The 41,217-nt window shown below is 26.5% G+C and carries 50 protein-coding genes, 1 tRNA gene and 3 pseudogenes; 49 read left to right on the top strand and 5 right to left on the bottom strand.

Going from position 1 to position 41,217, the window contains the following annotated elements:
• The 3 genes and pseudogenes from F795_RS06635 to F795_RS0102180 all read right to left on the bottom strand — a co-directional run.
• Nucleotides 1-257, bottom strand: a pseudogene (locus tag F795_RS06635) (IS3 family transposase); the annotation flags it as partial.
• Nucleotides 258-414: 157 nt separating this feature from the next.
• Complete coding sequence (gene rpmE, locus F795_RS0102185; RefSeq protein ID WP_022936096.1) at nt 415-633, bottom strand: 50S ribosomal protein L31; 219 nt, start codon at nt 631-633, stop codon at nt 415-417.
• Between the two features lie 80 nt (nt 634-713).
• Nucleotides 714-3,086 carry a phosphoketolase family protein gene (locus F795_RS0102180; RefSeq protein WP_022936095.1) on the bottom strand — a complete coding sequence of 791 codons (2,373 nt, stop codon included), beginning with the start codon at nt 3,084-3,086 and terminating at the stop codon, nt 714-716.
• A gap of 383 nt (nt 3,087-3,469) precedes the next feature.
• On the opposite strand from F795_RS0102180, the gene rpsJ reads away from it, so the two are divergent.
• The 30 genes and pseudogenes from rpsJ to rpmF all read left to right on the top strand — a co-directional run bounded on the left by rpsJ (nt 3,470) and on the right by rpmF (nt 19,922).
• Nucleotides 3,470-3,775, top strand: coding sequence for a 30S ribosomal protein S10 (gene rpsJ / locus F795_RS0102175; RefSeq protein WP_022936094.1), 306 nt, complete (start codon nt 3,470-3,472; stop codon nt 3,773-3,775).
• A 62-nt stretch (nt 3,776-3,837) separates the two neighbouring features.
• Nucleotides 3,838-4,683: a 50S ribosomal protein L3 gene (gene rplC, locus F795_RS0102170; RefSeq protein ID WP_022936093.1), complete on the top strand. Its 846-nt coding sequence runs from the start codon at nt 3,838-3,840 to the stop codon at nt 4,681-4,683.
• Complete coding sequence (gene rplD, locus F795_RS0102165) at nt 4,683-5,444, top strand: 50S ribosomal protein L4 (RefSeq protein WP_027120275.1); 762 nt, start codon at nt 4,683-4,685, stop codon at nt 5,442-5,444. Before rplC ends, rplD begins: the two co-directional genes overlap by 1 nt.
• Entirely contained in the window at nt 5,444-6,067 is a 624-nt protein-coding gene (rplW, locus tag F795_RS03485; RefSeq protein WP_022936092.1) for a 50S ribosomal protein L23, read from the top strand. Before rplD ends, rplW begins: the two co-directional genes overlap by 1 nt.
• A gap of 41 nt (nt 6,068-6,108) precedes the next feature.
• Nucleotides 6,109-6,954 (top strand): 50S ribosomal protein L2, encoded by an 846-nt coding sequence (rplB, locus tag F795_RS0102155; protein ID WP_022936091.1) that lies wholly within the window; start codon nt 6,109-6,111, stop codon nt 6,952-6,954.
• Nucleotides 6,954-7,229 carry a 30S ribosomal protein S19 gene (gene rpsS, locus F795_RS0102150; RefSeq protein ID WP_022936090.1) on the top strand — a complete coding sequence of 92 codons (276 nt, stop codon included), beginning with the start codon at nt 6,954-6,956 and terminating at the stop codon, nt 7,227-7,229. The genes rplB and rpsS overlap by 1 nt, the downstream gene beginning before the upstream one ends.
• A pseudogene (gene rplV / locus F795_RS05195) lies at nt 7,229-7,624 on the top strand (50S ribosomal protein L22); the annotation flags it as partial. The gene rpsS and the pseudogene rplV, both read left to right, overlap by 1 nt.
• 264 nt (nt 7,625-7,888) lie before the next feature.
• Nucleotides 7,889-8,641, top strand: coding sequence for a 30S ribosomal protein S3 (gene rpsC, locus F795_RS0102140; RefSeq protein ID WP_022936088.1), 753 nt, complete (start codon nt 7,889-7,891; stop codon nt 8,639-8,641).
• Nucleotides 8,619-9,059, top strand: a complete 441-nt coding sequence (gene rplP / locus F795_RS0102135) for a 50S ribosomal protein L16 (RefSeq protein ID WP_022936087.1) — start codon at nt 8,619-8,621, stop codon at nt 9,057-9,059. Before rpsC ends, rplP begins: the two co-directional genes overlap by 23 nt.
• A 2-nt stretch (nt 9,060-9,061) precedes the next feature.
• Nucleotides 9,062-9,673, top strand: coding sequence for a 50S ribosomal protein L29 (rpmC, locus tag F795_RS03860; RefSeq protein ID WP_197724025.1), 612 nt, complete (start codon nt 9,062-9,064; stop codon nt 9,671-9,673).
• Nucleotides 9,674-9,951: 278 nt separating this feature from the next.
• Nucleotides 9,952-10,200, top strand: a complete 249-nt coding sequence (rpsQ, locus tag F795_RS0102125) for a 30S ribosomal protein S17 (RefSeq protein ID WP_027120273.1) — start codon at nt 9,952-9,954, stop codon at nt 10,198-10,200.
• Nucleotides 10,193-10,561, top strand: coding sequence for a 50S ribosomal protein L14 (gene rplN / locus F795_RS0102120; protein WP_022936086.1), 369 nt, complete (start codon nt 10,193-10,195; stop codon nt 10,559-10,561). Before rpsQ ends, rplN begins: the two co-directional genes overlap by 8 nt.
• Nucleotides 10,561-10,908 (top strand): 50S ribosomal protein L24, encoded by a 348-nt coding sequence (gene rplX, locus F795_RS0102115; protein ID WP_022936085.1) that lies wholly within the window; start codon nt 10,561-10,563, stop codon nt 10,906-10,908. Before rplN ends, rplX begins: the two co-directional genes overlap by 1 nt.
• A complete protein-coding gene (gene rplE / locus F795_RS0102110; RefSeq protein WP_022936084.1) occupies nt 10,908-11,468 on the top strand; it encodes a 50S ribosomal protein L5 in 561 nt (186 codons plus the stop codon). Before rplX ends, rplE begins: the two co-directional genes overlap by 1 nt.
• Before the next feature lie 12 nt (nt 11,469-11,480).
• On the top strand, nt 11,481-11,666 hold the full coding sequence (locus tag F795_RS0102105; RefSeq protein ID WP_022936083.1) for a type Z 30S ribosomal protein S14: 186 nt from the start codon (nt 11,481-11,483) through the stop codon (nt 11,664-11,666).
• 2 nt (nt 11,667-11,668) lie between these two features.
• A complete protein-coding gene (gene rpsH, locus F795_RS0102100) occupies nt 11,669-12,082 on the top strand; it encodes a 30S ribosomal protein S8 (protein ID WP_022936082.1) in 414 nt (137 codons plus the stop codon).
• A gap of 9 nt (nt 12,083-12,091) precedes the next feature.
• A complete protein-coding gene (gene rplF, locus F795_RS0102095; RefSeq protein WP_022936081.1) occupies nt 12,092-12,631 on the top strand; it encodes a 50S ribosomal protein L6 in 540 nt (179 codons plus the stop codon).
• Nucleotides 12,632-12,650: 19 nt separating this feature from the next.
• Nucleotides 12,651-13,004 (top strand): 50S ribosomal protein L18, encoded by a 354-nt coding sequence (gene rplR / locus F795_RS0102090; RefSeq protein ID WP_022936080.1) that lies wholly within the window; start codon nt 12,651-12,653, stop codon nt 13,002-13,004.
• Complete coding sequence (rpsE, locus tag F795_RS0102085; protein WP_022936079.1) at nt 13,004-13,720, top strand: 30S ribosomal protein S5; 717 nt, start codon at nt 13,004-13,006, stop codon at nt 13,718-13,720. The genes rplR and rpsE overlap by 1 nt, the downstream gene beginning before the upstream one ends.
• 19 nt (nt 13,721-13,739) lie before the next feature.
• Entirely contained in the window at nt 13,740-14,174 is a 435-nt protein-coding gene (rplO, locus tag F795_RS0102080) for a 50S ribosomal protein L15 (protein WP_022936078.1), read from the top strand.
• Entirely contained in the window at nt 14,174-15,673 is a 1,500-nt protein-coding gene (gene secY / locus F795_RS0102075; protein ID WP_022936077.1) for a preprotein translocase subunit SecY, read from the top strand. Before rplO ends, secY begins: the two co-directional genes overlap by 1 nt.
• Nucleotides 15,667-16,347: an adenylate kinase family protein gene (locus F795_RS0102070; protein ID WP_022936076.1), complete on the top strand. Its 681-nt coding sequence runs from the start codon at nt 15,667-15,669 to the stop codon at nt 16,345-16,347. The genes secY and F795_RS0102070 overlap by 7 nt, the downstream gene beginning before the upstream one ends.
• A gap of 3 nt (nt 16,348-16,350) precedes the next feature.
• Nucleotides 16,351-17,103, top strand: a complete 753-nt coding sequence (map, locus tag F795_RS0102065; RefSeq protein WP_022936075.1) for a type I methionyl aminopeptidase — start codon at nt 16,351-16,353, stop codon at nt 17,101-17,103.
• Nucleotides 17,104-17,322: a translation initiation factor IF-1 gene (infA, locus tag F795_RS0102060; protein ID WP_022936074.1), complete on the top strand. Its 219-nt coding sequence runs from the start codon at nt 17,104-17,106 to the stop codon at nt 17,320-17,322.
• A gap of 14 nt (nt 17,323-17,336) precedes the next feature.
• On the top strand, nt 17,337-17,450 hold the full coding sequence (gene rpmJ / locus F795_RS0102055) for a 50S ribosomal protein L36 (protein WP_022936073.1): 114 nt from the start codon (nt 17,337-17,339) through the stop codon (nt 17,448-17,450).
• 5 nt (nt 17,451-17,455) lie between these two features.
• Nucleotides 17,456-17,827 carry a 30S ribosomal protein S13 gene (gene rpsM, locus F795_RS0102050; protein WP_022936072.1) on the top strand — a complete coding sequence of 124 codons (372 nt, stop codon included), beginning with the start codon at nt 17,456-17,458 and terminating at the stop codon, nt 17,825-17,827.
• Nucleotides 17,827-18,201, top strand: a complete 375-nt coding sequence (gene rpsK, locus F795_RS0102045; protein ID WP_022936071.1) for a 30S ribosomal protein S11 — start codon at nt 17,827-17,829, stop codon at nt 18,199-18,201. The genes rpsM and rpsK overlap by 1 nt, the downstream gene beginning before the upstream one ends.
• Nucleotides 18,202-18,222: 21 nt before the next feature.
• On the top strand, nt 18,223-19,305 hold the full coding sequence (locus F795_RS0102040; protein ID WP_022936070.1) for a DNA-directed RNA polymerase subunit alpha: 1,083 nt from the start codon (nt 18,223-18,225) through the stop codon (nt 19,303-19,305).
• 2 nt (nt 19,306-19,307) lie between these two features.
• Nucleotides 19,308-19,673, top strand: coding sequence for a 50S ribosomal protein L17 (rplQ, locus tag F795_RS0102035; protein ID WP_022936069.1), 366 nt, complete (start codon nt 19,308-19,310; stop codon nt 19,671-19,673).
• Between the two features lie 51 nt (nt 19,674-19,724).
• Nucleotides 19,725-19,922, top strand: coding sequence for a 50S ribosomal protein L32 (rpmF, locus tag F795_RS0102030; protein ID WP_022936068.1), 198 nt, complete (start codon nt 19,725-19,727; stop codon nt 19,920-19,922).
• A gap of 64 nt (nt 19,923-19,986) precedes the next feature.
• Here rpmF and F795_RS0102025 read toward each other — a convergent pair whose 3' ends face one another.
• A complete protein-coding gene (locus F795_RS0102025; protein ID WP_129619129.1) occupies nt 19,987-20,397 on the bottom strand; it encodes a hypothetical protein in 411 nt (136 codons plus the stop codon).
• 235 nt (nt 20,398-20,632) lie between these two features.
• On the opposite strand from F795_RS0102025, the gene dnaX reads away from it, so the two are divergent.
• The 19 genes from dnaX to F795_RS0101930 all read left to right on the top strand — a co-directional run bounded on the left by dnaX (nt 20,633) and on the right by F795_RS0101930 (nt 40,835).
• Nucleotides 20,633-22,639, top strand: a complete 2,007-nt coding sequence (gene dnaX, locus F795_RS03470; protein WP_022936066.1) for a DNA polymerase III subunit gamma/tau — start codon at nt 20,633-20,635, stop codon at nt 22,637-22,639.
• A 9-nt stretch (nt 22,640-22,648) separates the two neighbouring features.
• Complete coding sequence (locus tag F795_RS0102015; RefSeq protein WP_022936065.1) at nt 22,649-22,936, top strand: YbaB/EbfC family nucleoid-associated protein; 288 nt, start codon at nt 22,649-22,651, stop codon at nt 22,934-22,936.
• Between the two features lie 3 nt (nt 22,937-22,939).
• Complete coding sequence (locus tag F795_RS0102010; protein WP_022936064.1) at nt 22,940-23,551, top strand: toprim domain-containing protein; 612 nt, start codon at nt 22,940-22,942, stop codon at nt 23,549-23,551.
• Nucleotides 23,541-24,185 (top strand): dTMP kinase, encoded by a 645-nt coding sequence (gene tmk, locus F795_RS0102005; RefSeq protein WP_022936063.1) that lies wholly within the window; start codon nt 23,541-23,543, stop codon nt 24,183-24,185. Before F795_RS0102010 ends, tmk begins: the two co-directional genes overlap by 11 nt.
• Before the next feature lie 2 nt (nt 24,186-24,187).
• Nucleotides 24,188-25,078 (top strand): hypothetical protein, encoded by an 891-nt coding sequence (locus tag F795_RS0102000; RefSeq protein WP_022936062.1) that lies wholly within the window; start codon nt 24,188-24,190, stop codon nt 25,076-25,078.
• Nucleotides 25,068-25,805, top strand: a complete 738-nt coding sequence (gene rsmI, locus F795_RS0101995; protein ID WP_022936061.1) for a 16S rRNA (cytidine(1402)-2'-O)-methyltransferase — start codon at nt 25,068-25,070, stop codon at nt 25,803-25,805. The genes F795_RS0102000 and rsmI overlap by 11 nt, the downstream gene beginning before the upstream one ends.
• A 47-nt stretch (nt 25,806-25,852) precedes the next feature.
• A tRNA-His gene (locus F795_RS0101990) sits at nt 25,853-25,928 on the top strand.
• Between the two features lie 80 nt (nt 25,929-26,008).
• Nucleotides 26,009-26,569 carry an NAD(P)H-dependent oxidoreductase gene (locus F795_RS06630; RefSeq protein ID WP_022936060.1) on the top strand — a complete coding sequence of 187 codons (561 nt, stop codon included), beginning with the start codon at nt 26,009-26,011 and terminating at the stop codon, nt 26,567-26,569.
• Between the two features lie 21 nt (nt 26,570-26,590).
• Nucleotides 26,591-27,409, top strand: coding sequence for a hypothetical protein (locus F795_RS06625; RefSeq protein WP_022936059.1), 819 nt, complete (start codon nt 26,591-26,593; stop codon nt 27,407-27,409).
• Between the two features lie 199 nt (nt 27,410-27,608).
• Nucleotides 27,609-29,816, top strand: a complete 2,208-nt coding sequence (locus F795_RS0101975; protein ID WP_022936058.1) for a putative immunoglobulin-blocking virulence protein — start codon at nt 27,609-27,611, stop codon at nt 29,814-29,816.
• Nucleotides 29,817-29,831: 15 nt separating this feature from the next.
• Entirely contained in the window at nt 29,832-32,099 is a 2,268-nt protein-coding gene (mip, locus tag F795_RS0101970) for an Ig-specific serine endopeptidase MIP (RefSeq protein ID WP_022936057.1), read from the top strand.
• Between the two features lie 59 nt (nt 32,100-32,158).
• Nucleotides 32,159-33,616, top strand: a complete 1,458-nt coding sequence (locus F795_RS06620) for an MSC_0624 family F1-like ATPase-associated membrane protein (protein ID WP_022936056.1) — start codon at nt 32,159-32,161, stop codon at nt 33,614-33,616.
• The gene (locus F795_RS0101960) at nt 33,606-34,106 is read left to right on the top strand and encodes an MSC_0623 family F1-like ATPase-associated protein (protein ID WP_022936055.1); all 501 of its coding nucleotides are present in this window, start codon (nt 33,606-33,608) and stop codon (nt 34,104-34,106) included. Before F795_RS06620 ends, F795_RS0101960 begins: the two co-directional genes overlap by 11 nt.
• Nucleotides 34,107-34,114: 8 nt before the next feature.
• Nucleotides 34,115-35,002: an MSC_0622 family F1-like ATPase gamma subunit gene (locus tag F795_RS06615; RefSeq protein ID WP_022936054.1), complete on the top strand. Its 888-nt coding sequence runs from the start codon at nt 34,115-34,117 to the stop codon at nt 35,000-35,002.
• 12 nt (nt 35,003-35,014) lie between these two features.
• The gene (locus F795_RS03460; protein ID WP_022936053.1) at nt 35,015-35,467 is read left to right on the top strand and encodes an MSC_0621 family F1-like ATPase epsilon subunit; all 453 of its coding nucleotides are present in this window, start codon (nt 35,015-35,017) and stop codon (nt 35,465-35,467) included.
• Complete coding sequence (locus F795_RS06610) at nt 35,468-37,528, top strand: MSC_0620 family F1-like ATPase-associated subunit (protein ID WP_022936052.1); 2,061 nt, start codon at nt 35,468-35,470, stop codon at nt 37,526-37,528.
• 1 nt (nt 37,529) lies between these two features.
• Nucleotides 37,530-39,077 (top strand): MSC_0619 family F1-like ATPase alpha subunit, encoded by a 1,548-nt coding sequence (locus tag F795_RS0101940; protein WP_022936051.1) that lies wholly within the window; start codon nt 37,530-37,532, stop codon nt 39,075-39,077.
• Nucleotides 39,077-40,462 (top strand): MSC_0618 family F1-like ATPase beta subunit, encoded by a 1,386-nt coding sequence (locus F795_RS0101935; RefSeq protein WP_022936050.1) that lies wholly within the window; start codon nt 39,077-39,079, stop codon nt 40,460-40,462. Before F795_RS0101940 ends, F795_RS0101935 begins: the two co-directional genes overlap by 1 nt.
• A 73-nt stretch (nt 40,463-40,535) precedes the next feature.
• Nucleotides 40,536-40,835, top strand: coding sequence for a variable surface lipoprotein (locus tag F795_RS0101930; RefSeq protein WP_022936049.1), 300 nt, complete (start codon nt 40,536-40,538; stop codon nt 40,833-40,835).
• Between the two features lie 184 nt (nt 40,836-41,019).
• On the opposite strand, the pseudogene F795_RS06605 reads toward F795_RS0101930, so the two are convergent.
• A pseudogene (locus tag F795_RS06605) lies at nt 41,020-41,217 on the bottom strand (IS30 family transposase); the annotation flags it as partial.

Here is a 41,217-nt window from a genome sequence, read left to right as displayed (position 1 = left end):
AATTTTTTTCTTGGACGGCCGCTTCCTTTTCCTTTTTTAGGTGATTTACCGGTTTTAGATTCTATGTTCATACCTAAATTATATTTTTTAATTTTAATTTTTATTCAACGAATTACATATCTATTAAAAATTTTATTTGAACCGCAAATTTTTAAATATTCATATTCAAATGCTCTCTTGGAAATTTTATTATTCTTATAGTTTTCATACAAGTCAAATACTTGTAGTCACTCATTAATTTTTAATTGTCTACCCATAATTATCTCCTTTACTTAAAATGAAAAAAAAGGACTCAATTTTTTTTAATTTGAGTCCAATTTTTTTGTCCTAGTTTAAATATTTGTGGATTTTTTCTTATTTTCTTAAATGAATTTAATTAAAAAAAGTATTGGACTAAGTCCAATACCTAAATATTTATTTTTTAGTAGTTTTTGATTTTTCAAGTAATTTATTAAATCTTTCAACACGACCACGAGCTTTTGCTGTACTTCTGTTTCCAGTGTAAAATGGATGACAATTTGAGCAAATATCAAGTGTAACTTTATCAGCAGTAGAACCAAATTTGTGTTCAGTATTGCATGAAGTGCATGTTGCTACTATTTCTTTATATTTTGGGTGAATATTTTTTTTCATAATCGCTCCTTAATTAAATTCAAATTAACTAATTGTGTTTTTAATAAATTAATAAATAATATTGTAATACATTTATAAAATTATTTTCATTTTCATTCTAAAATTTCTGGCATATCATAACCATATTCTCTAACATAGGTAATATGATCATTAATTTTTTTATCAATTTTCTTAATAAATGCTTTTGAATCATTGCCATAAACAGCTTTAGCAACGGTTTGAGAAATATGGAATCTATCCATTTCTGATAAAAATCTTATATCAAATGAGGTTGTAATATCTCCGTTTTCACGATATCCATGAACATATAAATTATGATTTTGACGTTTAAAGAAAATATCTCTAATTAAACCTTCATATCCGTGAAATGCAAACACAATAGGTTTATCTTTGGTAAATACTTTGTTAAACTCTTCATCGCTAATTCCGCGAGGATCAATATCTTTTGATCTAAGTTTAAGTAAGTCTAGTACATAAACAAATCTAATTTTAAGATCTTTATATTCATCTTTTAAATAAGTAATTGCACTTAAGGCTTCAATATTAGGTTCTACCCCTGAAGCTACTATAACTACATCTGGTTCTTCATTAGCTTTGCATGTTGAAGCTCAATCAATAATTTTATACCCTTTTTCAACAAGTTCATTTGCTTCTTTAATTGAATAAAATTGTTCACGGGGTTGTTTTGAAGCAACAATTAGATTAATTACGTTTCTTTCTTCAAGCGCTTTTTTCATTACTGCAAGTAATGAGTTTGTATCAGCAGGCAAGTATTCTCTAATTAACTCAGGTCTTTTATCTGCTAAATGTCCTAACATTCCTGGATCTTGGTGTGTATATCCATTATGATCTTGTTGAAAAGCAGTTGAGGTTGCAATTAAGTTTAATGAAGGATAATCTTTTCTTCATTTTTGTTCAAGTGATTTTTTAAGTCATTTCATATGTTGAGTTGCCATTGAATCTACTACTCTTAAAAATGATTCATAACTTGCAAAAAATCCATGTCTTCCTGTTAATACATATCCTTCAAGGAAACCTTCTGCTTGATGTTCGCTTAATTGTGAATCAATAACTCTTCCGCTTGGGCTTAACCATTCGTCATATTTTTCTGAAATTGGTAGCATTCATTGTCTGTTGGTAACTTTAAATACTTCATACAAACGATTAGATTTAGTTTCATCAGGTCCAAAGATTCTAAAATTATCTTTGTTATTTAAAATAATATCTGAACAATATTTTCCAAGTTCAACCATGTCTTGTGCTTTTATAGAACCGGGTTTGTCAAAAATAAGTCCAAATTTTTCTCATGCACTTAATTTTAAAGGTCTAGGATTTAGCCCTCCGTTAGTAATTGGGTTTTTAGCCATTCTTTTATTACCTAATGGAGCCAATGCTTTTATTTCTTTATTGATTTTTCCTTTTTTATCAAATAATTCTTCTGGTTTGTAAGATCTTAATCATGTTTCAAGAGCATCAATATTTTTGTCATTTAAACCAGATACAGGTAAAGGCACTTGATGTGCTCTAAAGCTTCCTTCAATTGCTTCATGATTTCATTCTTTTGGGCCGCTTCATCCCTTAGGGCTTCTAAATACGATTAATGGTCATGTAGGCATTTTTGCATCTTTAGCTTCGCCTTTTCTAGCTTCTTTTCAAATATTTAAAATTTTTTCAATTGCTTTATCTAAGCTTTTTGCCATTAATTCATGTGATTTTGCAAAGTTATCATCGCCTTCAACAAAAATAGGTTCTCATCCAAAACCACTAAAATACAATTTTAATTCTTCATTAGTTTTTCTTGAAAGAATTGTAGGATTAGAAATTTTTCCACCATTTAAATGAATTATTGGTAAAATTGCGCCATCGGTAATAGGATTAATAAATACATTTGAAAATAATCCTGCACATAAAGGACCAGTTTCAGCTTCTCCATCACCTACAACTACTGCGGCAATAGTGTTAGGATTATCTAAAATGCTTCCAGTAGCATGACTTAATGAATATCCAAGTTCTCCACCTTCATGAATTGAGCCAGGAGTTTCGGGAGCAGCATGGCTTGCCGATCCGCCAGGGAATGAAAATCTTTTACATAATTTTTTAATACCTGCTTCATTTTCTTCAATGTTTGAGAATATTTCAGTATATGATCCATCTAAATATGAGTTAGAAATCATTACTTGTCCACCATGTCCAGGGCCTTCAATATAAAACATATTTAGGTCATATTTATTAATAACTCTATTTAAGTGAGCATAAATAAAATTTTGCCCAGGAATTGTTCCTCAGTGTCCAATTGGATATAATTTTATATCATCTTTAACTAGTTTTCTTCTTAATAAAGGATTGTCTCTTAAATAGATTTGTGCAACTGATAAATAGTTAGCTGCTCTAAATCATTTATCAATGTTATTTAAATATTCTTTTGAGTCAAAATTTATATTATTTTTTTTCATTTATACCTCTTTTCTATAATGTTTTTTATCATTATTATTTTTGTTTTTTAATAAAAACAAAATGAAATTTTTATCAAAAATGTGTATTAATAATTATATATTATTATTGATTTTTCCTTACAATTTTATTAGATTTTGTGTGATATTTTTATAGTTTTTTAATCCAAATTTGGTCTAAAAATTAGCTGAAAAAATAACTTTTTTAAATGCTTAAAAAACTAAAAAAAATTATTTTATATTTAAAAAATATTTTTTGATATAATAGTAAATGCAACTACAACTTTGAAGCGTAAGATTGCGGTACACCAAGCTTAGTTGTTCATCTAGGGTATCGATAACTTATGTGGAGTTAGTTCAAGAAAAAATGAACAAGGAGAACAAATATGAAATTAGAAATTAAATTAAAATCTTTCGATGCTTATTTAGTTGATGATGCTGCTAAAAAAGTTGTATCATTAGCTAAAAGTGAAAAAGCAAAAATTAGTGGACCTATTCCGCTTCCTACAAGAAAAGAAATTATTACAATTTTAAGATCTGTTCACGTTAACAAAAAATCTCGTGAACAATTCGAAAGCAGAACACATAAACGTTTAATCGTTTTACAAAATGTTTCTGCTACCCTTGTAGACAAAATGAAAAGATTAGAACTTCCTTCAGGAGTTCAAATTAGTCTAAAATCTGTTAACTAGTTGATAACAGACTTTTGTTTTTTATAGAAACAATTTTAAAAAAATAAATTGAAAGGAAAATTATGAAAGGAATCTTAGGAAAAAAAGTTGGAATGACCCAATTATTCACCCAATCTGGTGCATTAATTCCAGTTACAATAATTGAAGTTAAACCAAATGTTGTTACTAAAGTTCTATCATCTGAAAAAGATGGATATGTTGCAATCCAACTTGCTATTGATGAAAAGAAAAAGTCACAAGTAAAAAAACCTGAAATCAATCGCTTTCTACAAGCAAATACAACACCTAAGCGCTTCGTTAAAGAAATCAGAAATATGTCTGGTTATAACTTAGGTGATACAATTGATGCCTCAATTTTTGAAGAAGGACAAATTGTAGATGTTACCGCAACTTCTAAAGGAAAAGGATTTGCCGGAACAATTAAAAGATACAACCAACATATTGGTCCTAAATCACACGGTGGTGGTGGAGGATCTCAACCAGTAAGACAAACAGGTTCTATTGGTGATATCATGGGAAACAGAGTTTGACCTGGTATGACAATGCCTGGACATATGGGATGTGAAAAAGTTACAATTCAAAATCTAGAAGTAATCAAAGTTGATCTAGACAAAAATGTGCTTATTGTTAAAGGAAGTGTTCCCGGAGCAAAAGGTGCTTATGTAACTGTTAAATCTTCAATCAAACAACCAAATGTTAAAAAACAAACAGAGCTTTTAAATCTAAAAGTAGCATTACGTAAGAATGAATTATTCGAACATGCTAAAAAACTTGGTTTAGATATTGACATGAAAATGACTATAAACGAAATGCAAACTAAGATTGCACAAAAAGAAGAAGAATTAAAGAACGAAGCTGAAGCTGCTAAAGTTGAAGCTAAAGAAGAAAAAGTTGAAGGAGATAAATAATGGCTGAAACAAAAACCACTACAAAAGAAGTTAAAGTTAAAACCACAACTTCATCAACTACTAAAAAGACAACTTCTAGTTCAAAAGCAAAACCTTCTACTAAACCACAATCTGAAAAAGCAAAAATTAGCCAAGTTAGAACAGTAACCAAAAAAGTTGAAAATAAAGTTTCATTTGAAAATGAAACCTTGCCTAAAAATGTTTTTGGTGCTTCTACAATTTATCCACAAGCAATGTTTGATACTATTCTATCTGAAAGAGCTGCAAAGAGATTTTCAACCCATAAAGTTAAAACTCGTGGCGAAGTAAGTGGAACTGGTAAAAAACCATGAAGACAAAAAGGAACAGGTAGTGCTCGTGCTGGATCATTAAGATCTCCAATATTTGTTGGAGGTGGTAGAGCATTCGGTCCTACTGTACAAAGAAATTACAATCTTAAAGTTAATAAGAAAGTTAGAAAAAATGCACTTATTTCAGCATTAACATTATTAGCTAAAGAAAAAGCAGTTTTAGTTCATGAATTTAAAGTTTCAAAACCTTCAACAAGAGACTTATTAATTGAATTAAACAAAAAGAAAATTGCAGTGCTTAATAACGTTTTATTAGTTTCAAATGATGAAAATGTATTTTTATCAGCAAGAAACTTACCAAATGTAAATGTAGTAAAAGTTACAAGTTTATCAGTTGAAAACTTAGTAGCTGCTGATGTATTAGTAATTAGCAAAGAAGATATTAAATATCTAGAAGGGTTGGTTAAATAATGAATATAAACGAAGTTGTTAAATATCCAATATTAACTGAAAAATCTGAAATTGCTAGATCAAATAAAAATCTTTATACATTTGCAGTTGATCCAAGATGCAATAAAATCGAAATTAAACAAGCAATTGAATTTATCTTTGGCGTTAAAGTAGTTTCTATTAATGTTATTAATTATGACAAAAAACCTGCTAGCTTAGGAAGATCAAAAGGATTTAAACCTGCTGTTAAAAAAGCATACGTGCAATTAGCAGAAGGTTCAAAAATAATTTTATTCCCAGAAGAAGCTAAGGCAGAAGAATTAGAAGCTAAGAAAAAAGCTAGAGAACAAAAATCTACAGAACTTACTGATGTAGAAAAGAAAGCAGCAGAAAAAATTGCTGCCAAAGCAAAAGCTAAAGCAGAACCTAAAAAATCAGATTCAGCAGAAAAGAAATCTGAAGTTAAAAAACCTGCTACAAAATCTTCAAGTACAAAAACTACAAAGTCTGTAGCTAAAACTACTGAAGTTAAAAAAGAAGTAAAAAAAGTTGAAGCTAAACCTAAAGCATCAACCGCTAAAAAAGAAGCAGCGCCTAAAAAAGAAACTGTAAAAAAAGCTGCTCCTAAAAAAGCCGACAAATAATTCTTAAAAGATAACAATATTTTTAAGATAAGGAGAAAATTATGGCAATTAAAAAATTTAAAGCATATACAAATGGTCGCCGTAATATGTCTTCGTTAGATTACCAAGCAAACTTATCAGGACATGCACCTGAAAAATCGTTATTAGTTAAGTTATCTACAACTGCTGGTAGAAACAACCAAGGTAAAATAACAACTCGTCATCACGGGGGAAGATTAAAGAGATTTTATCGTATTATCGATTTCAAAAGAGATAAAGATAATATCCCTGGAACTATTAAAACTATTGAATATGATCCAAATAGATCAGCAAACATTTCTTTAGTAGTTTATAAAGATGGTGAAAAAAGATATATTATTAGCCCAAAAAACATAAAAATTGGTCAACAAATTATCTCAGGTGAAAATGTTGACATTCAAATTGGAAACACACTTCCATTAAAAAATATACCTGAAGGTACATTTGTACACAATATTGAACTTCAACCAAAACAAGGTGGAATAATTGCAAGATCTGCTGGTTCATCTGCTCAAATATTAGGTAAAGATGAAACTGGTAAATACATTATTCTTCGTCTAAAATCTGGTGAAGTTAGAAAAGTTCTTGCAGTGTGTCGTGCAACAGTAGGTGAAGTTGGAAATGAAGAATATTCACTTGTTAATATTGGAAAAGCTGGAAGAAATAGATTAAGAGGTATTAGACCTACAGTTAGAGGTTCAGCAATGAACCCTAATGACCACCCACATGGTGGGGGTGAAGGTCGCCAACCTATTGGACGTAAAAGTCCTATGACTCCATGAGGTAAAAAAGCTCTTGGTGTTAAAACCAGAAAAACTAAAAAAGCATCAAACAAACTTATTATTAGAAGAAGAAAGGAAAATAAATAATGGCACGTTCATTAAAAAAAGCCCCTTTTGTTGATGATCATCTTATGAAAAAAGTTATGGCAATATTTGAAGGTAAATCTCCTAAACGTCCAATTAAGACTTGATCAAGAAGATCTACTATATACCCAGAATTTGTGGGATTAACATTTCAAGTTCATAATGGTAAAGCATTTATTGATGTGTTTATTTCAAACGATATGGTAGGACATAAATTAGGTGAATTTGCGCAAACTAGAACCTTTAATGGTCATGGTGCAGATAAAGGAAAGAAATAATGTCTTTACACGAAATTTTAAATAAATCAGTAAAAGCATCTGTTAAGATTCAAAGAGTAAGCCCTAGAAAAGCTAGATTAGTAGCTGACTTAATTAGATATTGTTCAGTTACTGATGCTTTATTAATATTGCAAACAACTCATAAAAAATCATCAGAAATAATTCTAAAATTACTTAATTCTGCAATTGCTAATGCAACTAACAATGCAGGACTTGATGCTAAGAAACTTTATGTTTCTAAAATATTAGTTAATGATGGACCAACATTAAAAAGATTTCAACCTCACTCACGTGGAAGAGCATTTCCACTTTTAAAAAGAACAAGCAATTTCTATATTGAACTTGCTGAAATAGGATCTCAACCATTTGAAGAAGTAGAAAATAAATCTATTAAATCATCTTCAGAAAAAGAACCTAAAAAAGAAGAAAAAGTTTCAAAAGAAATTAAAGCAAAATTAGTATCAGAAGCTAAAAAAGCTTCTGAACCAAAAGTAGCAAAAAAAGAAAAAGTTGAAGTTAAAAAATCTTCAACACAAGCAAAGCCTGCAGCTAAAAAACCTGCTAGTGAAAAGAAAGTTGAAGTTAAACCTAAAACTTCAGCACCTAAAAAAACCACAACTAAAAAAGTTGAATCTAAAGAAAAAGGAGGCAAGTAATTTATGGGACAAAAAATTAATCCAAATGGTTTTCGTTACGGTATAACAAAACCTTTAAATACAGTTTGATATGCTGATAAAGATAAACTTGCTTCTCAATTAATTGAAGATCAAAAAATTTATAAATTTTTAGATAAAAGAGTTAGAGAATATTTAATTGGAAAAGTTTCTATTAAAAGAAACCAAAAAAATGCTATTGTTGTTTCTATTTTTTCAGCAAAACCTGCTGCATTATTAGGAACTAATGGTGAAAATATTAAATTATTAACTACTGATATCAAAAAATTTATTAGAAATAAAAAAGCTGATATTACATTAAATGTAGTAGAACTTACTAAACCTGATCTAAATGCTAGATTATTAGCAGAAGGAATTGCTGTTAAATTAGAAAATCGTGGTAGCTTTAGACTTGCTCAAAAACAAGCAATTAGAGCTGCTATGAAAGCTGGCGCAAAAGGAATTAAAACCTCTGTTGCTGGACGTCTTAATGGTGTAGATATGGCTAGAACCGAAGGATATACTGAAGGTGAAATGAAATTACATACCTTAAGACAAGATGTTGATTATGCTGTTGCACTTGCGAAAACAACATATGGTATTCTTGGAGTTAAAGTTTGAGTATCACTTGGTGAAATTCTTTCTAAAAATAACTTAGAAGAAAAAACATTATATGAACAACTTGAAGTAGAAAAGAAATCTAAGAGAACTTTTGAACAAAAAGGTGGAGATAAAAATGTTACAACCAAAAAGAACTAAACATAGAAAAATGTTTCGTATTCGTCATGATAAAGTAAAAGCTGCTAGAAATAACACTGTTACTTTTGGTGAATATGGACTTAAATCTACTTCATCTGCATGAATAAGTGCAAAACAAATCGAAGCAGCCCGTATTGCTATTACTCGTTATATGGGTCGTGAAGGAAAAGTTGTTATAAAAATATTCCCTCACATGTCTAAAACATCAAAACCTATTGGTGTACGTATGGGTTCAGGTAAGGGTTCTCCAGAAGAATGATTCGCAGTAGTTAAAGAAGGAACAGTTATGTTCGAAACTATGGGAAATACTGAAGAAGTTATGAAGGAAGCTCTTAGACTTGGTGGTCACAAATTGCCAGTTACTTGAAAAATCGTAAAAAGAGAAGAACCTAAAGAAGAAGTTAAAGGAGATAAATAGTTATGGAATATAAACAATTACTATCTAAATCTGAAAAAGAACTTAATGAATTAGTAGCTGAATATAAAGCTGAATTATTCTCTTTAAGAATGAAAAATGCAACTAAGCAATTAGACAAAACCCATAGCATAAATGAAGTTAAGAAAAATATCGCTAGAGTATTAACTGCATTAAATCAAAAAAGATATGATGCTCAAAGAGCTGAAATCGATAAAATAATCGCAGCTGAAAAAGAAGCAAGAAAAGTAGAACTTGCTAAAAATAAAGCTGAAAAAGAAGCAAAGAAAGCTAAAGAAGTAAAACCTGCTAAAAAAGTTTCTTCACAAGCAGCAACCAAAAAAGTTGTAGTTAAAGAAGAAACTAAAAAAGCAGAAGATACAAAAGTATCTAAACCTAAAACAACTGCAAAAGTTGCTCCAAAAAAAGAAGCAACTAAAGTAGAAAAATCAACTAAAAAAGAAGATACGTCAGTAAAACCTGCTAAAAAAGTTACTGAAAAGAAAAGCACTGAAACAAAAAAAGTTGAAGTGAAATCAGAACCTAAAAAAGTAGCAGTAAAAAAAGAAAGTAAATCAACTGCAAAAGTAACAGTTAAAAAAGGAGAAACTAAATAATGGCTGAAGAAACCAAAAAAACTACAACAAAAAAAGTTGCTAGTCCTAAAAAAGAAACAGTAGCAAAACCAGCAGTTAAAAAAGAAGCTGCTCCTAAAAAAGTTGCTACCAAAGAAACTACTAAAAAGGTAGCAGAAACTAAAGTTTCTGAAAAACCAGTAGTAGCAAAAAAAGCTGTTTCAAAATCATCAACAACTAAAAAAGTTTCAAAACCTAAAAAAGTTGCTAATGCACAAGTTGATAACAAAGTTGTAGTTAGAGAAAATAGACGTAAAACATTAGTTGGTACAGTTGTAAGCATTAAAAATAATAAAACCATTACTGTTATGGTTGAAACATATAGAAAACACCCATTGTATTTAAAACGTTTCAAAAAATCAAAGAAATTTGCAGTGCATGATGAAAATAACACCGCAAAAGTTGGAGATGTTGTTAAAATACAAGAAACTAGACCATTATCTAAAACTAAACACTTTAGATTGGTAGAAGTTAGATCTCATGCTATTGGAGGTAACGACAATGCTTAGAGAGTTTAGTAGATGTAATGTTGCAGATAATTCTGGAGCAAAAGAAGTTATGATAATTAAAAACCTTGGTGGCTCAATTGTTAAGAGTACTAACATTGGTGATGTAGTTGTTGTAACTGTAAAAAAAGCAATTCCTAATGGTCTTGTAAAAGAAGGACAAGTTGTTAAAGCTGTTATTGTTAGAACAACTAGAGGTCTTGTAAGACCTGATGGATCAAAAATTGCTTTTGATGATAACGCCGTTGTTTTAATTAAAGAAGATGGCACATTAAGAGGAACACGGGTATTTGGCCCAGTGGCTAGAGAACTACGTGAAAAAGGTTATGTAAAAATAACATCACTTGCACCGGAGGTATTATAATGGCTTCAACAAAAATTAAAAAGAATGACTTAGTTGTAATACTATCAGGTAAAGATAAAGGTAAAACTGGTGCTGTTTTAGAAACAAATTACAAGAAACAAACCGTTATTGTTAAAGATGTTAATAAAAAGACCAAACACCACAAGCCTAGCCAAGAAAACCAAGAAGGAAAAATTGAAAAGAAAGAATTCCCTATTCATATTTCAAATGTTGGTTATATGGTTAAAAAAGGTAATGCGCAAAATAAAGGCGCAGAAGCAAGTAAAATTGGTTGAAAAACTGATGCTAAATCAGGACAAAAACAAAGATACTTGAGAAAAACTAAAAAAGTTTTAGGAGGTAAATAATGGCTACTAGTAAAAAATTAGAACTAGAAAAGAAATATTTAAAAGAAATTAAGCCTGCCTTAATGAAAGAATTTAAATATACTTCAGCTATGGAAGTTCCTAGACTTGAAAAAATTGTTATTAATATGACTGCAGGTAATGAAGTATCAAATTCAAAAGCTATTGAAGAAGTTATGTCAGAACTTGCATTAATAACAGGACAAAAACCTTTTCAAACAACTGCTAAAAAATCATTAGCATCTTGAAAATTAAGAGAAGGTATGCCTATGGGCGGAAAAGTTACTTTAAGAAGAGAAAAAATGTGATCATTTTTAACTAAACTTATTAATGTAGCACTTCCTCGTGTGAGAGACTTTAATGGTCTTAACCATAAAAGTTTTGACGGTAAAGGTAACTTTGCTTTAGGTGTAAAAGAAGAAATTATATTTCCTGAAATTAGTTTCGATAAAATCCGTAAATTAAAAGGAATGGATATTATTATTGTTACAAGTGCAAAATCTAATGCAGAAGCATTAGCATTACTTAAACATCTTGGTATTCCATTTAACAAACAAGCATAATAAGGAGTAAACGTGGCAAGAAAATCAATGATTGCGAAAGCAAAACGTGAACCTAAATTCAAAGTTAGAAAATACACAAGATGTGAACTTTGTGGAAGGGTACATGCAGTATTAAGAAAATATAAAATTTGTAGAATATGTTTCAGAAATTTAGCACATGAAGGAAAAATTCCTGGTGTTAAGAAAGCGAGTTGATAATTATGGCTATCATTATAGACCCAATTGCAGATATGTTTGTACGTATCAAAAATTCAATTGCACGTAAATATCACGAAGTAAATATTCCTCACTCACAAAAGAAAGTTAAAATTTTAGAAATTTTCAAACGTGAAGGATATATTACAGACTTTGAAGTATTTAAAGATCAAGAAACCAACTTTAAAGTTATTAAAGTATTTCTAAAATATAAAGGTATTAATCAAAATCAATGTGCTATTTCTGGACTTAAGAAAATTTCAAAACCAGGTTTAAAAGTATATTCATCTTCAGAATCACTTCCAAAAGTATTAAGTGGTTATGGAACAGCAATTATTTCAACTTCTAAAGGACTTTTAACTGATAAAGAAGCTAGAAAAGCTAATATCGGTGGCGAAGTTATTGCATTTATTTGATAAGGATAAATTATGTCAAGAATTGGAAAAAGAGTATTAGTTATACCTTCTGGTGTTGAAGTATTATTGGAAAATAATAAAGCAATAGTTAAAGGTAAACTTGGACAATTAGAATATACATTTTCACCATTAATTAAAGTTGAAATAAAAAACAATGAAATAGTAGTAACTAGATCAAATGAAGAAAAATCTACAAAACAATTGCATGGCACAACAAATGCTTTATTACACAATATGCTTATTGGTGTATCAAACGGATATAAAAAAGAAGTCGAAATTAAAGGTGTTGGTTACAAAGCAACATTAAAAGGAAATGAAATAGAAATTATTGCTGGATTTTCACATACAGTAACAAAACAAATTCCAGAAGGTTTGAAAGTTGAACTTCCAAAACCTACTAATATAATTATTAGTGGAATTGATAAACAATTAGTCGGAGAATTTGCTGCTAATTTAAGAGATATTCGTCGTCCTTCTCCATATTCAGGAAAAGGTATTATGTATAAAGATGAAGTTATTCGTCGTAAAGAAGGAAAAACTGCTGCTAAGTAGTTTATAGTTGGAGAAAATTATGAAATCACGTAATGAAAAAAGATTAATTAAACATCTAAAAATTAGAAACAAACTTTCAGCAGGAACTTCTAAAGTTCCTAGAGTGTGTGTATTTAAGTCTTTACATCACTTTTATGCACAAGCAGTTAACGACGAAAAACATGTAACATTATCAGCAGCTTCAACCCAAGAATTAGCAAAAACTGCTAAAGGCAATAATATTGAAGCAGTTAAAAAAGTTGCAAAAATCTTTGCAGCAAAATTAAAAGAAGCAAAAATTACAAAAATCGTTTTTGATAGATCAGGTTATATCTATCATGGAAAAATTAAAGCATTTTGTGAAGTGCTTAGAGAAGAAGGGATAAAATTCTAATGGCTGAAGAAATTAAGAAAATTTTAGAAAAAGCAGAAAAAGAAAACAAAGTTTCTTTGGAAGCTAAAAAAGAAGAACAAGAAGAAGTTACTAAAGCTTCTGGTACAAAAATAGTTGTTAGAAAAACTTTTAATAAACCTGAATTCAAAAAAGATGCTTCTAAACAAAATAATGAAAATAAAAAACTATTCCAAAGATCTCAACATCGCGATCAACAACCAAAATTTGATGCTGAACCTGAATATGAAGAAAAGGTTATTGATGTTGCTAGAGTTACTACAGTTGTTAAAGGTGGAAGAAGATTCTCATTTGCAGCTTATGTAGTAGTTGGAAACAAAAAAGGAAAAGTTGGCTTTGGACATGGTAAAGCTAACGAAGTGCAAGACGCTATTAAAAAAGCAGTTAAAGATGCACAAAAAAATATTATCAATGTTCCTATTGTTAATGGAACAATTCCACATGAAGTAAGACAAAAATTCTTAGCTTCTAAGGTACAATTACGCCCTGCCTCAAAAGGTGCGGGAATTATAGCATCTGGTACAGTTCGTGCAGTTACTGAACTTGCTGGATATACAGATATATCAACAAAAACTTATGGATCAAGAACCAAACAAAATATAGTAGTAGCAACTATCGAAGCTCTTAAACAATTAAAGACTGTCGATGAAATTGCTAAAATACGTGATATTGATGTTAAACATTTATTAAATAAATAATTGATAAAGGGGTATTAAAATGCAATTACACACATTAAAAGCTACTGAAGGTTCTAGAAAAGAAAAACACCGTGTTGGTAGAGGACATGCAGCTGGTAAAGGAAAACAAGCTGGACGTGGACAAAGTGGACAAACTAAAAGAAGTACTGTTCGTTTAGGATTTGAAGGTGGACAAAACCCATTATTCAGAAGATTACCAAAACGTGGTTTTAACAATGTTAACCATGTTGAATATCAAATTGTAAACTTAGATCAATTAGAAGCTACATTCAAAACAAATGAAGTAGTTTCACTTGATTCATTGTTTAAACATAATTTAATTAAAAGAGTTATGCCTGTTAAAATTTTAGGTAGAGGCTCTTTAACTAAAAAACTTACTATTGAAATACCAGCGTTATCTGAAAGTGCTAAAAAAGCAATTTTAAAAGCTGGCGGAAAAATAGAGGCTAAATAATGAAAAAAAATAAGAATAAGAAATTAGAAGATTTATCTTTAGAGACTAAAAATGAAAATTACGATGAAGAAAAACTTGATCGCTCTTTATCTCTAAATAAATCATCCATAGAAAGAAGATCAGCTTGAAATGAATGATGACAAAATCATCAACTTTTCAAAAAAATCTTATTTACCTTACTTATTCTTACTATTTTTATAATTGCAGGAACTATTACAATTCCTGGAATTAAATTACAAAATAAAGACAAGATAAATTCAGAAGGTGATTTTATCACAATATTAAACTTAGTAGGTGGAGGGGGACTTAGAAACTTTTCTATAGTCGCCTTAGGAATAGGTCCTTTTATATCAGCATCTCTTGTCATGATGATATTACAAACTAAAGCCTTTTCTTCAATCCACAGACTTAGTCAATCTGGACCGCAAGGTAGAGTAAAAATTAACTTTATAACTTATTTTCTCACCATTATTTTTTCAATTATTCAATCGCTATTAATTACAAGAGCGCTTGTTAATGCAAAATCTGGATTTGGAATTAAGTTTGATCCAGTTATAACTAAAATATTTGGTTCTAGAGGTGAATCTATTTATGGTTATTTTATTTTACCTTTAATGTTAGTTGCTGGTTCTTTCTTTGCTTTGTTTTTAAGCGAACAAATTACTAACAAAGGTGTTGGTAATGGAACTAGTTTAATTATTTTTGTTGGGATTGCCGCAAATTTAATTCCAACATTCAAACATGCATTTGAATATTTTGTTTCATCTGCTTCAAAAGGTTCGATTATTCTAAAAGAATTGGTTAATTATATAGTATATTTACTTGGTTATTTAATTACTATTGTAATAGTAATTATATTCACAATTGCAGAAAGGAAAATTCCTATTCAACAAGTAGGAGCTGGTCTTTCTAAAAATGAAAGTGAATTAAGTTATATGCCTATAAAAGCAAATCCTGCCGGAATTATGTCAGTTATCTTTTCATTAATGATTCTTTCAGTTCCTACAATGATTGCTAACTTAACTAGTCCTTCTGGAAAATTCTATTATTGAGTATATAAACACTTTCAAGTAACAAAACCATTAGGTTTCTTCTTATTTATATTAATAACATTTGGTTTAACAATTTTAATGGGAATTCAACAATCTAGAATTGATAAAATTTCTGAAGACTTTGCTAAATCATCAACATTTATTCCAGGAATAAAACCCGGTGAACAAACTGAAGATTATTTATTAGATGTTGTTATTAGATTATCTTTCTTTAGTTCATTTTATTTAATCATTTTAGGAGCAATGCAATATGTGCAACAAATGTTGGGTATGCCTGCACAAATTGCTTTTGGTGGAACTACAATTATGATTTTAGTTTCAACGGCTCATGAAACAATACAACAAGTCAAAGCAAGATTCAAGTCGCAAGAACTTGCACGTAAGAGAAGATTAATTAAAGAACTAAAAGAAATGTATGGAGAAGAAGAGGAAGATTTAATATGATAAACACTAATAAACCAAATTTAGTTTTTCTAGGCCCTCCTGGTGCAGGAAAAGGTTCTTTAGCTAAAGAATTTTGCGAAAAACTAAACTATTTTCAATTATCAACTGGAGATATGTTTAGAACCGAAATTAGAAATAAAACTAAATTAGGGCTAAAAATTAAGAGCATTTTAGATGCAGGTTCATACGTTTCTGACGAAATTACAAATGAACTGGTTAAGAAAACTTTAACTTCTTTAGTTAAGAAAAATATTCCATTCATTTTAGATGGATATCCAAGAACTATTTCACAAGCAGATTTTCTTACAAATTTAGCTAAAGAAGGAATAATCATTAAAAATGCTATACTTTTAGAAATAACTGAAGATCAAGTTGTTTCTAGATTATCAAAAAGAAGAGTATGCCCTAAATGTAAAAGAATTTATCATATCCAATTAAATCCTCCTAAAGATTTAATTCATTGTGATAATGAAGAATGTGATAACATCGAAGTTGTTAAAAGACCAGATGATGATAAAGAAATTGTTGAAAAAAGAATTAAGATTTATAATGACCTTACATTTCCATTGATAGATTATTATGAACAAAAACAAGTTTTGATAAGGATAGATGCTTATCAACCTATCGAAAAAGTTTTTGATGATACAATTAAAAAATTGGATTTAGAGGTAAAGTAATCAATGATTTTTATAAAAACAAAAGAAGAAATTGAAAAAATAAAAAAAGCATGTTCAATCTTGGCAGAAGTTAAAACCATCGTTTATGACTTCATAAGACCAGGGGTTTCTTTAAAAGAAATAGATAGCGTCGCTTTTAAAGAAATTATTAAGAGAAATGGCAAACCAGCTTTTTTAGGGCAATATGGTTTTCCTAATACATGTTGTATATCAGTAAATGAAGAATTAATTCATGGTATCCCATCAAATTACATAGTTAAAGATGGCGATATTGTAAAAGTTGACTTAGGTGCAATATATGATGGTTTTTATTCAGATTCAGCTTTTACTAAGGGTGTTGGAAATATTTCTGACAAAGATAAAGAATTAATTAGCGTTGCTAAAGACGCTTTCTATGCAGGATTTAATGCTATAAAAGTTGGCAAAAAAATCGGTGATATTTCTTATGCTATTGGAAAGTATATAAAAGAAAAAGGGTACTATACACCTGATGAATATACTGGGCATGGTATAGGAAGATCTTTACATGAAGATCCATATGTTTATAATGACGGACGTCCAAATACTGGTGCAGTCATTAGAAACGGTATGGTAATATGTATCGAACCTATGATCTTGCAAAAATCAAAAAAAGTTGTTGTTAAAGATGATGAATGAACAGTTGTTGATCCTTTAGGTTACAATACTGCTCATTATGAACAAACAGTTTTAATTGATGATAATAAAGCATACATACTATCAGGAGATAATATATAGATGGCTAAAGATGATGCAATTAAAATGTCTGGAAAAGTTGTAAAAATGTTTACCAACAAAGACTATGAAGTTTTATTAGAAAATGGTATGACTGTTAAAGGTTATATTTCTGGTAAGATGGCTCTTCACCACATTAAAATATTACCAGGTGATATGGTTGATGTTGAATTAAGTCCTTATGATCTTACTAAAGGACGAATTACTTTTAGACATAAATAATTTAAGGAGTAAATATGAAAGTTAGAGCATCAATAAAAAAGATTTGCAAAGATTGCAAACTAATTAAAAGACATGGTGTTAACAGGATTATTTGTATAAATCCTAAACATAAACAAAGACAAGGATAATAAATATGGCTAGAGTTTTAAATATTGAAATTCCAAATAATAAAAGAGTTGTAATTTCATTAACCTATATTTTTGGAATTGGTAGAACTATTGCTTCTAAAATTTGTGCAGATGCAAAAGTTAATGAAAATACAAGAGTAAAAGATTTAACTGAAGATGAACTTACTCGTATTCGTGATGAAGCTAAAAAATATACAACTGAAGGTGATTTAAAACGTGAAATTAACTTAAATATTAAAAGATTAATGGAAATTAAATCATATAGAGGAATAAGACACAGAAAAGGACTTCCAGTACGTGGACAATGTACTCAAAAAAATGCACGTACAAGAAAAGGTCCAAGAAAAACTATTGCAGGAAAGAAAGGTAACAAATAATGGCTAAAAAAGAGAAAAAAAATATTACTCAAGGAATAGCACATATTCACTCAACTTATCAAAATACAATAGTTTCATTTAGTGACTTAAAAGGAAATGTTTTTGCATGAAGCTCATCAGGAACAATTGGTTATAAAGGTACCAAGAAAAAAACCCCATATGCAGCAGGACTTGCAGCAGCTGCAGCACTTGAAAAAGCTAAAGAATATGGACTTAAAGAAGTAACTATTTTAGTTAAAGGTATTGGTCCAGGAAAATCAACTGCTAGAAAACAAATTGAAACAAGTGGTTTAGTAATTAAAGAAGTTAAAGACGTTACCCCACAACCACACAACGGTACTCGTCCTCCTAAAAAAGTTCTTAAAAGAGAATAATACTTATAAAGGATTTATAATATGGAAAAAATACAAAAAATTTCTTATAAGGAACTACTTGCTGAAAAAGTATCAGATTTTGATTCAGTATTCGTTATCGAACCTCTTTTAAGAGGATATGGTAACACAATTGGAACTGTTATTAGAAGAACATTACTTTCTTCAATAACTTCAGTTGCTCCATTTGCAATTAAAATTAATGGTGTTGAACACGAATTTGAAACACTTGAAGGTATTAAGGAAGATATTGTTACATTAGTATCAAATATTAGAGCAATTCGTTTTTCATACAAACCAGAATTATTTGAAAAAGATAATTTGGTTAGAATTACTTTTTCTTCTTCAAAAGAAGGTGAAGTATATGCTTCAGATATAACTGATACTAATGGACTTGAAATTGTTAACAAATCACAATACATTTGTACAATTTCTAAAAATGCTTCATTAGAATTTGCACTTTTTGTTAAAAGCGGTAGAGGTTTTGTTGACTTTGAAGAAAACAAAGCAATTATTTTAGAAAATGCTCCAAAATTAGAAAACAAAATTAAATCTGGACAATTTCTTGCAATAGACTCTGATTTCTCTCCAATCAAAAAATGTGCTTACACAGTTGAAGAATTAAATACAGGTTCTTCTCTAATAACTGAAAAATTAAAGATTCACATTATAACAGATGGAACTATTGATGCTAAAGCAGCATTAGAACAAGTGGCTAAAATAATAGTTGCACACTTTAGAGTTATCGGTAATATCGACGAACTTGAAGCTGTAAAATTATTTGAAGATACCAAAAAAGAAAAAGAAAAAATTGTTAATGTTTCTGCACCAATTGAAAAATTGGGTCTTACTATTAGATCATTGAATGCCTTAAGAAGAAGCGAATACAATACTATTGAACAACTTCTTCAATTAACACCAGATGAACTTGCTAATATTAAGAACTTAGGTAAAAAATCAGTTGACGATATTGTTTCTAAATTAAATAAGTGAAAACAAAATAATTTATCTGAAGATCAAGACAATGATGAATTTAGTGAAAATAGTTCTGAAACTTATCTTGATGATGAAGATGAAGATTCAAAATCATTAGAAGGAGAAAAATAATTATGGCAAATCCAAAACAAGTATATAGAAGAAACAGCGAATGATGAAACCATGTTGAACGTGCACTTGTAACAGATGTATTAGTTCACGGTCAAATTAGAACTACTTTAGAAAGAGCTAAGAAAATTAAATCAAAAGTTGATAAAATGATTACACTTGGAAAAGTTAATACACTTGCTACTAGAAGACAAGCTGTTAAATATTTAATTAATGTTCCTTCTAAGGATGCTAAAAAAGATATTGTTCAATATTTATTTGACACACTTGCGCCTAAATATAAAACACGTAATGGTGGATATACAAGAATAATTAAAGTTGAAAACAGAAATGGTGATAATGCTAAAATGGCTATTATCCAATTAGTTTAGTTACTTATAAAATAAGTACATAATAATTAAAATTAATAAAAGGAGATTAAAATGGCTATAGTACCAAAGAGAAAAACTTCTAAACAAAGAAAAGCATTAAGAAGATCACATCATGCATTAGAAACCACTACATTAGTAGAATGTAAGAACTGTAAACAACAAATTATTCCACACCAAGCATGTAAATACTGCGGTTTTTATAAAGGCAAAAAAATCATTAAAGAAGCTCTTAATGATAAAATCAAATAATAAATATCTTTCAATTAACTAATTAAGTAAAAAATCCGAATTTAACTAAACTTTCGGATTTTTATTATTTATTAACTATTTTTTTAATAAATAAGTTTTTATTTTTTATGCTAAACAATATTAAATTATTAAGCATAAAAGTTAAATAAATGGACAATATAATTAATGTAATTAATTTTACTGTCTTAGTTCTTTCCATTATAGTTTTAATTTCACTTTCACTAGCTTTTATCGAAGACTTTACAAAACTAAAAAATATAAACACGCTAAAAATAAAATAAAGTGAAAGAGTAATTATTAGTAATATATTAGTTCTAAAAACAATTAATATTTTTTTATTTTTTTCATCAGCTTCATCAGATTTTTTAAAATAAGTAAAAGATTGCGTAATTAATATTAAACTTAAAATAAATTGAAATAATAATAAATAACTATATTTATTATAATTTTTTATTTCATTGCTGTTTATTTTCATAAGACTAATAAAAATTAAGTTTATTATAGCAAATATCAAACATAACAAATTAGTCACTAAATAAGTTATAAAATTTCTTTTTTCAATTTTATTTATTTCATTATTTAACATTAAATTTTTGTTTTGCATTTTAAATTAACCTTTCTAAAAAATGAAAATCTTTAAATATAAGATAATTATATATTATAATTAAATATTAAATATTATAAGCATACATTGATAAGGAGAAATTATTGTGGAAAATAAGTATTTAGCATTGTATCGTCAATATAGACCAAATAAATTTTCTGATGTACAAGGTCAAGAACATATTATTACAACTTTAACAAACATAATTAAATCGCAAAAAATAGGACATGCCTATTTGTTTAGTGGTCCACATGGCACAGGAAAAACCTCGGTGGCCAAAATTTTTGCCAACACAATTAATTGTATGCATTCTAATGATTTATTAATACCTTGTGAAAATTGTATTAATAATGTGGATAAAAATTTAGACATAATCGAAATTGACGCGGCTTCTAATACTGGTATTGAAGATATTAGAGAACTTAAAGAAAAAATTAAACATTTACCTACTAACTCTCGTTATAAAATTTATATTATTGATGAAGTTCATATGCTTTCAAAAGCAGCATTTAATGCATTACTTAAAACTTTAGAAGAGCCACCCAAACATGCAATTTTCATTTTAGCAACAACCGACCCTCAAAAAATACCTTTAACTATTTTAAGCCGTGTTCAACGTTTCAATTTTAAAAAAATTGAACAAAAAGTCATTGTTAATCATCTTAAAAAAGTTTATGATCAAGAAAATATTAAATATGAAAAAGAAGCTATTAATTTAATTGCTTCTTTAGGCAATGGAAGTTTAAGAGACGCCTTATCTATTGCTGATCAAAGTGCTATTTTTGTTGGCGATGGAGTTGTAAAATTAGAAGACGTAGAAAAACTTTTTGGAATTACAAATGTGGAAAATATTATTAATTTAATTAATTTAGCTGCCGCTCATAAAGTAAAAGAAATTTTAGAATTAAGTAATACATTAGTTGATAATGGTGCGGATATTGAAAGATTAGTATCTTCTTTGATTTATGTACTAAAAGATTTTATTGTTATAACCCAAACACATTCAAATGAATTATTAGAATTCATTAATTTAGATCAATGTAAAAAAATTAATATATCTAATGATAAGGCACGTGAATATATTGCAGAATTAATTAATTTATTTAAAGAAATTAAATTATCTGATTTACCGCAACAATCTTTAGAACTTGGTTTAATTAAACTAGCAACACTTTCTACTCATGATGAAAATTTTACAAATGAAATTGAACTTCCTAAGGAAATTAAAACATTCGGCAACAAAAACATTACAGAATTAAATAATATTGAGGAAGAAGATTTTCAAATGGCATCAGAATTAAAAGAAGACACTTCAACTAAAAAAATAAAATCTAGAAATAAATCTCAACTAAACGACATTTTTTCATTTAGTTCAATCTCTAATAAATCTGATTATAAGACAACCATTATTGATTCAGTTGATATTGATGACGCTATACAAAAAACAGATGAGTTAATCTTAAAAGAAAAAACTGAAGAATTTGAAATGAATGATTTTAAGGAAAATACAATAACCCTTGATATTACTACAACAAATCCTATTGAAATTAACAAAACTAATGAAGAAGTTATGCCTGGCGCAAAATATGAATTTATTAGCGATGAGCTGTTACATGATCTAGTTTTTGTCAACCAAATTGAAAAAAAGGATAAAACTAAAGAAGATCTTAAATATAAGGATAAAGATAAATTATCTTTATCTCTAATGGATAAGACTTTAAGCGATGGTAGAAGTGATCAAATTGTTTTGTCAATGCTAAAAGATATGAAAGTAATTTTATCAGGCAAAGATTTTATTGTTTTTACTTCAAACATTAAAAGTAAAGTAAAAAATTTAAATATTAACGCAAACGATTTAGATATTCTAGAAGTTATCAAAAAAGTCTTTGGTAGATATGTACACATATTTGCAATTACACACGAACAACAAGTCGAAGCAACAGAGTGATGGAAAAATATTGGCAAAAATGATACAAATAGAAAAATTAAAAAGCTATATGATATCAAAGAAAAAATTAATGGTAGACCTAGTGAATTAAAAAGATGAGCAGAAGCTACATTTGACAAAACTAATTTTACAGGTACTAAAGAAATCAAAAAGAAAGTAAATTAAGGAGAAATTATGAATATAAATGAAATGATGAAAAATGCTAAAAGATTACAAGACGAACTTGCCAAAGAAACAGAAAAATTATATGTCAAAGAATTTAAAGTTGAAAAACACGGTATTGTTGTTGTTATGCTAGGAAGTAGAAGATTGAAATCAGTTATTATTGATCCAGCATTAGTTGATCCAGAAGAACCTGAATTAATTGGAGATTTAGTTATACTCGCAGTTAATGAAGTTTTAGAAATAATTGATGAAGAACAAGAAGCATTAAATGCTAAATTTGCACCAGCAGGTTTTTAATATATGAAGAGCGAACTATATCAGAAACTATTTTTTGAATTAAAAAAAATACCATCATTATCTAAAAAACAAATATCAAAAATTATTGAATACTTTTTAGAATGTTCTGAAAGTAATATTTTAGATTTAAATTCTTTAATTTTGAATTTCAAAAGATCAACAAAAAAGTGTTCTATTTGTAATTATTTAAATAATCAAGATATTTGTTATATATGTTCAGATAATACAAGAGATAAGAAACTTATGGTAGTAGAACAAAGTGCTGATATAGATAAATTCGAAGAACTTAAAATATATAAAGGTAAATATTTTGTTTTTGATACATTTTATGACTTAAAAGAAAACAATGATCATTTTTTTAAATTAATAGACGAGCTTAAAAAACTTTGCAAAAGTTATAATGAAATAATATTAGCATTTAATTTATCTATTATAGGTAGACTTACAATGGAAATGATTAAAAAAATATTGTATAAAGATTTTAAGAATTTAGAAATTTATCAACTTTCTTCAGGTTTACCTTTAAATGGCTCTGTGGAGTATGCTGATCCCACAACATTAAAAGAATCACTTGATAATAAAATTAATTTAAAGAGGAATAGCAATGAAAAATAAACAATACAACTTTATAGTTTTTGAAGGTATGGATTGTGCAGGAAAAACTTCAATTATCAATATGCTAAAATTATATTTAGAAAAGGAACATAAACTAGATAAATATGTTTTTACTAGAGAACCAGGTTCAACATTTTCTAATGAAGCTGAAAAAATTAGAAACTTAATATTAGATAAAGAAAATAATTTTTCGCCTATTATTGACGCACTACTATTTGTTGCCTCAAGAAGACTTAATTTAGAACATGGTATTTGACCTTCATTAAAAGAAGGAAAAATTGTTTTTTCAGATCGTTACTTTTATTCATCATTTGTATATCAAGGTATTTTAGGCAATGCTGGTTTTGAAACAGTGAGAGATTTAAATTATTTAATAACAAATCATACAAAGCCAGATCTTGTAATATTTTTTGACTTAGAACCAGAAATTGTTATTCAAAGACTTAAAACATTAAGAACTGAAACTGATAGGCTTGAACATCAAGATGTTGAATATTACATAAAACTTAGGGAAGCATATTACAAAGTCATTAATGATGATCCACAAAGATTTGTTATTATTAATTCATCATCTACCTTGGAAGATCTTTTTAAAGAAACTTTAAAAATCTTAAAAGAAAGGGAAATTATTTAACTATGAATAATAGTTATTATCAAATAATTGAAAACTCAATACAAAAAAATAAACTTTCACAAGTTTATCTTTTAATTTCATCACCTCATATTAATATGGATAAATATATCATTCATTTTATTAATAAAATAAATAACGAACAATTTGATATAAAGAAAAAGATAAATTTTATTGATCCCTATTTTTTAGTTGACGGCAAAAAAGATAGCATTAAAAAAGAAGATATTATAAATGCTATTAAAAATTCAACTGAATCTACAATGATAAAAAATAATAAATCTAAAATATTAATCATCAAAAATATTGAAAATGGTTCGCCATCTTCTTTAAATGCATTATTAAAATTTTTAGAAAATGTACCTAATAATTTAATTGTTTTATTAACTACTAATAATAAAAATAAAGTGCTCAAAACAATTCGTTCAAGATCATTTGAAATAAATATAAATCGTGAAAAACAAACATTGTCTAAAGACAAGTTTATTAATTTTATAAGTTTAATTACAGATGACAATGAATTAATTGATAAATATAGTAGCAAAGAAAATCTTGCAACTTTAAATGAACTTAGTGATTATTTATATTTAGCTAGAACCAATCCTCTTGAATTAATGTTATTTTTGTATAAAAGTATTACTATAGATAATGTTTATTTAATTTGTTCATATATGCAATTATTTTATGCAGAACTTTATTGTTTGTTTTCGAATGGTATTTCTTCAACTAATTTCATAAAGACAAATGAATATTTAAGTTTTAAAAGTGATTTTAAATATACCAAAGCAATTAAAATTATTAAGGACTTTATTAAATTATCAACTTCATCTAATGCTAATTTTAAGTTACAAAAATCTAAGTTTATTATTAAGCTAAAGGAATTATATGGAAAATAAATACGTATTTAATATTGTAGGAACACCTATTGGAAACTTGGAAGACATATCCTTAAGAGCAATACACGCTTTAGAAAATGCTGATATTATTTTATGCGAAAACATTCGTGTAAGCAAAAAAATGTTTTCTTTATTAGGCTTAAATATTAAAGCTAAATTAATTTCTTTTCATCTTTTTAATGAAAAAAATAACTTAGAAAAAATAATTTTTGACATTAAAAGCGGCTTAAATTTATGTTTAATTAGTGACGCAGGAATGCCATTAGTAAATGATCCTGGATTCAATTTAATCACCGAATGTAAAAAGCATAAAGATATATTCATAAACGTAATCAGTGGCCCCTGCGCGTTAATACATGCCTTTATCAAAGCGAACCAAAGTAACGTCTTTTCTTTTCTTGGTTTTTTAGCGCCTAAATCTTCTCAAAGACAAGCAATGTTAAAGTCACTAAATTTTGGTACTTACATTGCATATTTATCTCCTCATAAATTAATTGATACAATAAATGATTTTAATGTAGTACATGGCGAAAATGTTAAATTATATTTGATAAAGGAAATGACAAAATTACATGAAAATGAATTTGAAGGCTCACCTCTTGAAGTTCTAAATTTATTAAAAGAACAAAGTGAAAATATTAAGGGCGAGTTTACCTTAGTGTTTACAATTGCAAAAGAAAAAAAGCATGAAAAAATAAATAAGTATAAAAATATTAATAACGTTTAATTTATGATAAAATTAAACAGTAATTATTTTATAAAAATTACTATGTGGCGTGCGTGGCGAAATGGCTAACGCTCCGGGTTGTGGCTCCGGCATTCGAGGGTTCGATCCCCTTCGCACGCCCCATTTTTTTTATTTCTTTTTTTGTATTATAATTTATATATAGAGATAATAAATTACGAAACAAAAATAAATAAGGAGTTAGAATGAATTACTATTTAATTTTAGGGCATCCAACTAAAGATTCTTTTAATGGACAAATTTGTAGCGCATATGAAAAGAAATTAATTAGCTTAGGACATAATGTAAGAAGAGTAAACATTATTGATTTAGGTATGGATTTAAATTTATCTTTAAATCCATCTGAAAAAAATAAAAAAATTATTTTAAAAGAACAAGAAAATATTACATGAGCAGATGAAATTATTTTCTTTTATCCATTATGATGAGGAAATGTTCCAGCATTATTAAAGGGATATATTGATAATGTTTTTCAACCAGGATTTGCTTACAAGTATCATAAAAACGATCAAGGATGAGATAAACTCTTAAAAGGAAAAACTGTAAGAATTTTTTCTACATGTGATGCGCCTGCATGGTTTACAACGATAGTTTATCATAATTCGGACTTTACAACATTTAAATATGCTTTATGCTGATTTACAGGAATGAAATTAAAATGCGCTAAAAGAATTGGCAAAGTTTATTTACAAAATAATGATCAAAGACAACAAATTATCGAAAATATTTTAAAGAAAATAAAATAGCAATAAAAAAGGAATAAAAATATGAAAAAACATTTATTAGCTAGTTTATCAATATTACCTTTTATGGTTTCACCAGTATTAATTTCTTGTACAAAAAAAGAAGAAGTTAAATCGATTATAACTAATTTAAACCAAAAGAGTTTTAATATTTTTAGTTTAGCATCTGATATAAATATTTTAGATATTTATGATTCAACAAATAATTCTGAGTTTGAAAAAAGCAATAAATTTTTTAAAGATAGAAATTTCAAATTTGAAAAACCAGATTTTCTTGATGAAACAGAATATAAAAATCAAAGGATTAATTTTTTAAATTATGCATTTAATTTAAATTTAAAAAATGATGTTAGTGAAGATGAAATAAAAAATAGTTTATTAAATCATAATAAGTCTATTGCTAAGAAAAATAACGTTGTTGTTTTAAATACTTATGAGGAATATAAAAAGTTTACAAATCAATTTTGAGATGCCTCAAATTCTAAAAATGTAGAACTAAATAATATTAAAAATAAATTTGATTTAAAATACACTAAAGATTATTTTAATAATTACTCTGTAATTTTCTTATTAAATATTAAAAATATTGTTACTGAGTTTAATGTTAATAATAAAGCAATTGTTAAATTTGAAGTTAATAATGTTTCAAGGGAAAAGAAAGAATTAAATTTAAATATAAATTTATATGCTTTCTTATTGGAAAATAATTCAAATGTAGAAACAACATTTAATAATTATTCAATAGAAATTAAAAAGAGTGACCTATTAAATAATAAAATTGAAAATTTAAAAATTAAATTGAATATTGCCAATTATGATTGAATGTCGAAATTAAAGAAATAAGCTACGAGCTTATTTTTTTACATTTTTAAAAATTATTTTTTATTACAAAAAATATTATGTAATTTATGTATTTACTGGCCTTGCCTCAATTATGGAATTTTTTTCCAAAATAGTATATAATTGGCTATTAGTTTATATTAACATATAAATATATTTATTAGATTAGGAAAAATTTTTTAAGAAAGGGGGGGGCAACACTATGAAATTTTTTAAAAAAAGAAAAAATAAAGTTTTATTATGCACTTTTGGTGGAATAGTTGCTTCATCAATTATGATAAGTTCTATTTTTTACGCATCTAGTTCACATAGTTCAAATAGATTTATTACTAAAAAAACTGATGGTAAGGCTAATTTAATTCCTAAAGATAATTTAGATTATGAAAATGCTTCCCCTTCAAATACTGATAATAATTTAAAAGAAACCCCCAAACCTGCTCCTATTCCAGAAGAAAAAATAGTTCCTACCCCCAAACCAACTCCACAACCTGCTCCAACCCCTAAACCAACTCCCAAACCTACTCCAACTCCACAACCTTCTCCAACTCCTAAACCAACTCCTAAGCCAGAAACAAAAATTGTTAAACTTTTAATTAATGGTGTTTGGGTAGATGCGGAAATTGAAGAGCCTTCTCCAAGACAAACATTTGAATATGATAAACAAAACAATCTTCAAAACCCTAATCCATATATTAATCAAATAGTTGGAAAAATTAAAAATATACATGTTACTGAAGAATTTAGAAAAAATAGTTTAGAAAAAGCAAAGAACGGTTTAGTGCCTAATTGAATTAAAAGTTCTGTTAGTGATTTATTAAAATATGCTGATAGTGATGATGAAATAGAAAAGATAGCTAATAATAACCGTTATTGATATGATAGAATATGACAAAAGTTTCAAAGACTATTTGATTCACCAAATGTTGTTAATTTTTTAAAGGAACCTGCAAAATCTGAATTTCTTAATAAACAATTTAAATCTAAAGATCACAAATATGCCTGATTATATACAAATTTAGATTTCAATAAATTTACTAAGTTATCTAATGGTGCAAATAAAAATTTAAAAGAAGGGCTTACTCCTGATCAAGATAATGCTTATATTAATGAAAATGGCGAAATAGATTCTTATGCTTATTCTCCTGTTGATGGATTTAATACTGTAACATCTAGAATGCAAAACGATAATAAAAATAGACGTGTTTTTGGCTATAATGAATGACGTGGTAGAAGCGCTTGAGAAACTCAAAATGGGGAATATCCTGGTTGAACTAAAACTAATGTTACTAGTGAGTTTAAAAAATATGGTCTTTCTGATGGTGATGGTATAGTAGTTAATAAACTAACAAGAAAAACTCCTGAACAAGGAAGTTTAAACGAAGGTTATATTGTTGATATTGATGCTTCAAATGATCAAGGATATGAAAAAGCTAAAAAGATAATTGAAGAACTAAAAAAACAAAATATTAATGTAACCGGATATAGAATTAGAAATATGGGCAAATTTGATTCAAATCAAAGATTTGAAGAAATTCTCAAAGCATTGCCTGATACTTTACCATTGTTAGAATTATTTTTCTCAGCTAATGCTGCTAATACTTCTTCTTTAATAGCCTTACAAAGTAAAAGAATTAAAGAACTTGGATTGTATACTTTAGGTAATTCATTATTAGATGAATGATCTTTAAATCCTAATGCTTTGAGAAATGTTGAATGAATCAATAGCAATGACTATAATGTAAGTTTTGAATATAAACCCGGAACCGACATTGCAACTAGAATTACATTTGATACATTAGCATTTGATGAAGCAGATTATGATGAAACTGGAATAGATCTAGATGAAAAATTAAAACGCATTAATGATGGCCTTAGAATGGTTTATTGAGTGAGAAATAATGAACCTATTTTTCAAGGTGGATTTGGTCCAGGTCTAAATCCTGATAACAAAGAATCTGAAAATAGTTATCCTCAAGGACTTGATTTAAGTAGAGTTAAGAAAATTAGATCATTGCGTGGATTATATTTCCATGATAAATTTAAATCATCTAATTCAAAACCAAGAAAATTAAGAAGAGTTAAATTATATAGTTCTGGTAGTGCTTTTGACATTTCTTCAGAAGAATTGAATGAAGCAGGTTTTAATAAACATTTAGTATTAAATGAACCAACACCTCCAAGAACTAAAATTTTATTTAGTAATGGAAACTTAACAACAAAAGTTAAAATTACTGGTAAAAAATTATTAAATAGTGAAGGGCTTTCAAACCTAAACATATTGTTTAGATATGCAGAATCATTAAAAAATAGAACTGTTGAAGTAGATAAAGATGCTAATGAATTAAAAGTGCAATTAAAAAATGCTGGATACAATGTTACTACTTCTGATGATGATTTTGACTTTATTTAGAATTAAGGAATTAAAATGAAAAAAAATAAATTTTTATTATTATCTTTATCTTTAGGAATGCTTCCTGTTTTTCCTATTATTTCTGCTAGTTGTGTAGACAAAACTAAAAAAGATGATAAAAATAATCCAGATCCTAATAAGCCTCAAGAAGACCCAAGCAAACCAAATAAAAATTTTTCTAAATATAGTGATTTATCAGAAGAATTTAAACAAATAGTTGACAAAGTAGAACTAGGCAAAACTTTTGACTTTAAGTTAAAAGATTCAACACTACATGATAAAGAATATAAAGATATTTATCCTACACAAATTAGAAATAATTTTGATAAAGGTATAGAAATAATTCAAAAAGAAAATAATGGTGAATTAGATATTCAAATAAATGACGTTATTTTAGACGAAAAAACAGCAAACAAAACTGGTAAATTTCAATTATCTTTAATTTTAACTGATAAAAAAACCAATCAAATTTATCAAAAAAATATTGAAGTTTCAGGTTTTAATACTAATCCTTATGGAGCAGATGAAAATGGAAGAATTCCAAATGATGGTACTGAAACTTTAAAACCTGATTCAAATGATAGAATTGCCGAATATATAAAAGCAGACCAACAAAAAAGATATGAGTTGGATAATAGTAAATATTTAGCTGAATTAACTAGACAACAAAGAAATGCGCCTTTAAGTGAAGTTAGACCGGATTTAAACGCATTATTGGATAACGTTAAGGAATTTAACGCAAAAGCCATAGCTAATAATCAAGATACATATGAATCAGCTGCAAGAAAAGGTTTTACTTTACCCACATATGATGAACATGGTAATTTTAAAGGTCTCTCATTTTATGAAAATGAAATGGGAAAAGGACCTTCATGAGTTGATGCATTAGGAAATAGAGATATATATCAAATAAATGGTTTAGCTAGAACGTTGCCTAACGAACAATACCTAAGAACGGCATTACAAACTTTTGGTATTACTATTTCTAATCATTTAGGTGAAAATAAATTTCAAACTATTTCAGGGACAATGTGAATTATGGACTATCAAAAAAGGTCTGATGGAAAATATCCTACAAAATGATATTTCGCTACAAATTTACACGTTGCTGATGCATTAAGAAATAATTCAGTTAATTTTTCGTTATTAAAATTAATGAAAACTGCTAAAACAAAAACTACTTTTAGATTAACAAACTTAGATGATAATTTTAATAGATTTTCTTTTAACTCTAAGGACAATCAATTTATTGTTAATAATGGACTCAAAACTATTTATAGTGCAAGAAACTTTTTAAATACCAAGCCAAGTGATTATCTAACCGAAAATCAAAAGAACAAGTATAACAATGTTGAAGAATTTTTGGATTTTTCTGTTTTTGAAATAGATTTTGAAAAATTAAATTTAGATGGTGTTTCTGGAAATATGCTAAACCAAAACTTAAGTGATTTAACTTCTAAATATTCAGGCTTAGATGTACATAATTTAGCAAAACTAATAACAAATGATTATGCAAACGAAGCAAATAAAAATGATTGAATTAAATTTAAATCAAAATCATATTTAAAAGACTATTCAAAAATTGAATATCCTTTAGTAGCTCCTAAAAATAATCCAGAATGATTTAAAAATTATGATGAATTATTTGCAGTTGGTTATCCAAATTCGACTGGAGATTATTTTTTAAGACAATATTCAGATGATGATCAAATTAAATATAGAACGCAATTTAATTTTAGTTTATGAACTAATTCTGATTATAGATTTTATGATAATTTAGGCAAAGATGCTTCAATGGATGAACGTGCAAAAAGAGGAAATTATTTATCTTATGCTTTAGGTTATCGTTCATTTACAAATAAACCAGGCATTTTAGATTCATTTATTTCAGCGCCACATACTGGAGATAAATTATATACATCTAATGATAATAATCAATATTTAGCAATGGGTCTTGAATATTTAATTAGACATTACGCGCCTGTAGGCGGTGCTTCTGGATCAAGTGTAAGAAATCAAAATAATGAAATAGTTGGTATTTACCATATTTCAAACATTTCTGCTCATACAGGCTTGGCTGCAGCATTTAGATCAGAAGGTCACAATTACAACGGATTATATGGTACATATAATTTGCCTCAATATGATTTAATTTATGGTGGAGGACTAAATCAAATTAGTTCATACCGTCAAGCTTTATTAAAAGAATATGAAGGTCAAGTAATAAAAACAAATTTATTTTCAAATGGACTTAATGACATTCCTGATGAATATAAGTTTTAAGTTAAAAAACAATAAAAGCAATTATTTTGCTTTTATTTTTGAATAATGTAAGGATAAACATGAATGAAAGTAATATATTACATAATAAGTTGATATATGATAATGAAGTAATTAATCAGTCAAACGGCAATTCAAAGATTAAGAAAACTTTGAATTATTTACTGTTAAGTTTAACAGTTATTTTGTCTACTTTATTATTAATTTTTTCAGACCGAACAATATTAGCAGAAAAAATGTTAATTCCTAACAGTTTAAAATATTTTTTTAATTTTCAAAGTCAATCACTAGAACAGCTAAATGCTTTAATCATATTTAGATTTTTAGTTTTTGGTTTTGTTTTTGTTTATTCAATTGCAAAAAATTATAATAATCTTTATTCTAATAAACAAACAGCTAAAAAATATATTAGCTGATATTGCATTTATTTGTCATTAACTATTATTAGCTTTGGATTATTTTTTAGTTACTTTGAAATATTACCATCAAAAATTGTAAATATTTCGCTACTTTTACTTGTCTTATTTTTAGTAAATCTTTCTTATTCAATTACTAATTATTTTCAAAAAATAAAGTTAGAGCCTTTATTATACCGCAGCAAAAATGTTTTAATAATTCCTATTGTTTCTCAATTTATTTTGACAATAATTTTTATAGTTCTTCCTTATATCTGAATATATTTAGGCCAAAGTAAAGACTTAATATTTTACGGAAATACTTTTTTTAATAAATTAAATAATTTATTAACAGTTAAAAGCATAGGTAATGTATTTATATTGTTTTTTATTTCTTTAGTACTTATAACTTTAATTGTTGGTGCTAATTATTCTACAATTAATTTAATTATCAATAAAAAATATAATTTTGAACTTTTAAAAAATAAACTTTATTTATTAGCTTGTTTTGTAATTTCATTCTTACTTTGATATATTAGATTATTTGCTTATAAACATAATTTGTTAGATATATTTAGTAATAATCAAAAAATAGAGTATGTATACCTTACCAACATTGCTTTTATTTTTATTGTATTAATAGTTAATATTTTTATTAATTTCTATAAAAAAATTCAAATAAAAGGTTCTTTAAATAATTTATTATTATTTATTACATCACAAATATTAATTTGATTATCAGTGGTTGCAATTTCAATTTTAAATAATAATGCCTTTATAATTACACTAAATGTATTTTTTGCTTCTTTAGCTTCTACTGTATTACTTGTAGTTTTTTTAATTAGAAACAAAAAAATAAATATAGTTATGTTAATAATGTCAATTGTATTAATTTTGTTGATTCAGCTTATTTTATTTAGTTTTGGAATTAATTATTTATTAACTTCTGAAAAATATTCAAATTATTTATTTATGACTATTTTTTCAAAATTAAGTTTGATTCAAATTATATTAATAACAAATTTAACATGTCTTTTTGTAATAGAAGCAATTATACTTATTCAATTTTTTATAGTAATTGCAAAAATTAAAAAAGATAAATTAAAGGAGAACTATGAAAAATAATAATATAAAACCAGTTGAAAACATATTTGATGTTTTTTCAGAATTTGAAAGTGCAAAATCTAACTCAAATTTTGTTTCATATGATAAATTTATGTCATCAATATTGCTTAAAAATAATATTGGTTTTTCATCTGCAATTTATGAAAAATTTGATGGTGATTTTAAAAAGGCTTTAGAAAATAAATACAATATTTTATTTGAAAATTTTATTATAACTTTTAATGTTAACCTAAAATATTCAAGTGATATTTTAGTACCTATGATTACTAATTTAGAGCCTTCCAATAATGAGACTATAAATTTTAAGGATTTAAATTTTAGTAATGCTTATACTAATTTCATAAAAGTATTAAATTCTGATATTAGAAAAATTTTATCTTTAGATAAGTATTTAGAAATTTATCCTAACATCATTATTTTTGTTTCGCCCAATACTCATGCACTAAAAATTTTATTCAATAAAAATATTTGTGCAAATATAAAAAGATAGGATGTGATATGCATTTAAAAGTAATTGAGCAAAAGAAAAAAGCATTAAATAATATTTTGTTAAAAGTTAATAATGAAAAAAATATTTTTTTAATTAAGATTATGAAACTAAACCAACAATTAGGATTTCACACTAAAAATGCAGTTATTAATAAAAACTTAATTTTAAATTTACAACAAAAATATGACATAAAAAATGATTTATTATCAAAGAAAAGTTTTTTTATTAAAAAATGAAGCAGAAAAAATTTATGAATATATATTACTGAAGAACAAAAATATTCAACCGATTCATATTCAAGATATGAAAGTACAATTTTAAAAGAAAATAAAAACTCTAAAGATGATTTTATAACCATTGGCGAACAAGCAAAATCATTTTGCCAAAAAAATAAGTTTAATATTTTAAAATCATATGCAAAAAATAATTTTCAAGACAAAGAAATAGATGAACTTTTTATTGTTATTAAAATGTTATATCTCACTGCAGAATATTCAAGTGTTAGATTTGTTATTAATTCAAATAAAAATTATGATAGCTTTTTTACTATATTACCAATTAATGAATTTGATTTTGATAAATTTGTTCCATATAATGCTGAAGAAAATTCGTATTTAGAAAATTTAGAAATAACTAAATTTAAAATCTATCCAAATATTAATGAGTTTGTTAATACTGAAATAAATATTTTTATTCAAAATGCAATTAATGCCCTTATATGCGAATCATCATTTTATAGTGCTAAAAGCGGACTAGTTACCACAAATAAAATCATTAAAGAAATTGATGAACAAAAAAATAAATTAAGCCGTCAAATAGCTAGAATTAAAAATGAAAAAGAAATAGAGGAATTATCACTACTAACTCGAAATAAAAAAACATTTGAAGATATGTAACAAGGAGATAAAATGAAAAATGAATTTTATAAACTAAATATTGCATTTTTAAATGGTACGAAGTATAGTTCTCCTAAAGTTAAAATATTTATAAATGTTAATGAAGAAGATGAGTTTACCGAATTAGAAAATAATTCTATTTGTAGCTTTGACCACGTTTTATTAAAAATAAAAGATATTGAAAATAATAAAGATTTATTTTTATTTCTAAAGGATGCAAATATTTTAATTGAAAATCAACAAATAAATATAAGTAGTTGTTCAACAAAGCAATTTTATATTTCTTTATTAAAAAAGATTAATTTTAAAAAAGAATTATCAATCATAAAAAAACAAATTAATATATTAGAATTAAAGAAAAATTTTGGTTTGTCTATTGATGAATATATAGAATTGGAAAATTTAAAAGAAAAACATTATATTTTGAATCTTAGAGAAATTTTGAATTTAATAGAGGAAAATTAAATGAATAAACATAAAAAATTTAGACTAATATTGGGAATGCCCTCTTTATGCATTTTACCTAGTTTGTCTTTGGTTATGCTAAGTGCCGAGAAAAAAAATGACCCCAATTTTGACAACTTTGATAAATTTGCTAGTGATGAAATTAAAACATTAATCCCTAAAGTAATTGATAATGCAATTACATATGTAAAATCTAAGTATGATCAAATATTAGCAAACAAAGAACTAGATTTTAAAGTAAGAATTCAAAATTTATTGTACTTAAAAAACTTATTAAAATACTTTGAAGATAACAAAAACAATATTAAAGATCATCCAACTAATTATGGTTTTCATCTTGTTTTGCCATATGTTATTTCAAAAAATAAAAAATATAATTTAGTTAATGTTGAATTTAATGGGCAAACATACCAAAATATAAAAGCGGGATATACTGATCCTAGTGATTATGTAAATGCAATTAAACCTAATGGTAAAATTACAATTTCACAAAAAGATCAAATTAATGAATTTAGTAAAGAAATATTTGAAAAAACAATTAAGAAATATTCTTCAGAATTAATAAAAGAATTAAAATCTATTATTTATGATTCAAAAGATGTTCCAGTTATTGATAAAGATGTTGAACTTAAAGAAGATAGCGATGGAAGATATGTAACTACTTTGCCAAAAGACTTTGATAATTGAAATACTTATATTGCAAGTAAAATTAAGACAAGATTTGTTGAATTTGATCTTAAACAAAATCAAGAAGCTGAAGAAAAACAAAACGAAAACACGCAACCTACTCAACCTCCTTCATTGCCTCCAATAGTGCCAGGCGATAAAAATGAAATTCCTGGAATTCAAGATTTAGATAATAAAATTCAAACACTTCCATTATTAGTTCCATATATTTCGCACAAATATGCTCAACAAGGCTTATTAAATATTAAAAATCAATTTGATTCATTGCAAACTAATGAAAAAAATAAAATATTTTATTTTAACAACCCAATTAATACAAGATATCAATATAAAGTTATTTCATTTGAATATGAAAATGCAAAAGTACTAAAAAATATAAAGATAGAAATAAGTGATAAAAATAATGCCATTTTACATAAGCAATATATTTTGGATAAAATAACTTTTAATTTAGATACCAATTGAAATAAGTTAAAAGAAAACCAAATAAATAGTGTTCAAAAAACATTTTTAAAATTATATAAAGCATTGGGAGTTGATGAAAAAATTAATTATGATTCAATTAGAAATCAATTTCTTCAAAATGCATTATTTAATAATGTTAATGCTGCAACTGAATTAGTTAGCTTAAAAAATAGTGAATCATTTGAGGACTTAGAAAATAAAAGAATTAATGATAACTATTTATTGTTAGATAATAACAATAATTTATTAAATAAATTATCTAAATATACAATATATAGTTTTCTATCATCTTTAAATAGTGTTAAAATAAATTCAAATAGCTTTTGATTGCAAATTCCTCAAGCATTCGAAGCTATTCAATATCAATTTAAAGAAGTAATAAAACATAATCAAAAATTTATATTAAATAATTTATCTCAAATAAATGGTAAAAACAATCAATTAATAAAATTGTTTGATATTAACACTAAAAATATTGATAAGCTATTTGCTTTGGTTAGACAAAGAACATTTAATTTAGAAAATTGATATTCTGAATATATTGATTTAATTTCTAAAATCAAACAAACATTTTCATTATTTAGTGTGTTAGCTTTAAATAATGATATTAAAAATGATAATAAATTTAAAACTGAGTTTATAAAAAGTTATGACTTAGTTAATAAATATATAGAAGAAAATACAAAAAATAAAAATAATATTAAAGTGACTAGCGGAATTTCATTGTTAGTAATTTCAACTATTATGTTAATAGCATCAATAATATTATTTATATTAAATGGAAAAAATAGAAAAACAAATAATAAAAGTAAACATTTATTAATAGCTGCCTTAATAGTTATGGTACTAGCCATTTCGCTATTAACAACAGGTGCATTATTAATAACATTAGGAATAAAAGGAGTTTAATATGTTAGAATCAAATACTTCATTAAGAATAGAAGCTATTTTTGATTATATTGTCAAAATAAAAGGAAAATATTCTTACAAACAAAATCAAATCTTTCAATTAAAAAGAGATAAAAATATTAAATTCTTTTTAATTAGTGCAACGATAGATTCAGCTTATTTAATAACGAATAAAAATGATGTTGAATTAATTATTGGTGATGAATTAATAGAATCAAAAGAAGACTTTTTGATATCTACTAAAGAAAATTATTTTGGAAAAATTATTGATATTTATGGAAATATAATTTGACCTCAAAATAGTTTAAAGGAAACTAACATAAAGTCTTTAGCAGCAAAAAATCCTATTTTTGGAAATGTCCATGATTTAATGACTGTTAAACCTTTAAATGAACAATTGCATACAGGAATAATTTCAATTGACTTGTTAATACCAATTGGAAAAGGACAACGTGAATTAATTATTGGTGATCGTCAAACCGGAAAAACGCATATTGCAATTAATACAATAATTAATCAAGCTAAAAACAATACAAAATGTATATATGTGGCTATTGGCCAAAAAAGTGAAACTTTAACTGCAATATACGAAACATTAGCAAAATATAATGTATTACAAAACACAATTATTATTGATGCGCCTTCGCGTAGCGCATATGAACAATATTTAGCACCTTATGTAGCAATGGCTCACGCTGAAAATATTTCATATAGCGATGATTGTTTAATTGTGTTTGATGATCTAACTAAACATGCTAATATTTTTAGAGAAATTGCTTTGCTTATTGATAAACCTGTTGGTAAAGAAGCAATGCCGGGGAACATGTTTTACGCGCATTCTTCTTTATTAGAAAGAGCTGGCTCATTTGTTAATAGAAAAACTATTACTGCCCTTCCAATATTACAAACAATTGATGGAGATATTACTAGTTTAATTTCTTCAAATGTTATTTCTATTACTGATGGACAAATAGTTACTAGCGCTGATTTATTTGCTTCTGGTAAGTTACCCGCTATAAATATTGATTTATCAGTTTCAAGATTAGGATCTTCTGTACAATCGCAAGACACAACAAAGATAGCTAAAGAAATTGGTAAAATCTTTAAAAAATATAAATATCAAATGAAACTTGCAATGTTGGATTATGAATTAAATAAAGAAACTTCCACTTTATTTAGAAAAGGAAAACTAATTGACAAAATGTTTTTACAAAGAGGTTTTTCTTTATATTCATATAATTTTGTTATTTTTATGACAAAAATTATTTCTTGAGATTTACTAAAAGGTGTAAAACTGAAAGATGAACAAAAAGTACTTAACTTATTAAATATTTTAATAAATAGTAATGAACAAGCAAAAACAATATTTAATAATGTAAGAAATGGAATTAAAATAGATGAAGAATTAGCAAGAGATTACTTTTCATTTTGTCTACAACAATACTCTAATTATTTTAATTTAGGTTGACAATTAGATTACAAACATGATTTTATGGACTTGGATCAATCTGAGATTATAGAAATTGCTAAGAAAGTAGGTGACTTATAATGGCTGAAAAAGGACGCATCGTTAAAATTTGATCTGATATTGTTGAAATTGAATTTTCTAAAAATTCACTTCCTTCAATTGAACACTTATTAACTTTACATGACGGTAAAACTTATTTATTAGTTCAAAGAATAGTTGATGAAACTACAGTTAGAGCAATTATAATATATACTTCTCAAGATATATCTATAAACGATGAAGTGATAAATACTAAACATAGTTTTGCAGTTCCTATTGGTAAGGAATCAAAAAACAATATTTATAATTTTTGAGGTTTGCCATTATTAAAAAATAGAGGTACTAAACCAAAATATATTGAAATGAATTCAATAATTAATAAAACCAGGTATTTAGGAACTAATAATGAAATCATCGAAACAGGAATAAAAGCAATCGACTTTTTTATGCCAATAGTTAAAGGCTACAAATTAGGTATTTTTGGCGGAGCTGGAGTTGGTAAAACTGTTTTAATGAAAGAAATTATTTTCAATATTAATAAAAAGTATAAATCAACTTCAAATATCTTTATAGGTTCAGGTGAGCGTTCTCGTGAAGCGATAGAACTTTTTAATGAATTAGAAAGTTCAAATTTAATGAAAAATTCTAATATGTTTATTTCTAAAATGAATGACTCTCCTGGAGCAAGAATGTCTATTGTTCCAATTGGAATTACTGCTGCTGAGTATTTACGTGATTATGAAAAAGAAGATGTTTTATTATTTATTGATAACATTTATCGTTTCATTCAAGCTAAAAATGAAGTATCTGCTTCGCTTGGAAAAAAGCCTTCAGTGGGAGGATATCAATCTACATTAGAAAGTGATGTTTCAAATATTGAAGACCGTTTATTTAAAAATGAAAATGGATCTATTACATCGTTTCAAACTATTTTCTTACCTATGGATGATTTAAGTGACCCTTCTGCCGTTGCTGTGTTTAACCACTTAAATGGAAATTTAGTTTTATCAAGAAACCAATCTGCTAAAAATATTTTCCCAGCATTTGATCCGCTTGCTTCTTCATCTAATTCAATTAATGAAAAAATAATTGGTAAAAAACATTTTGATGCAATTATTGAAGCAAAAAGAATCCTAAAAACTTATAAAGATTTAGAAGATGTTATGCTAATACTTGGTTTTGATGAATTAGATAAAGAAAGTAAAATAATAGTTAAAAAAGCATTACAATTAGAAGCTTTCTTTACTCAAAATTTCTTCATGACTGAACACTTTACTAAATCACCGGGCGTGTTTGTATCTATGGAAGATACTGTTGATAGTGTTATTAGAATTTTAGAAGGAAAATATATTAAACAAAACCCTGAAATTTTTTCTTATGTTGGCTCTAATAAAGACATTCCAACTGATGAAGAATTAAATTTATAATATTCAAATACTTATAATTTAAAGGCGTTGTGATATAATTAGATAACTAATATATACAAAAAAGGAGAATATAATGAAAAAAATAAACAAAATTTTATTATCATCAGCTGCAATTATTACAGCTACTGCTTTACCTCTTGCTGCAGTATCATGTGTAATTCTTAATGCAAAGCAAAAAGAAGCTTACAATAAATCAAAAGAATTAAGAAGTTTATACAATAGCAAAATTAAAGCCAATGCTGCAGATCCTGTTTTTAAACAAGTAGAAAAGAACATTAAATCAAGAGATGAATTTGCTAAAATGTCTGATTTAGAATGTACTCTTTATATCGCTGCAGTTACCCCATTAATTGACATATTAAAAAAACTATAGTAAATTTAATCAATTTATAAAATAAAACCTCAAGATTAATCTTGAGGTGCTTGAATGAAGTATGAAGTGCAACGCTTGTTGCTTATAACTTTATTCTATTACAAACAAATTAAAATATTAAAAAATTGCAAACGAAAAATTGCAATTTTTTAATTGCTGTATTTTTTGGTTATGATTTTCTATATTACAATGATTCTATGGTTTTATTATAAGCATCAACATATAGTTCTTCAGCTGATTTATAGTTTAAAGTTTTTCTTAGTCTTTTATTTATTAGGGTTGTTACTCTTTGTATTTCTTCAGGTGATATATCATTGAAATCTGTTCCTTTAGGAAAGAATCTCCTAAATAAACCATTTCAATTTTCATCACTACCTTTTTG

Source organism: Metamycoplasma orale ATCC 23714 (assembly GCF_000420105.1).
Lineage (GTDB): Bacteria > Bacillota_I > Bacilli_A > Mycoplasmatales > Metamycoplasmataceae > Metamycoplasma > Metamycoplasma orale.
The sequence above is the reverse complement of the archived record's forward strand: the minus strand, read 5'-3'. Positions and strand labels throughout refer to the sequence as shown.